The sequence below is a fragment of the Pedobacter antarcticus genome, from assembly GCF_900103515.1.
GTDB classification, from domain to species: domain Bacteria; phylum Bacteroidota; class Bacteroidia; order Sphingobacteriales; family Sphingobacteriaceae; genus Pedobacter; species Pedobacter antarcticus.
In genome coordinates, this window is the sequence record NZ_FNGZ01000001.1 from 712,545 (window position 1) to 770,215 (window position 57,671).

Annotated in this window: 51 protein-coding genes and 1 tRNA gene (2 of these 52 cut by a window edge); 19 read left to right on the top strand and 33 right to left on the bottom strand. The window is 39.4% G+C overall.

The window, feature by feature from the left end; translation table 11 throughout:
• The 4 genes from BLR53_RS02990 to BLR53_RS03005 form a co-directional block, all read right to left on the bottom strand.
• A protein-coding gene (locus BLR53_RS02990; RefSeq protein WP_074587010.1) for a gluconate:H+ symporter crosses the window boundary here: on the bottom strand, window positions 1-374 show its 5' portion. It extends 940 nt beyond the left edge of the window; 374 of the gene's 1,314 nt are visible here — the first part of the coding sequence; it begins with the start codon at window positions 372-374; the stop codon falls past the left edge of the window.
• 8 nt (window positions 375-382) lie between these two features.
• A complete protein-coding gene (locus BLR53_RS02995; RefSeq protein WP_074587012.1) occupies window positions 383-2,686 on the bottom strand; it encodes a beta-N-acetylhexosaminidase in 2,304 nt (767 codons plus the stop codon).
• 159 nt (window positions 2,687-2,845) lie between these two features.
• Complete coding sequence (locus BLR53_RS03000) at window positions 2,846-3,421, bottom strand: gluconate 2-dehydrogenase subunit 3 family protein (protein WP_074587329.1); 576 nt, start codon at window positions 3,419-3,421, stop codon at window positions 2,846-2,848.
• A 4-nt stretch (window positions 3,422-3,425) separates the two neighbouring features.
• On the bottom strand, window positions 3,426-5,105 hold the full coding sequence (locus BLR53_RS03005) for a GMC oxidoreductase (protein ID WP_074587014.1): 1,680 nt from the start codon (window positions 5,103-5,105) through the stop codon (window positions 3,426-3,428).
• Between the two features lie 198 nt (window positions 5,106-5,303).
• Here BLR53_RS03005 and BLR53_RS03010 point away from each other — a divergent pair, with 198 nt between their 5' ends.
• Window positions 5,304-6,152: an AraC family transcriptional regulator gene (locus BLR53_RS03010; RefSeq protein ID WP_074587016.1), complete on the top strand. Its 849-nt coding sequence runs from the start codon at window positions 5,304-5,306 to the stop codon at window positions 6,150-6,152.
• A 10-nt stretch (window positions 6,153-6,162) separates the two neighbouring features.
• Here BLR53_RS03010 and BLR53_RS03015 read toward each other — a convergent pair whose 3' ends face one another.
• Both BLR53_RS03015 and BLR53_RS03020 read right to left on the bottom strand, forming a co-directional pair.
• Complete coding sequence (locus BLR53_RS03015) at window positions 6,163-7,071, bottom strand: helix-turn-helix domain-containing protein (RefSeq protein WP_083331977.1); 909 nt, start codon at window positions 7,069-7,071, stop codon at window positions 6,163-6,165.
• A 59-nt stretch (window positions 7,072-7,130) separates the two neighbouring features.
• Window positions 7,131-8,012 (bottom strand): lysophospholipid acyltransferase family protein, encoded by an 882-nt coding sequence (locus BLR53_RS03020; RefSeq protein ID WP_074587019.1) that lies wholly within the window; start codon window positions 8,010-8,012, stop codon window positions 7,131-7,133.
• Between the two features lie 180 nt (window positions 8,013-8,192).
• On the opposite strand from BLR53_RS03020, the gene BLR53_RS03025 reads away from it, so the two are divergent.
• Complete coding sequence (locus tag BLR53_RS03025) at window positions 8,193-9,059, top strand: HEPN domain-containing protein (protein ID WP_037440092.1); 867 nt, start codon at window positions 8,193-8,195, stop codon at window positions 9,057-9,059.
• Here the strand turns inward: BLR53_RS03025 and BLR53_RS03030 are convergent, their stop codons facing one another.
• Both BLR53_RS03030 and BLR53_RS03035 read right to left on the bottom strand, forming a co-directional pair.
• A complete protein-coding gene (locus BLR53_RS03030) occupies window positions 9,060-9,734 on the bottom strand; it encodes a class I SAM-dependent methyltransferase (protein WP_081857496.1) in 675 nt (224 codons plus the stop codon). It abuts the gene before it with no gap.
• 85 nt (window positions 9,735-9,819) lie between these two features.
• A complete protein-coding gene (locus tag BLR53_RS03035; RefSeq protein ID WP_074587339.1) occupies window positions 9,820-10,989 on the bottom strand; it encodes an FAD-dependent oxidoreductase in 1,170 nt (389 codons plus the stop codon).
• Between the two features lie 89 nt (window positions 10,990-11,078).
• Between BLR53_RS03035 and BLR53_RS03040 the strand changes: the two genes are divergently transcribed.
• The 6 genes from BLR53_RS03040 to BLR53_RS03065 all read left to right on the top strand — a co-directional run bounded on the left by BLR53_RS03040 (window position 11,079) and on the right by BLR53_RS03065 (window position 17,404).
• On the top strand, window positions 11,079-12,050 hold the full coding sequence (locus BLR53_RS03040; protein ID WP_074587021.1) for a helix-turn-helix domain-containing protein: 972 nt from the start codon (window positions 11,079-11,081) through the stop codon (window positions 12,048-12,050).
• A gap of 47 nt (window positions 12,051-12,097) precedes the next feature.
• Entirely contained in the window at window positions 12,098-12,895 is a 798-nt protein-coding gene (locus BLR53_RS03045) for a leucine-rich repeat domain-containing protein (protein WP_074587023.1), read from the top strand.
• 16 nt (window positions 12,896-12,911) lie between these two features.
• Complete coding sequence (locus BLR53_RS03050; protein WP_074587025.1) at window positions 12,912-13,958, top strand: hypothetical protein; 1,047 nt, start codon at window positions 12,912-12,914, stop codon at window positions 13,956-13,958.
• A 6-nt stretch (window positions 13,959-13,964) separates the two neighbouring features.
• Window positions 13,965-14,528, top strand: a complete 564-nt coding sequence (locus BLR53_RS03055) for a LemA family protein (RefSeq protein WP_074587027.1) — start codon at window positions 13,965-13,967, stop codon at window positions 14,526-14,528.
• Complete coding sequence (locus BLR53_RS03060) at window positions 14,512-14,880, top strand: hypothetical protein (protein ID WP_074587029.1); 369 nt, start codon at window positions 14,512-14,514, stop codon at window positions 14,878-14,880. The genes BLR53_RS03055 and BLR53_RS03060 overlap by 17 nt, the downstream gene beginning before the upstream one ends.
• A gap of 136 nt (window positions 14,881-15,016) precedes the next feature.
• Window positions 15,017-17,404: an ABC transporter permease gene (locus tag BLR53_RS03065; protein ID WP_074587344.1), complete on the top strand. Its 2,388-nt coding sequence runs from the start codon at window positions 15,017-15,019 to the stop codon at window positions 17,402-17,404.
• Window positions 17,405-17,557: 153 nt separating this feature from the next.
• Here the strand turns inward: BLR53_RS03065 and BLR53_RS03070 are convergent, their stop codons facing one another.
• The 11 genes from BLR53_RS03070 to BLR53_RS03120 all read right to left on the bottom strand — a co-directional run bounded on the left by BLR53_RS03070 (window position 17,558) and on the right by BLR53_RS03120 (window position 28,953).
• A complete protein-coding gene (locus BLR53_RS03070; RefSeq protein ID WP_074587032.1) occupies window positions 17,558-18,514 on the bottom strand; it encodes an SDR family oxidoreductase in 957 nt (318 codons plus the stop codon).
• A 47-nt stretch (window positions 18,515-18,561) separates the two neighbouring features.
• Window positions 18,562-19,296: a hypothetical protein gene (locus BLR53_RS03075; protein WP_037440107.1), complete on the bottom strand. Its 735-nt coding sequence runs from the start codon at window positions 19,294-19,296 to the stop codon at window positions 18,562-18,564.
• 100 nt (window positions 19,297-19,396) lie between these two features.
• Entirely contained in the window at window positions 19,397-20,140 is a 744-nt protein-coding gene (locus BLR53_RS03080; RefSeq protein WP_074587035.1) for a phosphatase PAP2 family protein, read from the bottom strand.
• A 79-nt stretch (window positions 20,141-20,219) separates the two neighbouring features.
• Window positions 20,220-20,984, bottom strand: coding sequence for an SDR family oxidoreductase (locus tag BLR53_RS03085; RefSeq protein WP_074587037.1), 765 nt, complete (start codon window positions 20,982-20,984; stop codon window positions 20,220-20,222).
• A 112-nt stretch (window positions 20,985-21,096) separates the two neighbouring features.
• Window positions 21,097-22,002 carry a helix-turn-helix domain-containing protein gene (locus BLR53_RS03090; protein ID WP_176763506.1) on the bottom strand — a complete coding sequence of 302 codons (906 nt, stop codon included), beginning with the start codon at window positions 22,000-22,002 and terminating at the stop codon, window positions 21,097-21,099.
• A 144-nt stretch (window positions 22,003-22,146) separates the two neighbouring features.
• Window positions 22,147-23,784: a PepSY-associated TM helix domain-containing protein gene (locus BLR53_RS03095; protein ID WP_074587039.1), complete on the bottom strand. Its 1,638-nt coding sequence runs from the start codon at window positions 23,782-23,784 to the stop codon at window positions 22,147-22,149.
• A gap of 8 nt (window positions 23,785-23,792) precedes the next feature.
• Window positions 23,793-24,074, bottom strand: a complete 282-nt coding sequence (locus BLR53_RS03100; RefSeq protein WP_074587041.1) for a hypothetical protein — start codon at window positions 24,072-24,074, stop codon at window positions 23,793-23,795.
• Window position 24,075: 1 nt separating this feature from the next.
• Window positions 24,076-24,408 (bottom strand): hypothetical protein, encoded by a 333-nt coding sequence (locus BLR53_RS03105; protein ID WP_074587043.1) that lies wholly within the window; start codon window positions 24,406-24,408, stop codon window positions 24,076-24,078.
• A 70-nt stretch (window positions 24,409-24,478) separates the two neighbouring features.
• Complete coding sequence (locus tag BLR53_RS03110; protein WP_037440158.1) at window positions 24,479-25,699, bottom strand: DUF4374 domain-containing protein; 1,221 nt, start codon at window positions 25,697-25,699, stop codon at window positions 24,479-24,481.
• A 58-nt stretch (window positions 25,700-25,757) separates the two neighbouring features.
• Window positions 25,758-28,220 (bottom strand): TonB-dependent receptor, encoded by a 2,463-nt coding sequence (locus tag BLR53_RS03115; protein ID WP_234797475.1) that lies wholly within the window; start codon window positions 28,218-28,220, stop codon window positions 25,758-25,760.
• A 19-nt stretch (window positions 28,221-28,239) separates the two neighbouring features.
• Window positions 28,240-28,953: a DUF4198 domain-containing protein gene (locus BLR53_RS03120; RefSeq protein ID WP_074587048.1), complete on the bottom strand. Its 714-nt coding sequence runs from the start codon at window positions 28,951-28,953 to the stop codon at window positions 28,240-28,242.
• Between the two features lie 278 nt (window positions 28,954-29,231).
• Between BLR53_RS03120 and BLR53_RS03125 the strand changes: the two genes are divergently transcribed.
• Together BLR53_RS03125 and BLR53_RS03130 are read left to right on the top strand one after the other, a co-directional pair.
• Window positions 29,232-29,864 (top strand): helix-turn-helix transcriptional regulator, encoded by a 633-nt coding sequence (locus BLR53_RS03125; RefSeq protein WP_037440120.1) that lies wholly within the window; start codon window positions 29,232-29,234, stop codon window positions 29,862-29,864.
• The gene (locus BLR53_RS03130) at window positions 29,864-30,655 is read left to right on the top strand and encodes a DUF3307 domain-containing protein (protein ID WP_074587050.1); all 792 of its coding nucleotides are present in this window, start codon (window positions 29,864-29,866) and stop codon (window positions 30,653-30,655) included. The genes BLR53_RS03125 and BLR53_RS03130 overlap by 1 nt, the downstream gene beginning before the upstream one ends.
• Before the next feature lie 8 nt (window positions 30,656-30,663).
• Here the strand turns inward: BLR53_RS03130 and BLR53_RS03135 are convergent, their stop codons facing one another.
• Together BLR53_RS03135 and BLR53_RS03140 are read right to left on the bottom strand one after the other, a co-directional pair.
• Window positions 30,664-32,610, bottom strand: coding sequence for an LTA synthase family protein (locus BLR53_RS03135; RefSeq protein ID WP_074587055.1), 1,947 nt, complete (start codon window positions 32,608-32,610; stop codon window positions 30,664-30,666).
• Window positions 32,611-32,688: 78 nt separating this feature from the next.
• Window positions 32,689-33,546, bottom strand: coding sequence for an NAD(P)-dependent oxidoreductase (locus BLR53_RS03140; protein ID WP_083331978.1), 858 nt, complete (start codon window positions 33,544-33,546; stop codon window positions 32,689-32,691).
• 155 nt (window positions 33,547-33,701) lie between these two features.
• Here BLR53_RS03140 and BLR53_RS03145 point away from each other — a divergent pair, with 155 nt between their 5' ends.
• Window positions 33,702-34,130, top strand: coding sequence for a hypothetical protein (locus BLR53_RS03145; RefSeq protein WP_074587058.1), 429 nt, complete (start codon window positions 33,702-33,704; stop codon window positions 34,128-34,130).
• Window positions 34,131-34,156: 26 nt separating this feature from the next.
• On the opposite strand, the gene BLR53_RS03150 is transcribed toward BLR53_RS03145, so the two are convergent.
• The 3 genes from BLR53_RS03150 to BLR53_RS03160 all read right to left on the bottom strand — a co-directional run bounded on the left by BLR53_RS03150 (window position 34,157) and on the right by BLR53_RS03160 (window position 37,849).
• The gene (locus BLR53_RS03150; protein ID WP_074587061.1) at window positions 34,157-35,818 is read right to left on the bottom strand and encodes an ABC1 kinase family protein; all 1,662 of its coding nucleotides are present in this window, start codon (window positions 35,816-35,818) and stop codon (window positions 34,157-34,159) included.
• Window positions 35,819-35,912: 94 nt separating this feature from the next.
• Window positions 35,913-37,175 (bottom strand): sensor histidine kinase, encoded by a 1,263-nt coding sequence (locus tag BLR53_RS03155; protein WP_074587067.1) that lies wholly within the window; start codon window positions 37,173-37,175, stop codon window positions 35,913-35,915.
• Window positions 37,172-37,849, bottom strand: a complete 678-nt coding sequence (locus tag BLR53_RS03160; protein ID WP_074587072.1) for a response regulator transcription factor — start codon at window positions 37,847-37,849, stop codon at window positions 37,172-37,174. Before BLR53_RS03160 ends, BLR53_RS03155 begins: the two co-directional genes overlap by 4 nt.
• A 126-nt stretch (window positions 37,850-37,975) precedes the next feature.
• On the opposite strand from BLR53_RS03160, the gene BLR53_RS03165 reads away from it, so the two are divergent.
• Window positions 37,976-38,239, top strand: coding sequence for a hypothetical protein (locus BLR53_RS03165; protein WP_037440162.1), 264 nt, complete (start codon window positions 37,976-37,978; stop codon window positions 38,237-38,239).
• Here the strand turns inward: BLR53_RS03165 and BLR53_RS03170 are convergent.
• On the bottom strand, window positions 38,190-40,034 hold the full coding sequence (locus tag BLR53_RS03170) for a response regulator (RefSeq protein WP_074587075.1): 1,845 nt from the start codon (window positions 40,032-40,034) through the stop codon (window positions 38,190-38,192). The genes BLR53_RS03165 and BLR53_RS03170 overlap by 50 nt on opposite strands.
• Window positions 40,035-40,418: 384 nt before the next feature.
• Between BLR53_RS03170 and BLR53_RS03175 the strand changes: the two genes are divergently transcribed.
• The 6 genes from BLR53_RS03175 to BLR53_RS03205 all read left to right on the top strand — a co-directional run bounded on the left by BLR53_RS03175 (window position 40,419) and on the right by BLR53_RS03205 (window position 45,436).
• Complete coding sequence (locus BLR53_RS03175; protein WP_074587079.1) at window positions 40,419-41,402, top strand: potassium channel beta subunit family protein; 984 nt, start codon at window positions 40,419-40,421, stop codon at window positions 41,400-41,402.
• 39 nt (window positions 41,403-41,441) lie between these two features.
• A complete protein-coding gene (locus BLR53_RS03180; RefSeq protein WP_074587082.1) occupies window positions 41,442-43,187 on the top strand; it encodes an ABC transporter ATP-binding protein in 1,746 nt (581 codons plus the stop codon).
• A gap of 122 nt (window positions 43,188-43,309) precedes the next feature.
• Window positions 43,310-43,382: transfer RNA gene (locus BLR53_RS03185), tRNA-Lys, on the top strand.
• A 248-nt stretch (window positions 43,383-43,630) separates the two neighbouring features.
• On the top strand, window positions 43,631-43,894 hold the full coding sequence (locus BLR53_RS03190; protein WP_176763507.1) for an Arm DNA-binding domain-containing protein: 264 nt from the start codon (window positions 43,631-43,633) through the stop codon (window positions 43,892-43,894).
• A gap of 851 nt (window positions 43,895-44,745) precedes the next feature.
• Window positions 44,746-45,129, top strand: coding sequence for a hypothetical protein (locus tag BLR53_RS03200; protein ID WP_074587093.1), 384 nt, complete (start codon window positions 44,746-44,748; stop codon window positions 45,127-45,129).
• Between the two features lie 55 nt (window positions 45,130-45,184).
• The gene (locus BLR53_RS03205) at window positions 45,185-45,436 is read left to right on the top strand and encodes a hypothetical protein (protein WP_143007808.1); all 252 of its coding nucleotides are present in this window, start codon (window positions 45,185-45,187) and stop codon (window positions 45,434-45,436) included.
• A gap of 399 nt (window positions 45,437-45,835) precedes the next feature.
• On the opposite strand, the gene BLR53_RS03210 is transcribed toward BLR53_RS03205, so the two are convergent.
• Genes BLR53_RS03210 through BLR53_RS03220 form a run of 3 tightly spaced genes read right to left on the bottom strand, consistent with a single transcriptional unit; the run spans window position 45,836 to window position 50,463 of the window.
• Window positions 45,836-47,452 (bottom strand): carbamoyltransferase C-terminal domain-containing protein, encoded by a 1,617-nt coding sequence (locus BLR53_RS03210; protein WP_074587098.1) that lies wholly within the window; start codon window positions 47,450-47,452, stop codon window positions 45,836-45,838.
• A 5-nt stretch (window positions 47,453-47,457) separates the two neighbouring features.
• Complete coding sequence (locus BLR53_RS03215) at window positions 47,458-49,617, bottom strand: family 16 glycosylhydrolase (RefSeq protein WP_074587100.1); 2,160 nt, start codon at window positions 49,615-49,617, stop codon at window positions 47,458-47,460.
• A 12-nt stretch (window positions 49,618-49,629) separates the two neighbouring features.
• Window positions 49,630-50,463, bottom strand: a complete 834-nt coding sequence (locus BLR53_RS03220) for a glycosyltransferase family 32 protein (protein ID WP_074587102.1) — start codon at window positions 50,461-50,463, stop codon at window positions 49,630-49,632.
• Between the two features lie 18 nt (window positions 50,464-50,481).
• Between BLR53_RS03220 and BLR53_RS19750 the strand changes: the two genes are divergently transcribed.
• Window positions 50,482-50,682 (top strand): hypothetical protein, encoded by a 201-nt coding sequence (locus BLR53_RS19750; protein WP_143007809.1) that lies wholly within the window; start codon window positions 50,482-50,484, stop codon window positions 50,680-50,682.
• Here the strand turns inward: BLR53_RS19750 and BLR53_RS03225 are convergent.
• From BLR53_RS03225 to BLR53_RS20040, 5 genes are all read right to left on the bottom strand, one after another.
• Entirely contained in the window at window positions 50,666-52,642 is a 1,977-nt protein-coding gene (locus BLR53_RS03225; protein WP_176763508.1) for a UvrD-helicase domain-containing protein, read from the bottom strand. The two genes, BLR53_RS19750 and BLR53_RS03225, sit on opposite strands and share 17 nt — an antisense overlap.
• Window positions 52,639-54,642: an ATP-dependent nuclease gene (locus BLR53_RS03230; RefSeq protein ID WP_074587104.1), complete on the bottom strand. Its 2,004-nt coding sequence runs from the start codon at window positions 54,640-54,642 to the stop codon at window positions 52,639-52,641. The genes BLR53_RS03225 and BLR53_RS03230 overlap by 4 nt, the downstream gene beginning before the upstream one ends.
• 274 nt (window positions 54,643-54,916) lie before the next feature.
• Window positions 54,917-55,102 carry a hypothetical protein gene (locus tag BLR53_RS03235; RefSeq protein ID WP_074587106.1) on the bottom strand — a complete coding sequence of 62 codons (186 nt, stop codon included), beginning with the start codon at window positions 55,100-55,102 and terminating at the stop codon, window positions 54,917-54,919.
• A 1,642-nt stretch (window positions 55,103-56,744) separates the two neighbouring features.
• Window positions 56,745-57,449 (bottom strand): SDR family oxidoreductase, encoded by a 705-nt coding sequence (locus BLR53_RS03245; protein WP_037444114.1) that lies wholly within the window; start codon window positions 57,447-57,449, stop codon window positions 56,745-56,747.
• Between the two features lie 119 nt (window positions 57,450-57,568).
• A protein-coding gene (locus tag BLR53_RS20040) for an N-6 DNA methylase (protein WP_143007810.1) crosses the window boundary here: on the bottom strand, window positions 57,569-57,671 show its 3' end. It continues 209 nt past the right edge of the window; only the last 103 of its 312 coding nucleotides appear in the window; its start codon lies off the right edge, out of view; its stop codon occupies window positions 57,569-57,571.

Below are 57,671 nucleotides of genomic sequence, written 5' to 3' on the forward strand. Positions count from 1 at the left end.
ATAAGTGGAATCATCAGCACAAATCCAATTCCATAAAACAATGGTATTCCAATTAGAAAACCTGTAGTAACTACACCCCATTGGATGTACTTTTCACCACAGATATCCATCATAACCGATGCGATTTTCTGAGCTGCCCCACTTTCAGCAACCAGCTTGCCGAGCATTGCACCGATAATTATGATGATGGCCAAAGAACCCAAAACATCTCCCATTCCTTTCTCGACAGAAGCAGTTACTTTACCCAGAGGTATGCCAAGGAGAATGCCTGCCAGAATAGACACTACCAGGAAAGAGATGAATGCGTTGATTCGCAAGGCAGAAACCATTACGATCAGTAATAAAATACTTAAAAGAACAATTATAATAGTCATATTTTCAATTAGTTGATATAAATTTCATCTGCAAGCAACATTGCTTTTCCCCCTGCACCATAAGATCCTTCAGGAATAGTTCCTTTATTGCGTGCTTTTACCCTAACGTATTGTATTGATACAGGCTTTATCCTGGCTCTTACTGTATTGACACCTTCATTTTTAAATTCTTGCTGTCTGAATACTTCGGTGAAGGTTTTTCCATCCGATGAGACTTCAAAAGTCAGAAGATCAGGCTCCCACATTTTTTGCCAATGGTATTTTAATAAACTGATTCCGACTACAGACACGCTTACTCGCTTTCCAAGGTCTACGGTAGCAATTAGATCATCTCCGCTGAACCCAGTCCATTCCCCATCGTTATACAATGGGCTTCCAGTAATCCCGTTAACAAGAACACCCATATATTCAGGTGTGAAATTTCCAGCTGAGGGGTTTGAGAGTCGTACACTCCTGCCAGTAGCTTTATTGATATTGAAATTTTGCGTAAATACTCTCGTAGAATCAGCTCCCGACCCATATACCGCTGCCCGTATCGTTTGGCTCCTGTTGATAATAATCGGTTTTGTATAAAAAAAACTATTCCGCCCTGGTATATCTCCATTCGTTGTATATCTTACTTCTGCACCAGGCAAATCCGTCTGCAAACTCAAGAATGGCTTGTTTGCCTTAAAAACTGTTTGGCCTTTGATTTCATCAAAATGTCTGAAATAGTTTACATTAAGAGTCTGCAGGATATGTTCCTGTGATCTTAATCTTTTCAGAAAACCTGGATAATCCCGCTGAGATTTACCGGACCATGCTATTTCAGCCAACGCCTGCATACGCGGAAACATCATATATTCTGCCTTCTGATCGTTATTGATATATTCAGACCAGAGATTAGCCTGTACTCCTTTTATATATTTAGCTTCGTTTTCATCTAATTCGGCCGGTATTGGTTCGTATCCGTATAACTTTGAAAGGGGGGTATACCCTCCTGCTGCAACTTGTTCGTTTTCATAAAGCGACTGATAGTAGTCCAGATAAACAAATTTTTCAGGAGTCATCACTACGTCGTGCTTCATCTTCGCTGCAGCAATTCCTCCTTCGAGTCCTCTCCAACTCATCACAGTTGCCGAAGGTGCAAGCCCTCCTTCTAAAATCTCATCCCATCCAATTATCTTACGTCCCTTGCCGGCAAGATATTTTTCTATTCGCCTGATAAAATAACTCTGCAGTTCATGCTCATCCTTTAAATTTTCATCATTAATTCGTTTCTGACACGACGGGCATTTCTGCCATCTTGTTTTAGGACATTCATCCCCTCCGATGTGAATATATGTTGATGGAAAAAGTAAAAGTACCTCATCGAGTACCTTTTCAAGAAAATCGAATGTTTCCTCTTTACCGGCACAGTAAACGTCTTCGAATACACCCCAGTAAGTTGCTGTTGGATAAGGTCCGCCAGTACATCCTAACCCCGGATACGCAGCGAGTGTGGCCTGTGCATGGCCCGGCATCTCAATTTCAGGAATAACTGTGATGTTGCGGTCGGAAGCATATTTGACAATTTCTCTGATCTCATTCTGTGTATAGTATCCACCGTACGGTTTTCCATCAAAAATATGCGGATCTGATCTTTTATGCCCGAGAATCGTCTCTGAACGATTACTGGAAATATCCTGAAGTTTTGGGAATTGTTTTATTTCTATCCGCCAGCCCTGGTCATCCGTTAAATGCCAGTGGAAAGTGTTTATTTTGTATAATGCCAGTACGTCAATCCATTTCTTAATTGAAGATACGGGAAAGAAATGTCTGCTTACGTCCAGATGCATACCCCGGTAAGTAAATCTTGGATAATCATTAATGGTCACCAGGGGAACGGATATTTGTGCATTCTTGTCTTTTTGCAACAATTGCTGTAAAGTCTGCAAGCCATAAAATGTACCGGCGGGATCGTGTCCTGTAATTATTATACGCTTATCGGTCACTTGTAAATTATATCCCTCCGGCTGCACAACCATTTTAGAATCTACTCGCAATTCAATATTACCGTGAGTGTCGGCTGAAGTGGTGGTTCCAAGACGGAAGCCGGCAATAAGATTTAAATATTGATTAAAGAAAGTATGGCTCTGATGACTTACTGCAGAATCGTAAAAGATGTGTGTACTCTTTTGGATAATAAAAGAACCTGATTTTACAGACATCTCTGCCGGTACGGGTATAATAGCTATCCGGGGGTCCTTTTCCTGAGAAAACACTACATGAGAAAAGAATAGAACAAGAAAAATTACCAAAAAGGTAAATCTCGCGAATCTAAAAGGGTTCATAAGTTTATATTGGCGCATTTGCATGCAAAGCTTGGCTTAAGATCGGTTTTATATTTGAAAATCCTAATATTTTGAAGATCTAAATTGATTTACTCTCAATAAAAAAGCTCAGATCCCATCGGGATGCTGAGCTTTCAAAGGATATATTTTGAGTCTGGTTTACGCCCAGGCTTTATCACCTTTTTTATAAGGTACAGATCCGTCGTATCGCCCAGGAACAGGGGTATAACGTAACGCCTTTGTACACCCAGTTTCAGAGCTAAAGTATCCGACCAGGGTCAGCTGCTTCATCATCGTAAAATAATGTGCAGGCAGATCTTTTTGTTCTTTCATTTTCTGCTGATGTTCTCTGGCTTCCTGATCCAATTGAACCAATAAAGTATGCCGCTGTTCAGGAGTAGCTTTCATGAACACCACGCCGTTTACTTTTTCCGAAGCCGTGTCCAGCAGGTCAATTCCATCATAGAAAATCTTCCGGTTAATATCTTCGTAACAGTCGGTCACCATAAGTGCCATAAAAGATCCCACATTAGCAGATTTAGCACCAGGAGTTTGAGTTGCAGGTAAGATGGTGTCAGCAACCTCATCCAGGAATTCCTGATCTTCAGGCTTAAACAATCCGATGGGTTTAGTATAGGTTCCCGGTCTTTCGCAACCGGTTAATAGGGAGCTTCCCCCAATCAGTGCACCACCTGTCACAACTGCTATCATTTTCAAAAGTTCTCTTCTATCCATATACTTAGAGATTATTTTTTTTGAGTTCATTAACAGCGTAATCGACAGCTCTCGCCGTTAATGCCATATAGGTAAGAGATGGATTCTGACAGGCAGAAGAAGTCATACAGGAGCCATCTGTCACAAATACATTTTTACAATCCCAGACCTGATTCCATTTATTCAAAACTGATGTCTTAGGATCACGGCCCATTCTCGCTGTGCCCATTTCATGAATTCCATGTCCCATAGCATGTCCACCATCCCAGCTCGTTATATTCTTTATTCCTACGACATCGAACATGGCCTCCATCTCTTTGCGCATATCTTTGCGCATTTTCAATTCATTCTCTTTTAATTCGGCATCCATATTTAGTACTGGTAAACCCCATTTATCTTTTTTATTAGGGTCAAGAGTGATCTTATTCTCGTGATACGGAAGGATCTCACCGAATGCAGTAGCACCAATTGTCCATTTACCAGGTTCTGTCAGTGCATCTTTAAAATTTCCGCCAATATTTAATTCGGCAACTTCCCTGCTCCACCCTTCCCGGCTCGCACTTCCCTGGTAACCGAATCCTCTCAGGTAATCTCGTTTATCTCCGGAGAGATTTGCAAACCTCGGGATATAGAACCCATTTGCACGTTTTCCAAATACATATTGATCTTCAAACCCTTCAACCGTTCCTTGAGCGCCAATATTATAGTGATGATCCATAATATTGTGTCCCAATTCATTACTACTGCTACCTAAACCTCCTGGCCAGATATCAGTTGCAGAGTTAAATAAGACCCATGCTGAATTTAGAGCTGAAGCACAAAGAAAAACTATCTTGCTGTTAAATTCATAAGTCTGGTTATTTTCGGTATCGAGCAATTCCACGCCCCTTGCCTTTTTCGTATCTTTATCATATAGGATCTGCGTTACCAATGAATAGGGTCTTACTGTAAGATTCCCGGTATTCATTGCTGCGGGTAAAGTAGAAGACTGAGTACTGAAATAACCACCGAAAGGACATCCTTCCCAGCAACGGTTTCTAAACTGACATTTGGTTCTTCCAGGAATTTCAGCAGTAAGATTCGCCGTTCTTCCTATAATAAGGTGCCTGTTATCTTTATAATGTGCTTTAAGCCGTTTGGCTACATCTTTTTCTACGCAGTTTAATTCCATTGGTGGTAAAAAATGTCCATCCGGTAAATGCGCGATGTTTTCTACCGAACCACTTATTCCAGCAAATTTTTCTACATAGTCATACCACGGCGCAACTTCTTCATATCCAATTGGCCAGGGGACGGCTACACCTTCTCTTTCATTAGCCTGAAAATCCATGGGACTTAAGCGGTAAGATTGTCTTCCCCATAAAATTGAGCGTCCACCCATTCTATAGCTTCTCCACCATGTAAAAGGTTTAGTCTCTGTGTAAGGACAGTCTGTTTCGTTCGCCCAACCGTCCATTACTCCCTCGGATGCCGCCCAACCCCGGTGTATTACCGGATATTTTTTTCTTTGCTCAGCGGTAGTACCACCACGGTGTTCAAATTCCCAGGGGTTCTTTTGTGCAGATTTATAGTCTTTGACGTGTTCGTAAGGTCCGCCTCTTTCAAGCATCAGAACTTTAAGTCCTTTTTCACAAAGTTCCTTAGCTGCCCAGCCTCCGCTAATGCCGGAACCTATAACGATAGCATCAAATGTTTGATTTCCCATGATCAACGATTGTTAATTTTATACATACAAGCTTATTTGGTTTTTTAAATCTACTGATTAAAAAAGCCTCAACTCAACTGGTATATTTTAAAAAAAATATGTTATCTGATCATTATTCAGGCAAAATCATTAATATTATGAGCAGATAGTTGATAAATCACCCTTTATTAATTAAGCTTTTTAAACGCATTTGAATATATGAGGACACTGATACAGAAGATACACATTGAAGAATATAATTCTTTCGCCTGCCGCACCTACAAAACTCCTGACTTTGAGACTGCCTGGCACAAACATCTCGAATGTGAGCTTATATTGATAACCGCTGGAAATGGTACAGCTTTAATTGGTGATTATATTGGGGATTATAAAAAGGGCGATATCTTTTTCCTCAGTCCAGATCTACCACACTGGTTCCGCAAATCTAACCAGGAGACGGTTGGAAGCGCGATTGTTATTCATTTTAAGAAGGATTTCCTGGGACGTGTATTTTTGGACCTGCCAGAATTAAAAAACATATCCAAATATCTGGATAATAAAGACACCTGTATCCAACTGCAAAACGAACTTTTGATTTCAATTGAAGAACTAATCAGGAAACTAGAATATACTGAAGGAATTGACCGCCTGTTACTTTTAATTACTTGCCTTCAAATAATAAGTGTATCCCCCGAATACAAAATTATCACTAAGGCTTTTGACGCTATGACCGGGGGCGAAGAAAATTCAGTTATCGAAGAAATTATTGATTACTCGTTTAAACACTTCCTGAATCCTATCTCTTTACAGGAGATTGCCGGAATAACGAGCATGTCCATACCAACTTTCTGCCGGTTTTTTAAGAGAAATATTAAGAAGAGCTATTTTGAGTTCATCAAAGAAATTAGAATTGGTCATGCCTGTAAATTACTAAGGGAAACTAATAAACCAGTTTTAGATATTTGTTACGAAAGCGGATATAATAGCTGGGCTCATTTTAGCAAGCAGTTTAAAGACGTCAGCAGAATTACTCCTAGTCAGTACCGAAAACAGCATATTGAGGTTTAAAATGCTGTATTTAAACGAATGATTTCCTGGCTTCATTTGGTGAAACACCAGTTTTCTTTTTGAAGAAATTCGTGAAATATGGTGGGTACTCAAAACCCAGACTGTAAGCGATTTCTGAAATATTCCAGTTACTATGTTTTAATAGTGCCCACGCTTCCGTAATCAGCCTTGCAGCGATGTGGTCTGACGTTGTTTTTCCTGTAAACTCCTTTACCGCCCTATTCAGATGATTAACATGGACGGACAGATGAAGAGCATAGTCCTTGGGTGTTTTTATTTTAAGGTAGCTGCCGGGACTGTCGATCGGAAACTGACGCTCCATAAGTTCAATAAAGAGCGATGTGATCCGCTCTGCCGCATTGTGATGGCGTTGGTAATTACCAATGGGGTTTATCTTCATGGCCTCATGAATAAGCAACTGAAGCAGGTTACGTAAAACATCATACTTATGTGCATAGTCCGACTCCATCTCCTGCATCATCTTCCTGAAGATAACTGATATTTCATCTTGCTGTTCCTCATTAACAAAGAAAACAGGGTTACCACCAATTTTAAATAAAGCAGATTCATGCAAACTTCCCAGGCGTTCTGATGGCGTGAGAAATGCCTCACTAAATAAACAGAACCAACCAAGCTGCCCCTGTGCATCCCCCTCCCACGAATACGGGATGAGCGGATTAGAGAATAGTAAGGCAGGTTTATCTATTAAAACCCATCTGTCCGCAAAAAATAATCTTCCCTGGCCGATAAGAAGTGTTACTTTATAAAAATCACGCCTTCTGTAAGGTGTAACTATAGAGCAGTTTTCACGCGAGAAAACATTAAAATGTCCCGACCCGGTATTGTTCAGCGACAATCCATAAGGATTAGCCTGTGGTACTCTCTTATAAAAATCACCAATATTTTCTGAATTGACCATGTAACAAATTTATAAAATACAATCGGAAATAAGATTTTGGTAAAAACTACATATAATGATTAAACCATATCCTCCGGTTTAAATTTCCATCTTCTATGTGACCATAACCAATACTCGGGTTTTTCTTTGATGACCTCTTCCAGATACTTTACATGCGCGTGAGTAATCTCATACGTATTCGTTTCTTTCGGGTTTTTAAACATTGGTATAAACGTGCATTGGTAATATCCCCTACGAATTCTTCTGACATCACAAAACACGACAACACTATTCGTGAGTTTTGCCAGTTTCTCTACTCCGAGAAATACCGCTGTCTGCTGATTTAAAAAGTTAGTAAAATATTTTATTTCCGGCTTAGACGGGGTCTGATCTCCAACAAGGACAGTAATTGTACGTTCATTTTTATAGCTAATGAGTTTACGCATAGTACTCTTCATCTCTACTAAAGTTGCTCCGAACCTTGACCGCATCCGAATAACTATATTGTCGAAGAATTTATTACTTAAGGGCTTATACACAATAACACGCCGCTCAACGAATAGCTGACTGAATCGCAGGGCACCCATCTCCCAGTTGCCATAATGTCCCAATATGCCCAAAACACTTTGACCTCCAGCAAAATAATCTGTAATCAACTCCGCATTAGGAACATATACTCTTTTTTTTACTTCAGCTTCAGAAATAGTTAATAGTTTTAAACTCTCCACTATAAGGTCAGTCAGGTAACGATAGTATTTAATACGGATTGATGTCCGCTCCTTTTCTGTTTTTTCGGGAAAAGCGTAAAATAGATTTTCATCTACCACCTTACGTCTGTACCTGAAGATATAATAGAGTATTACAAATATAATATCAGCCATTATGTACAGCAACCAGAATGGTAGTAATGAAAGGAGATAGAAAAATCCAAACGTCACTACAGAAAAAAAATGTTTAATCATTTAAATAAAAATGTTGATTAAGCAAAAATAAAAACAGAAATAATATTTAATGATATTGAAACCAGATTTTACTTAACGTAAACAATCAATTTCAAATTTTTGAGACAATAGTTATAATGAAACATATAATCATATACTAAAACTGTTATTAAACAATAGCACCTTATTACATTAGCTATCATGAACGAAGCCATGATAATATCAAACAATACACTAGCAAAAGAGTTTAAGAATCTTATCCAATTAATTGCAGAAAAATATCAGCCTTATCAAATTATATTATTTGCCGAAAAAACCAAGTGGGAACAGGCAGAAAGTTGCTTTCAAAGAACCGACTTCGTGCAACGATTTGATTGCTGCCTGCTTATAATCACCCAAAATACCAGGCGTTCGCTTCATGATTGCCAGGAATTCTGTAATCTGCATTTCGAATTTGGAGATATAATAACTCTATGCCATGGGAAGCAGGCAGTTCAGGATGCGGTCTTTAGCTATAATAGTTTTTTTACTACTGTATTGAAAACAGGCAAAGTATTATATAGTATGGATGGAGCCCCTATTTCAGATATTAGTATACCTGATCAGCTTCCCCGGGATGTAGAAAACACAGAAATTCAATTTGAGAAAAGATATGCATTAGCTAACGCTTTCCTTTCAGGTGCTGAAACTTGCCTTAATAATGAGCAGTATGCAATTTGCACGTTCTTGCTACATCAGGTGGTTGAGCAATGCTGTATCGCGATGATTACCCTATTTATGCAATATCGCTCCGATATCCATCACCTTCATCGTCTGCTCAAACTATGCCGGTGCTTCTCAGACGATCCTTACGATCACTATCTGGCAAGTGGAGCGGAACGAAAAAAACTCTTCGATATATTGACCAGAAGTTATTCAAGGGCTCGTTATAGTGAAACATTCAGTGTAAAAAAAGAGGATGCAATAAACCTTTATAAATTAGGCCTTGACTTCACCGCGCTCACTAAAAAGCTATGCAAAAAGAAACTTGAAGCCCTTACCACCGAATTTACAATAGTTGAATGCTGATTATTCAGGTTTTTTTGCTTCCAGGATGTAGAATTCCCGTTCTACATCCATACCGGCATTACTTCTTATTTTTTCGGTAAAAGAGCTGAGATTTCCGAGTTCAAATCCAGCGCTTTTCAGGATATCAGAAACCTCTGACACGTGATAAAGCTTAAAATTATAAGCTGTAAAAGGTAGTTTTTCCATGAAATCGCGACTGGCAAATGTAAGATATAAATGTCCTCCAGATATCAGTACCCGGAGTATTTCCCTGGCATATGCGACAGGGTGTTGCCAGAAATATAGAGTATTAACGCTAAACACTTTGGTAAAGATTGCATCCTTAAAATTCAGAAAATCGCCATCTGATAATCCAAAGTCAGCTCTGCCTTGCTGAATAGGTAACTGATTAAGTTTAATCGCCTCATTAACCATCGTAGATGAAATATCGACCCCGTTATATCTCACAGTACCATTCAAACTTAATATTTCAGGCAGATGGCTTCCGTTACCGGGCCCAATCTCCAATATGATGTCATCCGGCCCTATTTTCAAAGATTGGATCGTTTGGCTAATCATATTACTGTTGCTTTGTGCCATCTGATCAGCAGTTTTTATACCATCATCTCCGCTTGGGCAATGCAACTGCCCGGCTAGTTTTTTAAACTTATTTCTTTCCTCAGATTCCGCCATCATACTCTAATTACTGTTCAAAAATAATGATTTCAATTTTCAAAGAAAAACAATCCTTACCTTTAAGAGTAAACGTTTAAACTAGTTATCAGGAGAGCACACCGGTCATAAATGGTATAGCTTCATCCGAATGTAGCATTGCTGTAGAGTCCATAGTTATCATCGCAACCTCAGCGGCTCTGGTTCGCATTTGTTTTTCATAAAATGCTATTGCAGTCTGCAAATCTTCAAAATCTTCGTTAACCAGACATTGGCTTAATTCCAACGCGTCAAGCATCGCCATGTTTACGCCTTCTCCTGCGTATGGTGGCATCAGGTGTGCTGCATCTCCAAGCATTGTGATATTGGCTCCAGCTTTCCAATTCTGGTCGAATGGCATACAATATTGTGGTCTTGGAATGAATAAATTTTCAGCACTGGTAATCATTCCGTCCCATATGCCACCCCAATCGCTATATTCTTCTTTAAACCATGAAAGCAGTTGTTCCCGATCTGTAAAATCCAAGCCACAAGTCTTTGTCCAGCATTCTGCGGCCTTAAAACCGAAATAAAATGCAGTGCTTCCATCACCTTTTGAACTCAAAATGATTGACTGATCGTTGCCAAATGCAAACACCTTACCTTCTTTTACCAGGGCATGAATATCCGGTGCTTTTTCTGCGGAATCATGGATCAAGCCTTCTATAACTGTAATCCCTGAATAAAACGGCTTAATTTCAGTCATATACGGGCGAATTTTTGAATTAGCTCCATCAGCACCGATGACAATATCTGCAAAAACTGTATTTCCATTTTTAAAGCTGATTTGCCAGCCGTCACCTGAAGGTTCCATATTTACAAATTGACAATTCCAGATAATAGTCTCCGGAGATAGTGAATTAATTAAAATATCCCTTAACGGGCCACGGTCTATTTCCGGGCGAAAATGCGCATGACCGAATGTAATTGTATCATCTTTCAACATGGTATGTTGATCTGTCAGGATATTCCCTTTCCTATCAACTATACGCAATAAATCTGCATTTGGACGATAGTTTTTTATAAATTCCTCCATTAGTCCTGCATCCTGCAATGCTTTTAAACCGGATTCATTATGCAGATCCAGGGTCGCTCCCTGCTGCCTCACATTCTTATCAAGGTCTCGTTCGTAAACTTTTACCATTACACCCTTCATCTGGAGAAGTCGGGCTAGTATCAAGCCCCCCGGACCACCGCCAATAATAGCAATACTTTTTCCTTTTGTCAATTTATTACTCATCGTTTCTATTTTACTAAACCAAAGGTCAGAAGACATAAACAATTAAAATAGCTATATTAAAGCGAAAAATAGTCCTAAACGACCAAAATATGATATTGGAATTTAAAGTCAATGGAGATGTCGGTTTATTGCAGGCGTTTGCTGACATGCTGGGTACGACGGTAAACGATGGAGTACTTACGATACCAGAAAATATGGGTTCCGGATATCTCAGAGGTATAGATCTAGGAAACCGGTTAAAAATAATGATCAGACTGTATCAGCTGAAAGACGACTTTACATTCAGAAGACTGGTAACCGGTAATGTCAACGAAATGGTTGTGCTGGCGTTTCACAATTTCTTTAGCCAAAAGCAGGGTGAACATCACTCTTCGCCATATATCCAAATCGCATCTGCCGGAATGGATTCAGAGATTTTTCTTCCTGCAAATTCAAAAGTTGACACGATAATTATTGCTGTCAAAAAAGATCTGCTGGAAGAATTGCTAAAGCCCGGTCCGGATGATGCCTTTCTGCAAAACATCATATCAGGACAGCAACCCTATATTTACGAGCAAATTATATCGCCCGAAATGCATTCAGTAGCAAACGGACTCATAAATGAACAGATACCGAAAGAACTACATCATTTTCACAGCAGACTTCAGGCGGAACAATTAATATATCTTTTATTTTCAGAACTGTTACGAAATCAGCGGGCTGCTGCATACCCGTTAAATGTAAATGATGTGAAGAATATATATAAAATCAGGAATCAAATAATTGCAGACCTAAATATCTCTCCGAATTTATCCACATTAGCTATTGCTGCAGGTATGAGTGAGAGTAAAATGAAAAGACTCTTCAAACAGATTTTTGGCAATAGCATTTACAGCTATTATCAATCTTTTCGGCTAAAAGAGGCCGCCTACCTAATCAGAGAGAAGAACATGTCCGTTTCCGAAGCAGGTTATAAAATGGGATTCTCCAATTTAAGTCACTTCACCAGGATATTCGAGAGATACATCGGACAAAAACCAAAAAAATATTCCACAACACAAGAATTTTTTAACTTAAAGTAGCCTAAAACAATGGCCCGGCTTAGTTTTTGTTAGTTTGAAAATTCTATATGACTACATCAGCTCTCCTCCTTCAAATTACCTCCGCGGGTTATTTATTTCTGATAATCTCATTGCTGTCTATTGGACTTGCAAAATTGTGGCTCGTAAAAAAGAAGAAATCGGGAAACGGCATTTTATTCCTCGTTTCCATACTTATTTGGTTTGCATTAATGTTGCCCGGTATGATTAGTCTCACATTCTTTGAAAATGGCAACACTCTTATACGAGCTGCAATTACTCTATTCTGGGTGTTAGCCGCAGGTCTTGGCTGGCTTTATAGCAGGTCTAAAAGAACTTTTTCTGCAATTTCCGTAATGATGTCGTTATTTGTCGGAATAGGTTTCCTAATGTTATTAGGCATGATGGGTGGAATGGGTTATTTTATCTACCTACGAATTTTTACTCATGAAAAAGACGATGCTCCTGTCTGGGCAGTCTTCCTTTGCATATTTTTTCTGGCTGTACTTTTATTAATTCTTTTGGGCAAGTTATTCGAAGGAAAATCCCGTAAAATTGATAAGACTGAATATAATAATCTACAGGAAGCACTACAATTTCCTGAACTCGTTTTTAATCTGGACTTGAGTGGACAGAATTTAAGGTCATTTCCCACACAAATTTTTAACTTCCCAAATCTCGCCGAATTAGACTTGAGCAATAATCAATTTACAACTCTTCCAACTGAGATTGGAAAAATGAAGAAACTGTCTAAAATAAGATTAACTAATAATCCACTTACTGACCAGGAAAGAGCCAATTTGCGCAGAAGTCTGCCGCAGGAACTTGAACTGATATTCCGAAATTAAAGCTGAAACAATATCTATGAACGAACTATTAAAATTCTTCAGCAGCCAGCAGATCGATACACCGGTCCTAATATTTCTTCTTATTTTCAGTGAGGGTATTGCATTATTTTACACATTGATTTTCAATGGATTATACAACATTGACATCCGTCCTAAATACCTATTTTTCATTACACATCCGCTTCTGGTTGTTATAGCGTATCTGGTCCGCCCTGGGTGGGCTTTACTAATTGTAAGTTTATTATTTGTATCAATCTTCTTAATCGGAGTAATTGGAATGGTCATTTCAATTTTCAGAAGTAGTAAGGAGAATAAAGAAACCGACAAGCGTTTTAATGATAAATATCAAACCCCGAAGAAGGGCAAATTTCAACGTTCGATCCAGTCGATAGGTGTGTTTGGATTTCTAATAATAGGGTTCTGGTTATATTCTGAAGGCAAATTATCATTATTGCTGCTCATCATACCGCTAATATTTATTCTCGATTCAATCTTTTTCCCAACTTCCAGAACACGCTTTTACAAATTACAGGCGATATTACCGACTTCAAAAATGAATGCTGTAGCAATGGGTTTGGTCGAAGTTGCCGGGGACCTTATTGAGTTAGAACCTTTAATCTCACCTCATTTTCAAACACCCTGTATAGGGTACTCCATTCGTATAGAACAGCGTAGGCGTGATAAAGATGGAAATACCACATGGAGTAATATATTTTCTGAACGAAAAACAAGTACTTTTAGAATCAAAGATGAAACCGGCTCTGTCTTAGTTAATGGCGATGGGCTCGATTACTATATACAGCGGGTAGACAAAGAAGTAGAAAGTGGTGATAAACGATATTATGAAACCTACCTTAAAAATGACGATTATCTTCTGCTGATTGGAAAGGCGACCAGTAATAACGGTGAAACGTTAATTCAGAAAGACGACCATCATGGGGTATTCGGGGTTGCATTTCCTCATGAGGTGGCCATTAAGAATAAGTTTACCCCTTTATACAAATCCTTTTTTACTACCTTATTTTTCATTACACTTATAATCATATATATCATTATATCTTAAGCAATTATGACTGCACAAAACATCGCATTAATAGTCGGATTATTACTCGTAATAATCGCCCTGAGTTTTTTCATCGGCATATTTAACAAGCTGGTCATGCTTAAAAACAATATCGAGAAAGCATTCATGAATATAGATGTGATTCTCAAGCAACGAGCCGATGAAATTCCCGAACTGGTAAAGGTCACTTCTGCTTATATGGAACACGAAAAATCTATGTTAACGAATCTAACCAGATTACGAACTGATTTCATGAATTCGACAACAATTGATGAAAAAATAGCAAATTCTAGTGAACTGGCTAAGGCAACCAAATCCTTATTCGCTGTTTCTGAAAATTACCCTGCGTTGTTGTCGAACAATAACTTTCTTGAACTTCAAAAGCGGATTTCACAAATGGAAGATAAAATAGCAGACAGACGAGAGTATTATAATGATAGTGTGAACCTTTATAATATCGGAATACAGGAGTTTCCAAATTTACTTTTGGCCGGATTACTAGGGTACCGTCAGAAGAATCTGTTTATCATTTCGCAGGAAGAAAAAGCTTACAATGGGATTCAACTTTAATCAGTTTTTCGGATATGAAAGTGGTATTAACCAACATCCTGAGCAGGTATTGATGTACGGTTTTGCAGCAATAATTTTTGGCGTTCTAGGCCTCACGTTTGTTGCGTTTATCCTCAGGAAAATAAAATTAATTGCAGTAATCGACCATCTGATAGCGCCACTGATTATATCCTTACTTGTATGTCTGGTAGTTGCGATATTACCGACATTGATCCTTTACCTGCTCGCCAGTAATATCAGTGGTGTAAAACTAATCTATTGCTGGATTACAATTTTCACTGGTATAACTTTTTTTTGCTTCTCAAATTACCAGACTATTAAAAATTGGGCAAATCATTGGACAAGAAAGTAACTGTACGAAATTGTTCATTTCTTGTCCGAAAATGTACAATAAAAAATGAACACTATACATAAACAGCTAATTATCAATTATTTAAAATAAGAATTGATAGTGGCATAGCTTTTAGATGATTAGAAAAAAACGTATTATGTTTCGATTGAATCTAAAAATTGCGTGGCGTCATCTCTGGAAAAACAAAACATATACCTTAATTAACATAACAGGTTTATCCATAGGCATAGCTGGCTGTATGCTTCTTTTTGTTTTCCTGAATTATCAGCTGAGTTTTGATAAAGGTCACAAAAATGGGGATAGGATCTACAGGTTTGTCACCCATTGGAACTATTCTGGCAATGAGGATTATTCAAAAGGAATCCCGTTACCGCTTGTTCAGGCAGTCAAAGACGAAATTTCCGGTTTGGATAAAGTCACCCCCGTGATCGGCAGAGGAGGAATTATATATATCAAAGATGAAAGTGGTAAGATAGTACTCAAAACACGGGAATCTGTGTATTATACCGATCCGGAATTCTTTGAAATATTCGATCTTCCTTTTAACGCCGGTAATCAAAAACTGGCGTTGTCCGAACCTAATACGGTCATTCTTTCAGAGAATATGGCAAAGAAATTTTATGGAAGCACTGACAACGCTATGGGTAAGAGCTTTCTTTTTGGTAAAATAAATCTGCTTGTTACCGGAGTATTTAAGGATATTCCTAAAAATAGCAGTTTGCCATTAGAGATCGTAATCAGCTATGAAACGTTTAACAGCAAAAAATTCATTAATTGGGATGGAGTCAATTCCGCGATGGAATGTTATGTTCTGTTGAAAAAAGGTTTAACCCCTGCTGATTTAGAAGCGCCAATCGCACGTTTTAATAAAAACCATTATCAAAACCAGCAAATTTTAGGAAATCAGGAAAATAAATTACAGTCGCTGGCTGATATTCATTTTAATGACAAGTATGGAAGTTTTGCAGAAAGCTCTATCACCAGAAAAGAAATTTACGGACTTAGTCTGATTGGTTTATTTTTAATACTCACCGCTTGTATCAACTTTATAAACCTTGCTACCGCACAAGCTGTTAACCGATCAAAAGAGGTCGGAGTTCGTAAAGTCATGGGCAGTGAAAGAAAACAGCTGGTTATCCAGTTCTTAACAGAAACATTTTCGATTACTTTGATCGCTTTATTAATCGCCTGTGTCATTACAGAACTAAGTCTACCTGCAATGGAGAATCTTTTCAAAGGCAAAGTCGAACTGAGCTTATTCAGTGATCCGATAATTTTCCTCTTCATGGCTGTATTGGTAATTACCATCAGCTTTTTAGCGGGCTTCTATCCTGCTGTTGTTATCTCAAATTTCAACCCTATTCTGGCAATAAAAAATAAGATTTCGATAAACTCTAATGGATTGAATCTGAGAAAAGTTGTTGTTATCTTCCAATTCTCTATAAGTATTATACTGATCATTGGTACGCTGGTTATCGTGAAGCAAATGAAATATTTACGAGAAAAACCATTAGGCTTCAACCCAGACGCAGTGGCTTTAGTCAATTTGCCTTCTGACAGTCTCAGTCAACTGAAATACAGTTCATTCAAAGAAAGACTACTAAAAATCGCAGGCATAGAAAATGTTAGTTTTTGTCAGGGTGCGCCTTTATCAAATGATATCACAACTTCCGATTTCAGTTATGACGGAAAGAAAAATCAGGATTTTGAACTTAGAAACTCCAAAGCAGATGAAAACTATATTGAATTATTCGGTTTAAAACTGATCGCAGGAAAAGTTTTTAAAAAAAGTGATACTATAAATGGCTGCGTGGTCAATGAAACATTCTTAAAAAAGATGAATATCTCAGATCCTGAACAGGCTATTGGAAAGGAATTGATTACCAATGGTTATAAAATGCCAATAACAGGCGTTGTGAAAGATTATAACGATCTCTCATTACAGCAGAATATTTCGCCTATCGCCATTTATCCTCAAAAAGGCGAATATTATACTGCGGCAATTAAAATGAATAGTCTGGAGTTAATGCAGAGCATGAAGGATATTGAATCTTTATGGAATGAAAACTATCCCAACTCAATCTACAATGTTAATCTTCTAAATGATGAAATGCAGAATTACTATGAAAATGAAAGAATTACAGGAATGATTTTCAATATATCTACAATGGTGATCCTTTCAATTTCTTTTATCGGCCTTTTCGGACTGATTTCTTTCGTTGCCGTGCAAAGAACTAAAGAAGTTGCGATCAGAAAAGTGCTGGGTGCATCTACAACCGAGTTGGTTAATATGCTGAATAGTTCATTTATGACGATGGTATTAATCGCCAATTTTCTTGCCTGGCCATTGGCGTATTTATTCGTTTCGCACTGGCTTTCAGGCTTTGCTTACCGGATACAGCTTAATATATGGCCATTTTGCTTTGCATCACTAATCTCCGCACTGATTACATTATTGACAATAAGTATCAAATCCTATCAAACAGCAAAAGGAAACCCGGTTAGGGCGTTGAAATACGAATAATGAGATTATGGAGCCTGCCACACAATCAAGCATTACGTTTTTGCTATCATGTGAAGCTGTCTCCTAAAAACAAGGCATCGAATTAGACGCGACTGATTCTATTCGTCTTCAAGGTTAAGAGTCAATGCCCTAATTACATTTCAGTTTAGCGTTTTATTTTTTGCGGAGCAACATTAGTCCAGCTGCAGAAAGCATCAATAATCCAGCTGCAATATATTTTCTATGTGCTTTTGGTTTTCCCGGGACACCCCACCCTCCATGTACCGCGTTTCCATATTTAACAGTATTAAAAACGTTCCCGTCAACCTTCTCTATGGGTTCTGAGCGGTTCAGATAAGTACTAATCACCTTAGCGGTAATTCTGCTGGTTAAAGCTGGAAATACAGCATAGGCATAGCGGAGTAAAATGGAAGCACTTCCTACCATAACTTCAGATTTTGGATGGGCTGCGAGTTCTGCTATCGCAATTGCAAGCCTTGCAGGATCATAAACAGGAGGTGCAGGCCGAATACTCTTGCCCGTATAATTTGCGGCATGCTGAATACCTGGTGTATCTAAAAATGCAGGATAGGCATCGCATATATGTATCCCGCTAAAGTTAACCAGCTCAGCGCGTAAGGACGCCGAAAACCCTCTCAGACCAAATTTACTTGCAGAATATCCAACACCATAAGGAACCGGCAGAAAGCCTCCGATAGAAATATTATTAATCAATACTCCCCGCTCCTGACTTTTAAAATATGGCAGTACTGCATGTGCTCCATGAATATATCCCATTAGATTAGTACGAATAACCTGGTCTAGCACTTCAACCGGAGTATCTTCAAAAGAACCTGCTGCCAGTACGCCGGCATTATTAATCCATATATCAATATTTCCACCGAAATCGGCAGCCGCTGAGGCCAGGTTTATCACATCTCCATAACTGGTTACATCTGTATACACACAAATAGCCGTTCCACCCATTGATTCACATTCTGCTTTAACTTCCTCAAGTTCATCGATGTTTCTGGACGCTAAAACCAGATTATCCTTTTGAAGAGCAAATTCATAAGCTATTGCTCTTCCTGCACCGCTAGAGGCACCCGTAATTACAACTGTTCTATACATAATTTGAATTTTATGTAAAACAGGTCCGGTATTAAATGGTTTTGGAATTAATGCACATAAAGCTTTTGTATCCCCTCTATGAAGTAACTAGTACGTCTGGTTGTTCCTGTATCTTTTCTTGTCACTTCCTGATCGGTCCCCTTAAGTTCTTGTTGCTGATATACTTCATAATGCCGGCTTAATTCGTTTCGTTTTCTCCACTTGAGGAAATCAAAACTATAATTCCGGCATTCTTCTGTGATTTTCTCCAGTTTTTTTAAAGGAATATATTGAACAATACTCTCCGGATGAACCTTCGCCCGAAATAGCACCTCATTTTTAATGATATTTCCAACCCCGCTGAATATCTTCTGATCCAGCAGTACATCACATATTTTCTTATTAGGATGTTTTTTCAGCTTTTCCAGTGCGCTTACTGCACTCCATTGCTCATTCATCACATCTGCTGTCCAGTCATACAATGTATCAAGGGGTACATCAATGCGTTGCACCGTACATACATAAAAATAAACACTGTCATCATTGAAATGAAGTGCCAATTTTGGATTCACTTTTTTGGGCTCATGAAACTGGTAGCTTCCAAATAATCCCAGGTGTATTCTGATGCTGAAATCACTAAAACAAATAAAAAAATTCTTTCCCCATGTTTTAAAATCCAGAATCTTCCGATGGGCAATTGCTTCCATATCCACATCAGCATAACCAGAAGCCTCAGCTACAACTTTATTTTTGAGATAAGACATCTTTTCTTTTAGAATAACAATAGACGGACCTTCAGGCATACTTAATTGAATTGATAAAGTAATACCTACAATCTTTTAAAGGGTGCATTTGTTTTCAAAATATTAGTTAATGGTTCTGTAAGTGTACCGATTATATAACTTACAACCTCGCATTAAAGGCCAAACCAAACGTGTGATTCTGATATGCAGGAATAAGATTATACTGCTGCGCCTTAGTTCCAACCACAAGTTTTTTAAGTTTAGGATAGATTATATAGGCGAGCTTAGTGGATATAATCCCTACACCTGCACCAGTGATCACATCACTTAACCAATGTTTATTATTATACATTCTTAGGACCCCGGTCGCGGTCGCTACTGTGTATCCTGCATATCCATACCAGGGAGAAACGTCTTTGTATTCCTGCATCAGAAACTCTGCGGCGGCAAATGCATTAGCAGTATGGCCAGATGGGAATGAATTAAAGCCACTGTGGTCCGGACGTTCCCGATTGGTCATACGCTTCACGGAAAAAACTGTTCCGCTCATAATCGCCTCTGAAAGCAAGTAAATACCGGTAGCATCTACCAACGAATGTTTACCCTTAATACCGGCCAGGTTAAGTCCATAGACGGCGACAGCGGGTGCAAATTGCAGATAATTATCTACATGAGCGGCAAATAAAGGATGGTCTTCCTGCAGCTCATTCCGCGTCGAAAAATCCAGATGACGGATGGGAGAATTACAGGAGAGTGATACCAGCCCATATCCGACTAGCACGGCAGGAATAATAAAAGAAGAAACTTTAGGCCGGTAAGCAAGTGAATCAATTACCTGTGCTTTGCCAATAACGGGGCAAAGAATGTAGAAAAGAAGAGATAAACACAGAAGTTTAATACGCATAAATACAAGATTTACCGCTAAACTATATGCCAATTATGGAGAAAATCTGTATTCTACTTCCGGCCCTTTGTCCCGTACTTTACAGATTCATACCACCAGAAACTTCAATACGCTGAGCATTAACCCATTTTGCATCTGCAGTACAAAGAAAAGCTACAACCCAACCAATATCATCTGCGCGCCCTACCCTGCCTAGTGCAGTAGCATTAGCCAGATATTGATTGACCTGTGTATTATCCCGTACAACTCCACCTCCGAAATCTGTCTCAATAGCTCCTGGAGCGACAACATTTACAGCGATACCTCTTTTACCCAACTCTTTAGCCATGTACTTTGAAAGCACCTCAATTGCTCCTTTCATGCTCGCGTATGCCGCTAGTCCGGATCCCACAAAGCGGGTTAATCCTGTTGAAATATTAATTATTCTACCACCATCATTAATCAGTGCGACCCCTTTTTGGGTGAGAAAGAATACACCCTTGAAATGAATAGCCGATAATAAGTCAAACTCATCTTCTGTGGTATCCAAAAAACCACCACCGAGCCCGACCCCCGCATTATTGATTAAAAAATCAAATTTTTCAGCCTGAAATTTATCTTGCAACTGAGATGATAACTCTACAAAAAAGGAGTCAAAGCTCTTTACATTGCCTGTATCCAGCTGGACTGCCAGTGCTTTCTGTCCATTCTTTTCAATCTCGGCTACGACGTCCTGCGCTTCGTCCTTTTTAGAATGGTATGTTAATATTATGTCTATTCCTTTTTTAGAAAGACTTATTGCCATGTCTTTGCCTAATCCACGGCTCCCACCAGTAATTAATGCGATTTTGTTTAAAACTGCCATTTGATATGAATTAATGATATTATAAACCCAAAAGTCGATATTTTACCACATTGCTGCTTGCAAACATCAATCCATTGTTTGCAAAATTCAAATTATCAAATTCAGGTTTAGATCAGGAACGAAATTCTACTGGAGACAGTTTGGTTTGTTTTCTAAAGAAATTGGAGAAATGTGCAATCTCTTCAAATCCAAGACAATAGCTTATTTCTGAAATGTTCCAGTCTGTTTGTCTAAGCAGTAATTTGGCCTCCCTGATTATCCGATCTGATATAATTTCGGTTGTCGTTTTTCCTGTCTGTTCCTTTAAAACTTTATTCAGGTGATTGACATGTACAGACAACCGGTCAGCATAAGCCTTAGCTGTGCGTAACTGGAGTTTCTGCCCGACTGATTCGATTGGGAACTGCCGCTCCAGGAGCTCTTCAAACAAAGAAGACACCCTTGCAGAGGCAGTATGCATTGGATATGAAGCAGATACTGGCTGTAATTTCTGACCATAATGAATCAGTTCCAAAATATAATTACGTAGCAAGTCAAATTTGAAAGTATAGGCTGATGATAACTCACCGATCATCTTTTTAAAGATCAGTGCAATTTCAACACTTCTTTCGGAAGAAACCTCGAAAACTGGGTACCCTCCCGCTTTAAATATGGGTAATTCGTCAATGGAAACACCATTGCGGCCTGGATTTAAGAAATCTTCCGTGAAAATACAGAAATAACCAGATTGGTCTGGCCCCATAGGAATCCAGTTATAGGGGATTTTAGGCGTAGCGAACAATAATGCGTATTGATCAATCTCGATTATTTTATCTGCATACTCAGCTGTATTTTTCCCGCAAATCAGGCTGATTTTATAATATGCACGGCGGTTATAAGGCATTTCGGGTTTACCTTTCATTTGAGCAATAAGCGCTTTAAGGTCGAACACATCGAAATGTCCGATTTCCTTGCTGTTCAAATCCGGTGCTCCGGCAGAAACATCCTTATAGAAATCATTTACCGATATTATTTTCATTTTGCCAGCTTAAATTCAAATGTAAAAAATAACGACTGAATACATACGATTAAAGCGAATCCTGAAATGTTGCAAAGAAAAAAGGTGTGAGCTCAATATACACCTATTGACCTCACACCTTACGAAATTATTAACAAGATATCTCTACGTAGTTTCAGCCTGTTTTTTCTGTCTCTGACGAATCTTATAAAAGCTGATAAAACCAATCACAGCCAGTGCAATACTAAAAACGTCGATAAAAAGAATATCTACGGCACCCGATGCATAGGTATTCCAGATCCAGTTACCCGTACAAATTCCATTCGCTATTGGAATACATAAACTGAATATACTTCCCAGTAAAATCGTTTCCCGGTTTGTGCGGTTCAGATCTTTACGAATAACATAATACATTCCAAGTATCAACCAACTATAGAAATAGAAATGGTAGATAAAGTCCTGATCCGCTGCGCCATTAACCTTTACTGCAACGAGGGTTAATGCAGTTACAGGAAACATAGCCAGGCAACCGGCCAAAAATATATTTGCAAGCCAGAAATTAAACTTACGCTTGTAGGCCGGAATATTATTTTTGTCTCTGGCAACTAGCCAGACAAGTATGCCGGAAATAATAACCACACATCCCATTATACCTAATACGAAGTAAATTATTTTCAATGCATACCCCCCATAATCTCCAAAATGCAATCTGTAAATCAGACTACGAACCTTGTCTACATACGTTACATCAGTCAAAGGTGACTTATGAAAGACTATCTGATCATTTTCTACCTTATAAATAATTTTACCGGTACCAGCAAAACTTTCCTTTTTATTTGCAGTACCTTCTATAATGATATGCATAGACGTATCACCATAGTTTTTAATGGAAACATTCTGAATGAAGGGGTCCTTCCATAACTTCTTAGTACGGTCTACATAAGAGTTCACATCTACTTTCTTATTCAGTGCATGATAAGAATAGTTGTATTCCCGTGAATCAGAATAACCTAGGTCCTGATACAGTTTATCTGCTTTTCCACCGTAAAAAATTGTGCTGAACGGCGTAATTATTACCACATTAAAAATCAGGATAATACCCGTTATAGCGTAAATAAACTGATATGGGAAGCCAATCACTCCCAATGCGGTATGTGCGTCGGTCCATACGGTCTTTACCTTTGACCAAGGCCGGAATATGAAAAAGTTAGATACAATTTTATCCCAGTGCAGCATTAAACCTGTAATCAAGGCAAACAAGAAGATAAATGAAACCACTCCCGCCAATAGATAACCAAAAGGGGTTCCTAGTCTAATAGGTACTGAATTTAGCTGTGCTAAAAAATGGAGTCTGTATAAAAACTCACCCATATCATAAGATTGCTGATAAGTTGAAGAATTGCCGTTGATGAAGTTGTATTTAAAATACGCACCATCCCCGCCTCTGCCACGACCTCTGCCTCTTCCTTTTCCAACTTCTTCAGCATGCTTTTTCTTCGGTACAAGTGTACTGTCTTTAGAGGCAGACATATCCACATAACTGTCAAAGGTATGTTGCTGAAAGTATAGTGAGATGTCCCTGCCGGTCAGATTATGTTTCTGATTTAAAGAGTCCAGAAGTTTATTGTAAACAACAGGCTGATTCTCGTGTGCGCTGTAGGAAGTATTACTTTGCCATGCTGAAATCTCTTTTTTAAAGAAGGAATAAGAGCCCGCAAAAAATATAACATAAAGCAGAGCACAGATTATAATACCGCTTATCGTATGGGTGTGAAAATAAATATTATACTTTCTGATATTCATGATTTAGATTATAATTTCAATAAAATTGGAAGAGCGAAAAGGACGGTTAGCAATATATAGTATAGCCATATTTTCCAAGCTTTTTCAGCTAAAAAAGCCAGTAATAAGAGAACCGCCCAAAGAATATATCCGGTAATTCCGGCAGTAATAACTACATCTTTAGGCTCAAAAATGTAACCGAACAAATGATGAAAGGATATCATAACTGCATATCCTCCGATTACACCAGCTGTGATTTTAAGAAACCTCTGGATAGGAGATTTAGTCAGGTATTTTTTATTAGCAGGCATATTAAAAGATAAAAAGTTCTAAACCGGCAAACAGCACGTATAAGATCACTACATGCTTAGTCGAGAGATAATGGAAAGGAAATAAAAGGACTATTAAACTACCCATGGCCATCAATATCACAATAAAGCCAAAAATTCCTGAAGCCAAACCATTTATACAGATCAGAATCAGGCAGGAGATTAACATCATTGAAAAACTTATAACTCTGGTCAGTAACGGTTGTGAGGCCATCTTAACCACCCAGTCAGTTTTCGTTTCCCATTTGCTTTTTTTGGAAAGATTATACAAGAGCAAAAAGGCAACAAAAAGCAGTAATACGATTGTAGTATACATAAGATTTAAATGATGATTAGCCCGCCAATTCACATCAGCGGGCTAATCAATTGAACAGAGAGATTAATTCTTATAATTTACTGATGGAAGTAATTGTACCGCCTTCAACTTTAAGTCCTTGCGTAGCAGTCGCTGTCACTGCATCAATTTTGTATACAAAGCTGCTTCCGTCTTTTAATGTTACCCCCATATAAGCCGTTCTGCCATCTTTAGGCGTAAAGTTATGATCAGTTACACTTCCGATCTTATCAAGGTCAGGCATACCGGTTACCGCTTTAAACGTTTTATTATTTACATTAACGATCCCTATATGAACGCCTGTATTATATGCGCCTTTTTCTGCGGCTGTAGTTGCATTCACTACAAAATTCCCACCACCAATGTAAATCCAGTTTGTTATGTTCATTCCACCAGATGCATCTTGAAAATTAAAGTAATAGTTTTGATCAAATTCTGTAGTACCAGCATTAATACGTGTAATTGCTGATGGCTTTTTAGAGCTAAATACACCTCCGGTAGTTGCCACAGAACTTGAAAATGCATAAGTATCTCCATTTTCTAATACGCCCAAGCCGTCCACGAAATATCTTCCGATGAAGCTGGTACGATTGTCTTTGATAATTTTTTCTAGTTTCATGCTCGGATAATCATAAACAGCTACCCAGGCACTGTCCGGATAATTTGTACCGAAGCCGTCTGCACAACAAGCCTTAATAGAAAAATATGGTGCAAACACCTTATTGTTAACTTGTTTTAACCAGGAGAAATGTGCTGTTTCGCCATTACCTGTTAAATTGGCGACATCTAACTGGCCTTCACTAGTAATTAGCAATTTATCTGTATCTACTTGGTACCAGTTTGCTTTGTTGCCATATGTTCTCGGAATTTTCACCAATAAAAGGTCATTATTTACCGGAGCAAATGCCTGAACCGTTTCAGTTTGGAAATTAGATAATTTAGATAATTTCCCGTTCTGAATATTATAGGTAGTTACAGCACCCGGGTTTCCCTGGCCATACAGCATGCTGAAAAATTTATTGTTTGTTGTCACATAATAACGAAACGTACCATCCTGCTCCAAACCATTTCCAGCAGTAGAAAGTGTACCGGATTCTAAGTTATCGGCTGTAAGCAAATAATCTGCGACTCCTGTTGAGGCGACCGGAGTAACTGTTAATATATAATTCCCTTTATTCTCTGATATTAGATCATTCGATTTATCTTTTGAACAAGAAGAAATTCCGGCTATAAGAGCCATTGCGTAACATGCATTTTTTAAAGTAGATTTCATTTTCATTTATTGTTATGGTGTTTGATGAGATTTGTATTGGTCTTGAGACCGTTGTTTATTAGGCAGTCTTGTTAATGAAGTATCTTAATTTGAGGTAGAATGCTCTGCTTGGTTTCTGTAAACTGAAATTATCATAAAGCAGGGCATCATTGAGGTTCTTACATTCAGCTGAAATGTTATAACGCCCATTTTTTAAGCTGTAAAGCAAATTGACATCATGTGATAATTGCTTAGGGATACCATATTTATCACCAGATGTACCTCTGCTGGGCCAGTATAAATAAAAGGCATGTACGTAAAGCAAATTGTACCCAAAACTTAGGTTATTGCCCTTTTTGCCTACATTTTTAAATGAAAAAGCAACGTCACCATTTCCATATAAGAAAGGAATATTAGGCATTCTGTCCTTATAAACAGGACTTAAAACCGGAGGATTTCCCTCATATTCCTGTTGATTTATAATATTCTGATAGGTTACATTTACACCGGCTGTAAGCCAGTCTTTAAAAGAATACCGGGCCTCTATATCGCCACCAAAATTGGTTACCCCGTCTCTGTTGCCAGCAACTAATTTGCTCTGGTTCTGGTTAAACTGGTAATAGATAAAGTTGCTTGCATTCCTATAAATCGCATTTGCTGATATGGAGAATCTGTTGACATCCTGCAATGAAAATGAGTACATTAAACCAACATTTACATTGTCACTAACTTCTGGCTTCAGATTCGAATTTCCTTCAAAATTTTCTACATCTCCGAATATCTCAGTAGCTTCAGGCATCCTGTTTGCTTTTTCATAAGATGCTTTCAGTTGAAGATTTCTATTGAAATTATAGCTGGTCGCCAATCCATAGCCAAATTGGCTTTGAGTAGTTGTCTGATTCAAATTTTGCTGCCCTACAATGGAATTCTGAATAATATATTTACTGAAAAGATTTAAACTCCAATGGTCTGCCGTATTAAACATATAGCCCAGCCCCAAAATGTTTTTATTTGTTTTCTGCTTCTGCTCATAGGCATTATTGGATGGGTTGATCTCATCAGAGCCCTTGCGGTCGAAAGTAGAAAACACGTTACTTAAAGCAAAAGAGTGATTGTCATTCAGCTTATAGTTTAGCATCGTTGTTGCTAAACCGGCGTTATTACCATATTTGTACATTGTTCTTGTTCTTTCAGAACCTTTACCCTCATACTGTTTGTAATTTCCAAACCAGTCATATCGCCGATAAGCCGTATCAATATTTTGTTCTTTACCGAAATTGTAATTCGCATTAAAATTCAGATCCAGACCTTTGATCAGATCCTTTTTCTGGTATTTTAACGTAGGCATTATCATATTACCACGACGGTGCCATTGTCCGAAAACAGAGACCATCCTGGCGCCGGTCTGAATCTCTTTATAGTTTTGCCCGAGCGTTACGCCAAATAATAATTTATCTGCAAAAGATTTGTCCACTACACCAACATTGGCAATTACAGTTTCGTTATGGTACTGATCGTGAAAGCGTTTTACCCTTGTTCCAGGAGAATATTGTCCAGTATTAATGTCAGACGCATCTACAGTAACTTTATAATTATTGTCAGAAAAATTCTGAAATGCATTTAATTGAACTGTAAATCCAGATTTGGAAGTTGCCGCAGCATTAATAACACTTCTATGCGTATTGAATGAACCAATAGAATAGGATACGTCTATATAATTACGAAAGCGGTCTCCGGTTACAATGTTAACAGCTCCACCCAGTGCATCTGCACCTAACCACATAGGTACGACTCCCTTATAAACCTCTATACGCTCGGCAATATTAATCGGGATATTATTAATCTGAAAAGAAGAACCGAAGTTATCCATGGGTACACCATCCAGAAAAAAACGAATATGGTTTCCAGAAAAACCATTTAGCGAAAGATTAAAGTTAGAACCCAAGCCTCCTGTTTCCCTGACACGGACACCTGCGACCCTGTCGAGTGCACCTGCAATATCCAGGGTAGAATTATGCATTTTAGTCGCATCTAATGCCGTCACATTGAAAGCCTGCCTGTTAACTTCAGTTACTTTTGTCCGGCCCACTACGTCAACATTCTTTAGTTCATGTGTGGTAGCATCCATTACAAATTCAATTCTGTTTTTTTGTTTTTCGCCAATAGTTATGGACTTACGAATAGGCTTAAAGCCGATATATACAATAGAAATCGTATAAGATTTGGGTATGATCTGATCAAAGGAAAACTCACCTTTATTATCTGTAACCCGAATATATTCTCCGATTTTAACAGTAGCACCAGGTATAGGTAAACCATCGTCCGAGCTTACCGTTCCTGAGAATTTTTGAGTTGCATTCTGCTGCGCAACTAACTGCTGATTATGAAATAAGATCAACAATATAACAAGTAATAATTGCTTAATTTGCATATAACTTTTAATGTCATTTAGGAGTTGACGCTTGTAAAAGCGTTGTACGACAGTTTCAGCTGTCTTACAGAATAGAGAGCCCCATGGTTTGAGATTGCCGTCTCTTTCCATGGGATCTTTGAATTAATATTTATAGCACATACATTACTGTTGTTGCACCCTGCCATGTACTTTCATAGGCGTTACCATGCAGCTCACCCTCTCCTTTTTTGAAATTAGTTGCTTCCAGAACATATTTCCCTTTCCAAATTGGTGAGAAAGTTATTTCACCCGCTTCATTTGCGGTGAATTCTTTAGCCCAGCCGTTTTCTGAAGTCACGATTACTTTACCCTTAGCTTGTGGAGCTCCGTCCATAAACACTTGTATTTTCGTTGGCGATGACACTTTAGCCTGCGTTTGAGAAGTAATAACTTTTAAAGAATTTTCGATATGATTGTGTCCGGATACAGCCGATTTACCAACGTTGACAGCAGCAACAGAAGAAAATTCATATTTAGTTTTACCCGCAATTTCCTTCGCATCGTGTACTACAGTCAGATAATATACGCCATCTGTTTCAGGTGTGAACTGCGCTACAAAGTGATCATCTTTTTGGCTAACAGTGACTTTTTCACGTTTCTGATCGGGACCTGTAAGCCATAATGTAAACTCTTTTACATCCGAATACCATTTATTAACTGGTTCGATCTCACCAGTAGCAAATTCACCATAAAAGATCTTAACTTCCTGGCTCTTTCCTTTCTGGCCATTTGAATTTGCTTCAATCCACAGGGCGTGCGCATAACTAGAGTTAGAAATAACCAGCATGACAGCCAGTACCAATAAGGTTTTAATTGTTTTCATAATATTATTTTATAATTTGTTCGCATTGTCAATTATGTCTCCTAAGGCTCTATCCTTATTTAGATTTAATATAAACAGCGCGAATATAGGATACATAATCCGATGTAGAAAGACTTTTCTTGTTTTTTTTTCCGCTACCGGGAGACAAAAGATGATGTTTATATAAATGATCATGTATAGATCAAAAACACTATAATATAGATTTATAGATAAATTACTCTATATATTCAAAATATAGACTAAAAACACTATATTGTTGTTGTATTTAACTTACCGTGATGGAAACACAAGCAGTAATTACCGGAGACATTATCAATTTCACTAAATTATCTCCGATAAAGAGAAAGCAATTGGTTGAAAGTACAGAAATTCTGATCAAGAACTGGACGAAGAAAAAGAGCAACGCTGAAATGTTCAGAGGAGACAGTTACCAGGTACTTTTTGACGACCCGACTAAAGCAATTATTAAAAGCATCCAACTAATCTGCTGGTTTAAAACAAACTCAGATCCTACGGCTCATATATCCATAAGCAGCAGAATTTCTATAGGCATCGGAGCAATCTCCTATCAGGGGAAAAATGTACTGAGTTCAGACGGGGAAGCATTTCATTTGTCAGGAAGAAATTTTGATAAGATGAAAGAACATGAATATCTGACCATACATACCAATGATCAGGAGAAGAACAAAGGCATAGAAATTATTCTTAACTTCATGAATAAATATATCGGCAGCTGGACTACCGGGCAGGCAGAGGTTATCCTTATGCTGCTTGACGGTCATACCCAGCAAGAGATTGCAGCTGCATTATCACTCTCCCAGCCTTCTGTAAACAGCAGATTAAAATCTGCCGGCTGGAAAGAATTTGAACCTGCCATTAACTATATTGGAAATTTAGCTACACAGAAATAATGGAAATATCGCTGTTACTGAGATTACTGATTGCACACCTGTTGACAGATTTTATTCTTCAGCCCAACAGCTGGGTGAAAGACAGAGAATTAAAAAAGGGAAAATCGGGCAAGCTTTATCTTCATGTCGTAGTGACGACAGTAGTCGCTTATATCTTATCCGGAAGATACGATAACTGGATAATCCCCACAGTCATTTTCAGTACACATTTATGCATAGATTATATCAAAGCAAAAGCGGGAAAAGATAATTTCACCAGCTTCATCGCAGATCAGATCGCCCATGTTTTTGTAAGTATTATCCTTTGGTTATCTGTTGAAGGACGCTGGGGTGAAATTCCACTGTTTACACATCAGTTATTTAAAAGGGATTTATTCTGGATCGTGGCAACCGGATATACTTTTGTCAGCTGGCCACTGGGCATTATCATTGGGAAGGCAACACAAAAATGGAGAGATCAGATCAGCCGGGAGAAAACCAGAAATACAACTCCGGAACAGCTAATCATCGAAGACAGTATTCCAGCTGAAATACCAAAAACAGAAGAACAGGAACTTGGACTTGCTAATGCCGGAAAATGGATTGGTATCTGCGAACGGATTCTAATTCTCACATTCGTACTCATGGCACAATATACGGCGATTGGTTTTCTAATGACAGCAAAGTCTATTCTCCGTTTCAGTGAAAAAGAAGTAAACACCCAACTTAAAACTGAGTATATACTCGTTGGTACATTGGTTAGTTTTGCGTCTGCTGCATTAACCGGTGTATTAATTAATCTCCTTTTATAAGGTGCAGTTTACTGACGAAGCCCACCTGTTTTAAATAAATCATAAGCGGTCTGATAATAAGCTATAGCCTTGTCTGTTATAGCCTGGGGCAATGAATGAGGTATCTGTTCGTTTCCGCTCTTCCGGTAAAGAAATGTTTCGACTTTCTGCTGCGGCCCCAGAATAACCAGGCTGTCATTTTTAAGATAGGCTAACTTTTGATAAGTACCAAATACCGCACGCGGTGAGTATGACGGATCCAGCACATCCTGACCAAAAAGATTACTTTGATAACTCCAGCCAAACAGCTTGAATAATGTAGGGTAAAGATCTATCTGCGAACAAAGTTTATCAATAACCTGCTTTTTTTTTCCTGGCAGGTTGAGTACCAAACAAGGAATGTGATATTTACTGATATCTATCTCATTTTTACCTGCACTGCTGGCACAATGGTCTGCTACGATTATCACAACTGTATTTCCATACCATGGCTTTTCAGCTAACTGCTTCAGAAACCTGCCAATTGAATAATCTGTATAACGTACAGCAGCCTCCCTGCTCCCCCCGGCTATATCAATTCTTCCCGCTGGAAAAGTAAAAGGACGATGATTAGAAGTTGTCATCACGAAATTATAAAACGGCTTCCTGGTTTTATAAGCTTGGTCTGCCCCCCTGATTACTGCATCAAACAGATCTTCATCACTTATTCCCCAGGCATTTTCAAAATGCACTTGTTTGCCCTGAATAAGGGTACGTTTAGTCAGATACGAATCACCCATTTTAATATTTCGTCCCCGGTCAGTAATGTCAAAACCGTTACTTCCGAAATATTCATTCATATTGTCAAAGTACCCGTCCCCACCATAGTAAAAAGTACGGCTGTAACCCGCATTTTTAAAAATCTCACCGACGGTGTTTAAATTTTCATTATGTGCTCTTCTTACAATACTATTCCCTGGAGTTGGCGGAATAGAAAGTGTAAGAGCTTCCATGCCCCTTACCGTCCGTGTCCCTGTAGCCAGCATATTTGTAAAGAGCAAATTGCTGTCTGCAAGTGCATCAACAACCGGCATGAGATTTTGATTATTTCCGAAATGTTTCATGAAATCAGCGCTTAGACTCTCCACTGTTATCATAATCACATTTGGCTTGTAAAGGATTCCATTTCCAGCTATATTCCTCTTAATAGTATGGCCAACAGCTACAAATTTCCCGTCCTGCAAATCATTTTTCATCAATTTATAGGCCTTATCCTCCGGTATCACCGCATAAAAATCATTATAGTTCAGCTCATTATTCTTAAATGCTGCAAAGAAAGAATAGATCCCGGCTTTGGAAAGCTCATTACTATACCGGTTGGCACCAGATTCGGCCGTTGAATTATTCAGAAACAATACATACAGCATGAGTATACCTAATAACGAACATGAAATACCCAGCCTGCTTTTAAATGGCATAACTGATTGAAAAGAATTTCTAAAAACCTGCTTTCCCGAAAAGACAAATAAGACCACTGCCACCAACAGCAATACGCCAGAGAAAAGTAAAGGCAGCGGGTAAGATTCATTGATATTATGGATAACTTCATAAGTATAAATGAGATAATCTACAGCAATAAAATTAAATCGGCTTTCAAACTCCTGCCAAAAGGTGAGTTCAGCAAAAAAAGAAAAGAAAGAGATGAGTAATAACAGGAAGATAAAAATGTAAGTTATCGTTTTATTTCCTCTGCTATTATTCCACCTCACAGGTAAAAATAGAAGATAAAGATTATAAAACAGCGTTAAAAATAGCGAAACGCCAAAATCATACACAAAACCCAGAAGGTACAAATGCAATATATCCGTTAAGCTGAAACTTGCTTTGGAGACAGAAACTACCAGTAATCCGGTACGCACTAGAAATGACACCAGTAAAAAGGTAACTATAAACGCAAATAATACGCTATATCTACCTTTCATTAGTCTATTAAACATAAAGATGGTCTTTTATGCAATAGTAGAACTCAATTCTGGATTAATTCTGAATTAACGGGCGAAAGCGAAATGTAAAATTTATTTTTTGTTATCCAGATATTTTACAACAGCCATCAGATCTTCATTACCCAAACCCGACTGCATCGCAGCGGAAAAAGTATCCAGTACCGGATTTGCAAGCGGTGAATCAAGACCTGCTTGTTTGGCAAGTTTGAGATCCTTTACAATATACTTCAGCGCAAAGGCAGCAGGGAACTCACCCTTAATTATAGAGGGTGTTTTTAATTGCGACATCTTGTTGCCACACGCCCCCTCGTTAACGATCTGAAGCATACGCTCCTTATCAATACCATTACGCTGGGCGAATAGCACTGTCTCTGCCAGGGCTTGCGTCTGGACAGCCAACAAGTAGTTAATTGCCACTTTAGCAGAACTGCCAGCCCCATGCCCACCAAGATGTAAAGAAAGTTTCCCTAACACCTCAAATAAAGGTAAGGCCTGCTGATAATCTTCAGACTCTCCACCTACCATAATAATTAAAGTACCCTCAGTGGCTGGTTGCACGCTACCTGATACCGGAGCATCCAGAAAACTTACTGCATGGCTTTGGCACAATCCAGCCAGATAAACAGAAGTGGCCGGAGCTACTGTACTCATATCAATCAGTAGTTTTCCTTGCCCGATACCTGAAAGCAGCCCATCTTCATATACAGATTTAACTGCGTTATCATCCGCTAACATCGTAAACACAATATCGCAATCCCGGGCCAATTCTTCTAATCCGGCCGCCGAAACCGCGCCAGCAGAAACAAGTTCATTTTCTTTTCCCCTGCTGCGGTTAAAAACATGTAATTCGTACCCCGCTTTAAGAATATTTGCCGCCATGACATTTCCCATATTTCCCAGGCCTACCCAGCCTATTTTCAGGTTTTTCATATTTTATAACTTTTCTAAATTCTTCGCTTATTATTTAAACTGATAAATCAAATTTACGCAACACTTTATTTAAAACAGCATTTCAGACAAACTGACAAATCAGCCAATTTTATAAAAAGGCATGATTTTGGTTGAGAAGCATCCTGAACCTATTCATGCTAAAAAAACTACTGTTACTCAATCTGGCTGCCGTCTCCACTACATTTATTGAAGTACTGTGGGCCGCCCCGGATAACCCTTCAGGGGTTGATATGAACCAGTCTCCTCTTTCCTATATAGAGTATTTGTGTCTTTATGCAGTGGTTATCATCAGTTCAGTTTTTTACTTTGCTGAGAATAATAAAATTACAAAACGCAGGCAGTCCTTCATCTATGCGGGTGCCCTGGTTATATATTGGTATGCCGTTAATTATGTAGAATTCGAAACCCGCGTGGCCAGCTGGAGTACATATTCCACCGTGGAGACCTGGATGCATGTAACGTTAATCTCGACAGTCCCGTTAAGCTGCTGCATTTTACTCTTCTTAATTTCAGTCTATTTTATTCAACATACAAAGCAGACCAGGCAGCTGGAATACGATTAAGGCCCCAATGCCAAATCAATGCACATTTAACTGTCTTTTTTCCAGAATGAAATTAAGAATATTAAGCCCATAATACCAGAAATCAAGATACCTGCAAAGCCCAGAATTGGAATCTCCCAAATTTTCGGACCTTTATCTGCCTGTATAATTAATGATGAGGCAATTGCAAAACCAGTAATGATCAATGCATACGAAAGCTTACTGAAACCATTAACTACAGCATTCTTAAATGCTGGAAAATCTCTGATCTCCTGCACTATCTTCAACTCACCACTATCCAGTTTGTTTACAATATTTTTCAGATTCTCAGGGATTTCTGTCAGGCCTTCACCAAAAGTGCGCAATGTCTCCATCCCCTTGTCAATCAAATATTCCGGACTTAATCTTTTTTTGATAATCTTAGCCACATAGGGACGCATACTTTCCACTATATTCATTTCAGGATCAAGCTTACGTCCTATTCCTTCAATCAAGACAATTCCGCGTACCAGAAGGTAAATATGCTCGGGCATCAGGATCTCATTATCATTCAGAACTGCGGAGAAGCTTTTGAGAATTACTTTCACGTCTATATTGGCCAGGGAATTTCCACTGAGCAACTCAAAAACTCCATGGATGTCACGCTCTAACTTTTTCTCATCGGTGATATTAAAGCGAACAGCCATCCTTTTAATCGTAGGGATTAATCTTTTCGCATCCCTTGCCATGAAATGAGCGATAAAATTTTCAAGCAATTCTTTATCCGAAGGCATCATACTTCCCATCGAACCGAAATCTATAAATGCAATTTGGGCCGAAGGCAATACGAATAGATTTCCAGCGTGTGGATCGGCATGAAAAAATCCATGCTCCATTATCTGAGTCAGGTACAAATCCAATCCGGTCGCCGCAATTTCTTTTGGATCAAATCCTTCTTTCACCAGTGCATCCCGGTCTGTGATTTTTAATCCGTGTATATACTCCATACACAAGATATTATCATTCGATAACTCCGGATAAGGCAGCACGGGATGAAGCTTTTGGTGGCCTTTAAAATTTCTGGCAAATTGTACCATATTCGATTCTTCGCGCAAAAATGATAGTTCGTTAATGATAGCTTTTTCAAAAGCTTCCAATACCTGCACCAGATTTATTTTTCTGAAACTCTCATTATAATTTACAAGTAATCGCGCGAAATCTTTCATAATCAACAGATCAGCTTCTACGATTTCCCGGATACCCGGCCTTTTGACCTTAATAATAACCTTCTCTCCTGTAATCAGTACTGCGGTATAAACCTGTGAAATTGACGCAGAGGCAATAGGAACAGGGTCAATATCACTAAAATAATCTTCCGGTATAATATTCAGTTCATCTGCGACCCATTGCTTCACGTCCAACTCTTCTGGTTTGACCTTGTCTTGCAGTTTCTTCAGTTCTGTAATTAGCTCTGCCGGCAAAAGGTCTTCCCGGTCACTAAAAGCCTGTCCAAATTTAATATATGTGGGGCCTAGCTCTTCCAGGACGATTCGTATCCGTTCATAAACATTTAAAGAAGGCACTTGAGAATCCAAGCCAGAACCAGCAGGAGGCTCCACAGTGAAATGATGCCTAAAATTAGTTCTAACCATTAATTCTTCAAAACCGTATTTTGATAAGATACTTAGAAGAACCGCCGTTCTTTTAATCTTCTTCTTTTGATTCTGCATAGCTGGGTCTTAAAAAGTAATAACAAAAAACCAGCTGTTTCTGTTTACAATGACACAAGAACCCAAAAGCAGAACCGGCAACAAAGTATAAGATTTATAGAGATGCTGGATTGAATAACTTAAAAGTATGATTTCCCTCAATCATCTCGTAAGTAAACTTATAGCCGTACTGTACACTGATCTCAAGACAGATAGCCAGCCCCAAACCAGTTCCCTCAGAATCTGCAGCTTTATAAAATCTTTGGAAGTGCTTCTCATCAAGCTCTTCAGACCTACCCGTATTACCGACAAGAATGAAATCACCTGAAGACTTTACCCATACACGTCCACCCTGATAATTGTGCCTGACTGCATTACTCAATAAATTATTAAAAAATATATCGGCAAGATAACGGCTCATGACAAGAGATGTGGGATTAATGTCCAGATCGAGCCTGAGATTTTTCTTCTCGAAAAGTTCCTCAAACTGCCGCGCTTTTTCCTGCAAGAGGTCATGCATAGGATAAATTTTACTTTCAGGAAGTTGTTTATTTTCAATCTTTGTCAGTAAAAGCAAGGATTGATTTAGTCTAGACGTCCGGTTTATTGCACGATATACATCGTCCAGTAACCCATACTGCTTATCATTAAATTCGCCTGTTTGTAAAAGTGTATCCAGTTTAGATCTGATAATAGCCAGCGGTGTCATCATTTCATGAGCTGCACTATCTGTAAAGTTCTTCAATTCTTTATAATCCTGCTGAACACGTAACGCCATCAGATTAGCAGAATCAAAAAGTTCGTCAAATTCATCTACTTCGCCTTTTTTAAACTGAAGCTGATGAGATTTAACAAGATTGAAACTCTTCATCTGATCAAGAACTGCATAAAAAGGTTTCCATAACTGACTCAATATAAATCTGTTGATAACAAAAAGAGTAAATAACAACAATCCAGTCACTGCCAATGTAATCAGCAGGATCATTCTTACCAACCCCTCGGACTCCAGCCTGGATTTAATAATAGTCACTTCGTAGGTCTTGCCGTTAAGATCCAAACTGGTAACCAGCCCCCTGCCGGGCTCAACAACATGTTCAGGCTCATTTTTGTAAATCGTGTTTTTAAATTCTCTGATGCCAGTGTCAGCAGGATGTAGCTCCTTGAAAGACACCTGTTGATCAAGATAGTTTCCGGGCAGAGGCAATTTCTTGTAAATTGCTGCATACCGTATAATTTCCTCTTCTTCTACTTCCAAATCTTTATCAAGCTTGGCATTTAAAATCAGATGGATCAAAAAATAGTAGATTATTCCAGTAAGCAGTAAAACCAACAATGAAATAACGAGATTGACGCGATTATACCGACTGGAAAGTTTCATAAGATTCCAAATTTATAACCTATCCCATATATCGAGTGTATGTATTCTATAGCGCCTGCAGCAGTTAATTTTCTCCTAAGGTTCTTAATATGACTGTAGATAAAATCGTAATCATCTGCCAGGTCCATATCATCTCCCCATAAATGTTCTGCAATTGCATTTTTGGTCACAACTTTTCCTTGATTAGAAATGAAATAGATTAGCAAATCATATTCTTTTTTGGTTAAGATGACAGGCATTCCATGCACCAGAACACGCATAGAACTCAGTTCAATCTGAATTTCCTGAAAAACGATCTGCTGCTGACCATCAAATTTCTTACGGCGAACTATAGCCGCCACTCTTGCACGGAGCTCAGAAAGATGAAAGGGTTTTACCAAATAATCATCTGCCCCCATATCCAGTCCTTCCAGCTTATCATCTAAAGAATGTCTCGCAGAAATGATCAACACTCCTTCTTTTCTCTTTAGAGATTTAATTTCCTGCAATAACTTTAGCCCGTCGCCGTCAGGCAGACCAAGATCAAGAAGTATACAGTCGTATTGATATAATCCTATTTTTTCAGATGCCTCCCGAAATGTCGAAGCAACTTCGCACCGAGAACCGTCTTCCTGAAAGTAACTGCTAATACTCTCCTGCAAAGGCTTTTCATCTTCTATAACTAGAATTTTCATGATCCGGTATTTTTGTTGACTTATAATAAAGCTACCCGAATATACCGGATTAGACAAAAGATTGTTGAAGAACCACTGTTAGCAGGAAAATATTTAGCTTTACCCCCTCTTAAACCATTCAGTGTTATGTCCCAGGAAAGAAATCCATATCAGCAATTTAACCATCAAATCTTAAAAGACTGGATTAGTAATGGCGTGAAATACATTAAACTGGTTGAACTGCAGAGTAGTCTGCCGGTGCAGTTTTTCGAGCTGATCCCTGATTCTGAAATCCCTGACTCTGAGGAAACTATATACCCTATAGATTCAGAAGAAATCACCGAGTTACTCGAGCCACTGGCTAAAGTGAAGTTTCTAGTCCATGAGATTTATCTGGAAGAGGAATTTTAACTGTTCCCTTCGGCCTAATTAACCGAGTTAGTTTCTGATATAAATGATCTGGATTAAAAGGCTTTGACAGATAATCATTCATACCTGCCTGAATGACTTTATCTGTAATATCTATATTTGAACTCGCAGTTAAGGCTATAATTGGCACAGCAGATTTGATAGGATCCTTTAAACTACGGATGCAGGTGGTCGCCTCATAACCATCCATCTCTGGCATATATAAATCCATTAAAACAATATCAAAATCCATTGTTTCCAATAATTTCAAGGCAATCAACCCATTTTCTGCAATGACTGGCTGGATACGCCACTGTTCTAGTGTTTTTCTGATCACCAATACATTAACCGGATTATCCTCTACAACAAGTACCTTAAGACCAGCAAGTTCCTCCCCTGACACCGTATGCTCGGGCAAAACAAATTTGCTCGCAGGTTGAGAAATAAAGTCAATATCAAAATAAAACTGCGTGCCCTTATCTGGCGTACTATTAATCTGAATACTGGTATTAAACATGGTCAGAACTTTTTTTACGATCGGCAGTCCAAGTCCGGTACCGCCGAAATAACGATTTGTAGTGGAACTGGCCTGTATAAACGGTTCGAAAATTTCCTGTTGTTTCTCGGCAGCTATACCAATACCTGTATCGGTAACTTTAAAACGTACAGAGACCTCCCCATCAACCTGATTTATGATAACAAGAGCTAACTCAACGGTCCCTTTCTCTGTGAATTTAACTGCATTATTTAATAAGTTTAATAAGACCTGGGTTAATCTCGTAGGGTCACTGATTACACGGATCTGTCCGAGTTCTTCAGGGTAGATCAGATTTAGATCTAACATTTTCTCCTGTGCTCTGGGTTTGATACTCAGGATATTGTTTTTAATAAGAACAACCAGGTCAAATGGAATATTTTCCAGCTCTACCTTACCGGATTCAAATTTGTTAAAGTCAAGAATATCATTAATAAGTGAGAGCAGGTTCTCTGCAGAAAATTTAAGCACCGCTATATTCTCCTTTTGGTCTTCCCGGGGGCTTTGCAGCAGTAGGGCATTAGAAATACCTATTACTCCATTTAATGGCGTTCTAAGTTCATGAGACATCGTCGATAGGAAGTCCATTCTTGCATTTGATAATTTACCAACCTCATACAACGTGTTTTTCAATTTTTCATTAAGCTCCTTCAGCTCATTTTTTGTTTCCGTAAGCGTAATAAAATTCTGATTAAAAGCCTGAAAAAAATAATGATGAAGAAAAAGGATCAGAAAGAAATTATAAGTAATAACAAAAAGATAAGTTAACTGGCTTACCTCATGGGGCCCTGAAGTTAAATAAAAATAAGTTTTATAATCGGTAGCGGTATATAATAAAACTGGAAGTATATTAATAACTGCATAAAACCATCCCCACTTTAAACCATGCATATAAAAGCCCAATACGCAGGCCAGCCAGATAAACTGGAGCGTTTCTATATTAACCCCCTGTACATAAATAGTCAGATTGCTCCATATTGCGAGTGTAATGAGGCCAAGAACGATATGGGATACTATTTTCCAAGCGTAGGTATAATAGGCAATCGCAATAAGTAAAGGACTTGCGGCGAAAATTATACTAACCCGAATCAGATGTAGTGTTTCTCCTCCCAGGATATAGGCTACAATTAAGGTAGCTGTGAATATTGTATACAAAACCAGTATATAGGCAAGCATTTTTATACGGGCCTGATTAATTGGATTCTTCTCCCTGACTAATAGCCGGTTAAATATATTCCCGATACTGATGAACGCGTTAATCATAATTGGGCTACAAATTAGGAATTTAAAATATACAGCATGTGTTTCGTTTCACAAAAATTACATCGCGATAACACTGGCATCCCAAAAATAAACTAAAAAGACATTTAATCCGGCATTTATTAACCACTGTTTAATTCATGCCAACCATAAGTCCGGATTTCACCCCAATTTCCTTCCGACTTTTTTCGCGGCCAACCGAAGGAAGTCCGAAGGAAATCCGAAGAAAGGGCGGACAAATTCCGGAATTAACCTTAACGAAACCATAACAATACTAAAAGCTTCATCGCAGTTAAAACATCTGTCAAAAAAACTTATTCTGCAATCCGACTGTTTTATACGGGTATGATTTATTTATACAAATAATTTACAAAGAATAATTAGAAAATGGAATACAGAAGACTAGGAAAATCGGGATTACAAGTTAGTGCATTATCTCTTGGTAGCTGGCTGACTTTCGGACAGCAGATTAGTGATGAGACAGCAGATGAATTGATGGGTGTAGCTTATGATGCCGGAGTCAATTTTTTTGACAATGCTGAAGGCTATGCAGAAGGAAAATCAGAAATCGTAATGGGCAAATCTATAAAAAACCATGGCTGGGAAAGAGACACTTTTATAGTATCCAGCAAGGTGTTTTTCGGAGCCGAGAATAAAGGACCGAATGGTACAGGACTGAGCAGAAAACACGTTATTGAAGCCTGTAATGCCGCTTTAAGACGGCTACAGGTAGATTACCTCGATCTATATTTTTGTCACCGCCCGGATAAAAACACCCCTATAGAGGAAACGGTATTTGCGATGAACACTTTATTACAACAGGGTAAAATCCTTTACTGGGGAACGTCAGAATGGAGTGCCGCAGAAATTATGGAGGCTATCAGCGTCGCCAAACAGTATAACCTGATTGGCCCAACAATGGAACAACCTCAATATAACTTACTGGAACGCAAAAAAGTGGAGAACGAATATCTGCATCTATTTAACAACCATGGTCTGGGTACAACTATCTGGTCTCCATTGGCGTCCGGTCTGCTCTCCGGTAAATACACGAAAGGCAGTACTGGTGACACCCGCCTGGACATGAAAGGTATGGAATGGTTGAAAGAGTCTGTACTTGCTGAAGAAAAGCTCGATAAAGCTAAAAAACTACAGGAATATGCAGACGAGCTGAATATTCCCTTAGCCAAACTTTCCCTGGCCTGGTGTCTGAATAACCCTAATGTAAGCACTGTCATTCTTGGCGCTTCTAAAACTGAACAACTGAAAGAAAATCTGACGACAATAGATATATTACCGAGAATAAATGACGAGGTTATAGAGAAGATCGAATCTATCATGCAGACCAAGCCTGTATTATCTCAGTTTTAGGTATCTCTTACAAGTTCATTTCAACAATCGGAAAGATTCATGAAGACATTATGGAAATACCTGAGGCCGCACAGATCCCTCATTTTTCTGGCGCTACTGCTTGCGGGTATTGCGCAGCTGCTCAGCCTGATTGATCCTTTGATCTTTGGTAAAATTGTAGATGATTATGCAAGTAATCCAAAAGGGCTGGCTGAAGAAGAACTGATACACGAGGTTTTATACTGGCTGGGTATTGCCGCGCTGATTGCAATCGTTTCGCGACTATTTAAAGCGGTCCAGGAATATATTACCAGAAAGATTGTCGCACGATTCGGAATGCACATCTTTAACGACGGACTCAAACAAACGCTCCGCCTGTCCTTTCATGAATTTGAAGAGAACAGAAGCGGCACTACCCTTTCTGTATTACAAAAGGTTAAAACCGATGCGGAGCGTTTTGTCAACTCTTTCATCAATGTCCTGTTTTCCTCCATGGTTGGAGTGGGTTTCTTACTTTGGTACAGCCTGAATAAAAATGGGCTATTAATTCCAGTGTTTATCGTAGGTGTGGTGGTTCTGGGCTCATTGACTGGCTTACTGTCCCGACGGATTAAAACTGTACAGCGTTCTATCAACAGGCAAACGGATGCCCAGGCAGGAATAATCACTGAGAGTCTGCGAAATATAGAACTGGTAAAAAGCCTGGGGCTTACTTTTCCGGAAATCAGGAGGCTGAATGAGCAAACAAGGAAGATATTTAACCTGGAAATGTATAAGGCAAGAAAGGTAAGTTCCTTATCTTTCCTTCAGGGGGCAACTCTGAGCGTCCTAAAGCAATCGATTTTATTCATTTTGCTCTGGCTCATTTTCCGTAAAGTATTAAGCACCGGCGAGCTCATTGCTATGCAGTTTATATCTACAGCGATTTTCGTCCCTCTACAGGACCTGGGAAATATGATTCTCCAATATCGTGAGGTAGATGCCTCTATCAAAAACTTCGACCGGCTGATGAACAAACAAGTGGAGCGCAGACCTGAAAACTCAGTGGAGCTGGGACCTTTGGAAAGCCTTGAATTTAACGAGGTGGTATTCCGTCATAAAACGGCTGGTTACAACGCTATCGATAATATTTCATTCCGTGTACAATCTGGTCAAACCATTGCTTTTGTTGGCCCTTCTGGTTCCGGAAAATCTACATTGGTGAAATTGCTGATCGGACTGTATCCTCCCGTGAGTGGTAAAATTTATTTTAACGATGTTAGCTCTACAGAGATCAGATATAACCCACTTCGCAGACAAATCGGATTCGTTACGCAGGATACCCAGCTTTACGCCGGCACCATCAAGGACAATATGCGTTTTGTAAAACCCGGTGCTACAGACGAAGAAATTCATGAAGCTTTAAGGAAGGCTTCAGCAACAGCACTAATTGCTAAAGCTTCACACGGCGTAAATACAACGCTCGGTGAGAATGGCATGAAGTTGTCCGGTGGGGAGAAACAAAGAATCTCTATAGCACGTGCCTTACTTAGGCAACCCCGGTTACTCATCTTCGATGAAGCTACTTCCGCACTTGACTCCCTGACTGAAGAAGATATTACACAAACTATAAGAGAAATCTCTGCGACCAGGGAACAGCTTACGATTCTAATTGCGCACAGACTCTCAACGGTTATGCATGCAGACGTAATTTTTGTATTAGAAAAAGGTAAAATATCAGAAACAGGCTCCCACACCGACCTTCTTCAGGTAAATGGACTCTATGCAGCCATGTGGAGGCAGCAAATCGGTGAGCGAAGACAATAGCCTAACAACCTGTCATTTAAATAATTGTAAATTATTTTGATAAATAAACAATAAAAATTTCACTAAACATTTTACTTTAACATATCTTTTTCTATCTTTGCACCTCCTTCACAAAAAGGATTGATTCCGTAGCTCAGCTGGTAGAGCATTACACTTTTAATGTAGTGGTCCTGGGTTCGAATCCCAGCGGGATCACAAGAAACAATATCAAAGAAAACAAAAACCCTGCAAATCAAATGATTGCAGGTTTTTTGTTTTTACAGGTTATATCAAAATATGCACGAAATCGCATATAAAATGTGCACCATTCGGTGCGTCGTTCTTTTTAATATCAAACTCCCATAATTCGTATTAAAACATTGATATTCAACTAGTTTAATAGATTAACATCTTGTATGAATGAAACTGCAAAGCTATTTTTGTTTCACCTTAATGTTATCGTTATGAAAACTAATTTTAGCATGCTTTTCTTTTTGAAAAAGCCAAAAAACTACACAAAAGTGGCTGTTTACTCTATCTTTTTAAGAATTACGGTGGACGGGATTCGTGCGGAAATATCCACAAGCAGAAACTGCGAACCAGAGCGGTGGAATGCAAAAGCTGGAAAAGTCATCGGCACAAAGGAAGATGTTAAAACTTCGAATGCCTATTTGGAAAATATGAAAGCGGAGGTTTATGCAGCCCATAGCCAGCTAAACGTAGACTGAGCTGTAATGACCGCTGATAGTGTTAAATGCAAATTCTTAGGCAAAGCCGAAAAAACACACACCATTATGGAGGCCGTTAAAATCCATAATACAAACATGGCCGCACTTGTAGAAAAGGAAGATTATGCGGAAGGCACTCTTAGGCGATTTAAGGTACTGGAAAAGCACGTTAAGGCTGAGAACAGAATATTCAAACTATTGACTCCAAGGTGGGGATCCAAAAAGTAGCCACCTTTTTTTTCTACAAAGTGGCCACATATTACGCGCTAAAGCATCCACTCAATTTCGCTTAGAAGTGACCATTTGACTGATTTTAAAGGGTTTTAAGCGTTGAAATTGTTCTGGATTGATGTTTAACCACTGTGTTTTAAATGCTTTACAACTTCTTAAACTTGCGTAAAATTGAAAGATTGTTGGCTGCTCTGATGTAGTGCGATTCTCGTTAAGAATTTTGCTTATAAGCGGATGAGGTATAGCCTTTTGCGTAGCAAAAGAGGTTTAGAAGAGCAGCTACTTGAAATTCCCTGGATCCCAGATCACGAAAATCGTATTATCAATGAGATAGGTTCGCTAAAGCTGAACAATGGGTTTGGTGGCCAGTTTGGAAGAAAAAATGGTGGTTACTTTTGACGAAATCTACAGGTAATTACCTGATACTGGACAATCACCTCGCCCAGCACAAAATCTTCCGCGGTCCATTTTTTGAGCTATTCACCAGACAGAACTCAAGCCGAAGACAAAAAACTGGTTGATAACGCCTTTGTTTCTTATAGCAACAGGTAGCTGATGTTCTTGAAAAACGCTGTCTCAAGCCGATACTATCGCTACTTGGCAGACCAGGCCCAGCGGTGATGCACTTCGATGATAGCAGCAAGAATGTTCCCGATGGCTACATACGGGTAGACAGTACCGTTTTCCTTTTTGAGTACAAAGCGTATTTCTTCCCAGAAAAATTGGCAACTGAGCCCGATTTTGGAAAATTGAAAACCTATTTTGACCAGCGCTTCATCGTTAACGAAAAGGGCAAGGAAAAAGGCATCCATCAATTGAGAAAGCAGATTTCTATTATACATGATGGCGGGTTCGATTTCGATCCGGAAGTGAAACAGCTTTTAGAAACCGGTGATCTGACCATTTTTCCCATAATTGTATTCAATGACTTCTATTTTAGCATAAACGGGCTGAATGTACATCTCGCGCAGACGTTGACCCACAGTTCTTCCACTGGAATATGAGCAAAAACTGATTATAGCGCCCATGGTGATGATGAACCTTGAAACCATCCTTGACATGGTACTGTCAAAACAGGACATTACCTATATGGAGGAATGTATTGTCTCCTATTTGGACTATAAAATAGAGGCGGACGAGGCAGCACATGGTGAAAGGGCCTTGGAAATGTTCTATGAATCTAACTCTGGATTCGATGATGCCTACGCGAGACAAGAACGGCAGGAAGTCAATATCGATCATTCAGATCTAATCCTTGCTGAATTACTTAATCTTGCAGGGCTAGAGTTTATTGATTATTCTGATGATTAGGTATTTATTTTTTGCCTAAGAAATTATTAATCTTTTAAAACGACTGTGCCTGCTCTTCTTTCTCACCCTTGCTCAGCCCCGACTTAGTCCTTTTCTTACTCTCGGTAATCTCCGCCTTCACCTCTTGTTTGGCACACTCAGTTGGATAAACCAATTTATTTGAACCCACGTCACCGAACCTATAACTCTAAGATAATTAATGATTTAAAACAAATCTAAGTTCCGGCGATATCGAGTCAATCGGCTGTAACATGTCCATCTAACAGATTAATCCTTATAAATAGGCATAGCTTTAAATCTATCTTGAGCTTTTCGATTCACTAACTCTTTCTAATAGCAATACAGAGCACACTTAATAACTTGTGAAGTTTAATTGTAAAAACTTAGACAGTACTACCATTAACTTTTAATTTTACCTAGTGCTTTATAAGTTTGATACACTTGTGATGCCTTCAACAGATAACATTTTTCCTCTGTCACAAATCCATCCAAATGGTGCTCTATACAGTACCTAGACAAATCATCAATTTTATTTATAAACCCCCGACCATTAAAATTCAATGAAGTGTTACAAAGAATACCATAACCAGTTAGTTTCTTAAATTCAGTTAACAGCTTAAATAGGCTTAAATTTGTATTTTGAGAAACCGTCTGGATACGCGCTGTCTTATTCACATGGGTTACCGCCTTAAGTGCATCCGTTCTTGCTATAAAAGTGTAAAGCATATGAGGACTAGGATATTCGCAGCCAAACCATTCAGCAGCATCTTCTTCTAAACAAACAGGAGCTATTGGACGAAATTGTTCTCTTTGCTTTATCTCATTCAGTCGTATCCTAGTGCCTTCGCTGAAAGGTGCCGCTATAATGGAGCGATTACCCAACGCCCTTGGGCCAATCTCATATTTACCATTTACCCAGGCCAGTATGAGGTCGTTGGCCAGAATATCCGCGACAAAATTATCATTAACATCGTAGGTATCGTATTTTGTTTCATCGAAAAATTTCTTACTATCGAAGTTTAGCCCAGAATAGACACTCCAATCAATTTTTGGATTTCCAGTGTAGTAGAACTGAGCATCGATCGCCGTTCCAATAGCAGAACCAGAGTCGTTGGCTACCGGAGGCACGAATACATCGGAAAAAAGACCCGATTGTTTCCACTTAGTATTCCAATCGCAATTCAAGCCGCATCCTCCTGCAATAAGTAATGGAAATCCTCTTTTCATATTTTTATCAGCAAATTGATAAAAGATGTCAAAAATTTTATCACTATAAATGCCTGCAAAGTTCCTAAAATCTAAATTATCAAGACCTATATTATAATAGCTAAAATCCTTTAGATTTTCATATGTACTCAAATCTTTATAGGGACCACCCAGCAGAAGTTCTAAAATATTCTTGTCTTCTTCAGAGGGTTCCTTTCGATCTGAAAATGAAGCCAGGGCCATGAGTTTTCCAGCATCCTCGAATCTAAAATATGGTGCCTCTTTAGGAAAAGTAGGATCTGCTAAGCCATATAATAAACTATAACGGTTACCCACTTTTTCCAAGACATTGGAAATTAATGTTATATTCAAGTCAGAGTCAATCTCATAAAATGTACCTATTGCACCTTCCCAAACTAAAATGTAACAAGGTGTTCCTTTAGGCAAGTTTGATAGGCCATAAGCGCAAAGGATATGAGACCGTTCGTGTGTCGACGAAAAATAGTGCACATCATGTCCTAAAAATTTTTTTTTATCTATAATCGTACCGTGACCCGATTCTCCCCTGTATCCTGAGTGGATATTTGAGCCATTTAGATATTCGTAATGATCTCGTGGCCACCACCCTCCAACGCATATCACATCGGGAATTTCATCAAGCTCACCTAAAACACGAAATACGTCGTGATTCGATATCGAAGAATATCTGTAATTTGAGTTTTTCTCTGACTCGATAGAGAATAACAACTGACCATCTTTTACGTAGGCAATTGCTCCGTCATGTCCGGGATTGTAAGAAAGTATTTTCATGATAATTAAGAGTTAGTTTGCATATTTGCTTTGATTGAAATTGATCTGACAAAAGTCTGCGCAGGTAATCTACTTTGTTTCAGGCTTCCAGCCAATTCCTTAGATCGACATGGCCAAACGTTCAAATGCGCAGCCATAGGTAGCTGCGGGATGGGTGTCGGGTTCCAATCTACTCTACGATGTACCAGGTAGTCATCCACATACCAACATATTTCGTGTGGTGCCCATTCAATTGCGTAGCGATGATAATCTTTAGATGCGTCAAACCCCAACTCTATGTAGGTTGGAGAACCTCTATAGCCATAATCAAACTTAGTCCCCTCTGCTCCCGGATTATAAAACACATTCACCATAAGTCTTGTAGGCTTATTTCCTGCAATTTCGATATCGATTTCTTGCCTCGGTGAGTCACGGTAAAGGAAGAAACCATTGATGACCCCAGGCACATTCGATGCTTTAAAAGTTGCTTCAAATCGACCGTAAACGTATCTGCATCTACTGGTTATCGCCGCAGCGCTATACTCCCTAACACCTAGCATTTCTTTTTTCAGATTCAAAACAAAGCCAGCGTCTGGAAGTGACACAAAGTTATTAGGTCGAAATAAAGCCAAATTATCTGTAAATGTGTCATCTCTGAGAAACCAGTGATCTTGATCGAGTGAGTCACTAATTTCATGCCCTACTAAAATCGCCGAGGTTAGCTCAACACCATTGCTCTCAATGCCTTGCCATATATTAGTAGGTTCAATAATCCATGGAGATTGATCTCGCTTTGGAACTGTAACCTTCAGCGTTTTACGATTACCATTTGACGTCGACAAAATCTGTCGTTGCCCTATGTCGTAAAATTCTGGAAAGGCATAAGCGGGTGGTGAGCATCTGAGATACTCGCAGATTAGCTGCCACTTATTCGGTCTATCCTTATCTACTATTATAATATCTCTTTCTAAACCAACAGTTCCAATCAACACCTCCAAATCAATTGAGGTTTCTACACCTATCGTTGTAAATATAAATTTGGCATTAGGATAAAGTATTTTAATTCTAGGAATTTCAATACCAAGGCTATTGATGTTTACGTATGCATTGAAAATCCTATTTACTTTTCCTTCGAGTAACATTTCCAATTCATGCTGTGGAAGTGTATCCAAATCGCTACAACACCTATATCCCAACATCGAAAGTGCTACTGCTATAGAGGTTAAACCTGAATTTTTAGGACCAAAAACAAAGACAGGATATTCTGTTGGTTTTATATGGTACAGCGAAGCAGCTTCGCTAGTGATGACTCCTATCTTTGTTAACGATGGGAGTATCGAGTAAGAGTTTGTTGAATTAAAATCAGGTCTTTGATCAATGATGGACTTCCTAATAGCGCAAACGTTTAATTTTTTAAACTGATGATTCATCCATAAATCTACCGGTCCCTTACAAGGTAGCAGCTCAAGTAATCTCTCTGCTCCCTTTTTTGAAATAACGTACCCAGAAAGATTCCAAAGCCCTCTCTCCGGTTGAAATAGCATTTTTGAAAGGAAAGTTTTAGGCGCACCATGTTTTACCTCCTCATATGACAAATAGAGAAGATCAAAATTATTACCTTCATGTGCCTTGTCTGTAATTTCAGCCCAAGCTTCATTCAAATCTTTTGCAAATCTAGTTCGCAACCATATATCATCCTCCAAAATTAGCACGTGACTATAGCAACCATCAGCAACCTTCTTCCATATATCTATATGTGATTTAGCCACTGCAATTTCTGGACGGCTCATTTTAATCACATTATCAAGTTCGAGACGCGTCGGTAGTGCTAAAGGTTGCGGTTCTACGAATAATTGGTCATTTAAAGTATATTCAGGATCAATATCAAAGTCTTTTACAGGATCTTTTGAAAAGTATTTTGCATCTGTTGCAGGATGTCTATTAGCATAAGTGGAGAGTAGCTTGCCTGAGCAATCTACAACCTTTGATAGTTCGTTATTTACCTCAACTAATCTTAAAGGTTGACGTTTTAGATTAATAATATAAATTTGTTCGATGGTAGGCAGATTGCCATTATTTGAGTTTCCAAATGCAGTACATTTCCTAGTAGGAAGAAGCCTGCGGCATTTCAATGTAAACATGAACAATGACCTAAAAGGAGCAGTTAGTAGAGCGGTTTTTCTCATTAATACTAGGCGTTAATATTTGTTATAATACTTACTGTTTGAAAGCCTCCAGTTTCTTGTGTCATTTCTATAGCTAAGATCCCACCTACTTTCCGCTGTGTCTTCCCAATCTCCTAATACCAGAATTTCTTCCCTAACATCGAAATCTTGCGTCGTTAAATCAAATATGGATTTGGTGAGATTACCTGGCCCAGTTGTCGATTGTATTTCTGGCAGACTATCTAAGGAATCTATTTCTAACGAAGCAGTGGCCTGCTCTAGCGCATATTCTATTATCGGATGTCCAACACTGGAAATTACTGGGTTATTGTTAAAATAGAAAATCCAACTTGTTGCATTTGCTCCTTCTTTTGTGAATTTTTTTGGCGGCACCATCGAGTCGGTAGTCATATCATAACATAATGGTTGAATTTTTAGTAGACCATTATCAAAAAGATGATCGATGGGAGCTCCACTATAGACATCATCGGCATCTATATAGCAGCCGCCCTCCAACATAATATAGCAAAGCCTAAAATAATCTGATTGCATAGCAGGATGATAACATCTTTCGAATGCCCGCTCGTATCTGGCCCCAAGCTTTTGACTTATAAAATTTTTAGCTGCGATCTTACCGAAAAGAATTCGTTCAAAGCCGAATTGATCGACTTTTTTCCAGCTTTCCATGCAATCTTTAACGTCTTCTGGAAGACGGTTTAAATCATCCCAAAATTGCACAATCCGCTTAGGTATGACTTTGTCTAATGACAAACTTGATTTAACACCATTAAATGGCTTCTGCACTAACCCTCGAATGAAATCAGAACGTAATTGATGGTCTTCCGGTAACATACTAATTGTATCCATAATTATTCAGATATTGAAATGACATCTAGAAAAACAAAATATTCTCGAAGAGAAGTTCAACTGGAAAACAGCTCCTATATCATATCCAATGTACGTCCACTCATTGCCATCATCACGGGTGATATTCTTTGTCCAGATCAGGTCTGGGAAATTGTATTCTTGCATAACGGGTTTAGTTGTATTGAAAATCGTCAGATTTCTGCTATTGTAACTGTATGAACTCACAGTTGCTGAAATAATCCCTCATCATATCCTCTTCTGCTTGATCTACCACCAATCTCACGACAGCAAGGTTAGAGATAGCCCTTGAACAGGCGACATAAAAAAGCTTCTGGTTTCTGAGCCTGGTTGCCGGGTCATGCTGTCCATCATAGATGCTTTTGAAGTTGTACCTATTCCAAAGATATTCATCAAGGACCACGATCACATTTTTGATACCGGAGCCCTTTGTCTTGTGCATTGTGATGTAACCGGTTTCCTCGTTCAAGTAGCTGTAATAGTTCAGTATCTCTTCGAACGGAATGTCATCGGAAAGAAAACCGATGGCAAAATTTTTCCTTTTCAACTGTTGATGAAAGTTGTTGAACTCTTCATCTGTAATTACGATGCCATGGTTGCTTTCCAGCCTAACACGAGTATTCGATCCACTGTTATAGTGGCCCTCCAATAACTTGAAATTTCCATCCGCCTCAAGCTCGGACAGAAGCTGTTCGCGCGCCGCAAGATAGTTCATGTGGCGCTCTGATTTTCTGATGAACTTTTTTTCAATAGCATAAGTCAAAGCTTTCTGCATACTAAGACCACTTTCCAATAGATATCGGAAGTGTTCTCTAAGCACCTGTTTGTCCTTTACCAACCTTATGACAAATCCCCTTTTCTTCAATGCCACTATGAGCGGATTATATGCCTTGGTCTGATACGCCCGGCATAGTTCGACAAGTTCGGAAACCTGGATCCGAGCCAGCTCCTTCTCGATCTCTTCCTTTACCTCTGTGTAACGATCGTCGAAGAGTTTATATAGTTTCTTAAATCCAACTTCGGATGATATGGACTTGTTGGTTAGCATCAGCACCTTGGTATCGGGATGGTCGAATTGTGCCCGGCTTTGGGCGATAAGTTCATTCAGAGCATCAGCATACGTCGCCTTTTGCTCCGCCAGTGAGAATGGTCCAGGCTTGGCACCGAAACTATAAAAAAAGAACTTTACCTCCCCTATCCGCTGATCGGCTGTTTCACCGTTCTTTAGCGCAACTTCCTGTTCGATTCCATCGTTGCGCAGGATGTTGATATAGTTAATCACGCCCTGCGAACACCTGAAGTTGTCTTCCTTTTCGACTTTTCTGAGCAGTCCCTGATCGACATATTGCTGTACGTCGCCTATGACGTCCTCATAGATGCCCTGCATAGAGTCACCGAAAAGTCCAACGGTGGTCTTGCGGTTTTTTGGCAGCAGTTCCAGGAAGATGCGGATGACCTCGGGCGCCGAATCCTGATACTCATCTATGAATATGAAATCGTATTTATCGCTGATGATCTTGCCAAGCAGAGCGAATCTTTCACAGAGTGCGCATGAAATGGTGAGCAACGAGTCGTGCGAAAAGCTGAGTTCCTTGAGCGAATCGAACCTTGACTCGTTATAGTGTATCAACTTGTCGTCCTGCACGTCGATAATGTCAGCAATGATCTGATTAAGGGCCTGTATATCGCCCTGCAGTTTTTCATCAAAACTGCCAGGACTTTTATCGTATTCCCTTTTCCCGGTCACCTTCGGCACGGTCTCTCCCGTGACGGAAAATAGTTTTGTTACATATTTAGTGTAAACTTTCTTGTATTCATCGTGTCCCGGGCCTGTTGGCTGCTGGAGGTAGAAGATCTGCCCAATCACTTCTTTGATGTTTTTGCGGTAGTTCCTAATCAGCTTGTTCAGGAAAGAGTGGATGGTAGATATCTCAAATTGGTCGCCCACCCTTGAAATGATCTCATCAACGGCGATATTGGTATGAGTGATACAGGCGATCTTTTTGTCGGGATATGTCGAGGAGACATAGCGGATGATTTCCTTGAGAGATTGGGTCTTGCCACTGCCAGCTCCGCCCTGCAGGACGAAGTTTGTAAAATCATCTGCCTTCAACTGGTTGGCATCGATGATCTGTTTGATGGTTACTATCGCCTGGCTCATTGTGCGATCCATTTTAGTCCCCCTAAAATGTACTTGGGTGTATTCCACTTGATGTCTTTGGTCAACGCAAGGTAGAGGATGGAGGAAGCAAAATCAGATTTACCGCTGCTTTTGAGTACTTTGCCGGTCAGCTCATAGTAGTCCTTCCGATCGGCCTTGAGTTCGGTCCTGTTCTCCATCCCACCGATATCGGCCTGGTTCGCAACGAGCTGTTCCAGATTGGTGCTCATGAACGCATCCTCGAAGCTCCTAGCATGGTGGCCATTTTCTGGAGACTGGTAGGCGACCGCTATATCCGGGCTAATCGTTTGTGCGGTGCAATCCTTGATGGTCTTGAACCAGTCGTCGAACTTATTCAGCTTATCGGCTTCGGTCTCACGCTTGTCCATTGCAGGAAGCTCCGGTGCGGCAAAGAAATATTTGATGGTCACGTTACTGGTATTCAGTGCCCTGTCGGTATGACATGCGCACCAGGCGCGCTTCTTATCCCTCTGCAAGATCTCGGTGCCGTCAAGGTCGGTGAGGATCAGGGTTTGTATGCCCAGAAATTCGATAAAGTGTCGGAACACCCTTGCGTTTGCACCCGCCTCGAGGATGGAGATGTTCTGCGAGATCAGGGGAACGTAGCCAGGTTCGGATTCACGTGAAAGATCATATTGTTTGATAAAGTACGGCAACAGGATCTTTTCCGAAGTTCCCTCGATGAAGATGATCTTCTCGGCAAAGAAAAGTTCGGATGCGTATAAGGTGAGGTACTGCTTGAGGAACTTGAAATGTTCCTCTTCCCCTTCGTATTTCTTTCTAAGCGCCTGGTGGAAATTTTTCACTTCGATGTTTCCGTCCTTCAGCCTGAAGTAACGCAGGTCGTCGAAATCGCACTGGGAGACAATGTGGGAGGAGTGCGAGGTGATGAAGGTCTGCGCATTCGGGATCAGCTTGAGTATTTCCTTGATCTTGCGCGCGAAAACGTATTGCATTTGCGGATGGGTGTGAGCCTCTGGTTCCTCGATAAAAAGGATATTGATGCTGCGCGCCTCCTGTTCGAAGTATTTTCGTTTGACCTCTATCTGCAGCAGCAGGAACAGTATGTTCAGGTGGCCCAAGCCGTTCATCGTTTCGGGCAGATAGCTGTTGGTCTCACCGTAGATGACCTTGGAATAATTGGCAAGTATAGCCTTGGATTCCAGATTGGAGATGACATTCAGCTTTCCGTCTACGAACTGCTTTACGTTGTCGAAGTACGAGGAAAAGTGCTTTTCATATGTCTCGTTCAGGCTGGCATCCATTTCCAGCATCTGGTCGTTGATCTTTCCGAAGGCTTCCCTTGCGAATTTGTTCTCGCTGTTGAAATAGTTCGTTGCCAATTCGGAAAGCGCGGTGCGCCTGCCTCCGGAATTGTCGGAACTGGAGACGTTGCGCTTGGCGTGGATGACCTGGTAGTTGAACACCCTGCGGATGTCGGAAATCTTCTTTTCCACCAGCTCGCTACGGTCGTAGACCTTTACGTCTTCGTCCTGGCTATAGACATAGTAGCGCGTTTGCAGATAGTCGGCGAGGTTCTTTTCGATATAGTCCTTTCGGTTCTTTTCGCTGATCTCCCCAAGATCCTTGATGAGTTCGGTGCTGTTGATGCTGCATTCGAATAGTAGCTTGACGATGTTGTTGGCAGGGTCGAGGTCCAGGATGAAATCCGACAGGTGTTCAAGGTCGTCGTGTTCGGCGTAGGCGATGTCTAGGTACATGCGAATGTGACAGTCGCTGAGGTCGGCTCCCGTGAGTACGTCACGAATCTTTGTCCTAAGGGTGAGTGAAAAGTCATTGAAGTCGAACATAATGTTCTCGGGGCGGAAGAATTTATCGAACAGCATGATGAAAGAGGTTTTCCCGGAGTTGTTCTTGCCGATCAGCAGGGAGAGGCCCTGTTTCTTTTCGATGCTGAGTTCGACCTCGGTTTCCTTCAGCAGCCTGAAATTTTCTATTTTGATCTTTTGGATGTACATTGACGTTAATTATTTGGTTCCAATTTATCTTAATTTGAGGGATTGCCTGGTTTAAATTATATTGACTAGGTCAGATCTTTTCATCCTATTGAATTGTTTAACCAATACCTTGGTAGCGTTCCGATTTTAGGACTCACTTTAATAAAGTTCAGAAATACTCTCGACATATTTTCCGACCAACAAAATTATTTTGTCATTTGGTAATTAAGCTAATGCATGAAATTTCCCAGTTGAAAATTTTATGATGCTTAGTGATCTATAATGTAAGAATTTCTTATTGTAATGCCAGATGCGATTGTGCCCAGTAGACAATACATTTGCGCTTATCTTGTAAAGAATGATTAGCTGATTTGAATTTTGCCATTGTTTGAGTCGTTAAGGCTTCCAAGTTAGCTGTTTCTTTTTTATTAAAAAATTTTTGCACATATAAATCTTTTTTGTTGTAGATTTCGGTAAACATACCCGACGTATTTCGTTCTAAACTGTCCACATCAGCTAACATTTTCACTAGTAGTCCCGATTATCCTCAGCATCTATATTTCTGATTTTTATTCCCACTTCCGGAAATGGGCCTTCCCAAGGCACCTCTTTTGCGTAGCGAAAGCACACTCTCGAAGCTAAACCGTTACTAAATATGTCCATGAGAACTTAGGCTTACAGCGTTTACAAAACCTACCGCTAAAACCAAATTTAAAGCTTCAGGAAAGGGTGAGCACGGACGAACAGGCCGACCGACCGTGAGCGGGACCAGGCAGAAAGGCTTACCGCCTACTGCCAAAGGCTGCAGATCGAGTAAGCACGAAGCATTGATCAGCGAGGAATTGTTCACTGAAGTACAGGAGGTCATGAAAGGCAGAAAGAAAAAACCTGCACTTAGATAGACCTTCGACGAGAAACTCCCCCTACACGGCTTTTTAATGTGTCCAAAATACGATTGGATGATGACAGGGTAGCGCATCCAAAGGACGCAGCGCGTATTACCGCTACTACCATTGTGAACATGAATGTAAGGTACGATATACTATTTCACTAGTGCACGAAACTTTTGAAAATGAGCTCAGGGCGCTTATCCCAAGGCCAGGCATCATGGAAATCTATTAAGAGATCATCCTTGACATCGTAGCCGTTGAGGAAAACGCTTGGGAAACCCATATCAAACGTTGTCTAGCACTGATTACAGAGCAAGAGAACAAAGTGAAAAAAGCAAAGAGCCTCCTACTTTCCGAAATCATTGACATCTGTGAATATCAAGAGATCAAAGAAGACTGTGAAGCCAAAATTAGCAACTTTAAAACGCGCCAATTACAGCAAGGTCGAACCACCGAGGAACGAAAAAAGATTGAAAAAACCACAAAAAGGCCTTGGAGAACCTTAGGGACATCATTCTCCTGTATGAGGATTCTGACGTCGATCACAAGCGAACGATCATTGCAACGCTTTTTTCCAATAATTGGCTGTTTGATGGCAAAAAACATCGAATCGGCAGAATGAGCGAGGGAGCCGAGTTAATCTATATGATAAGCAAGGAGTTACAAAAGAAAAAAACCGGGAATAAAATTTTAAAAAATTCTATTCCCGGTATGGTACTCCTCCGCCGGAGATCGAACCAAAATCTTCGTTTCTACGCGAGAGAGGCATAATACAAAATAGACAAAACCAAAAACCCCTCTCTAAGTGCTTTAGAGAAGGGTTGTACTCAGCGCCGGAGTCGGACCGAAAATTGATTACTAATTTAAAATCCTTCTGATTTTTAAAAAGAATGATTATATTTACATATAGCAATTGAAGCTTAAACGTATTAAGAAAAACGTGAGTGATTCAATGAGTAGAATTTCAAAACCACTCTAAAATATTGCAAACCCAGATTTTTGCACTAGGTGCAAATCCCAGCGGGATCACTCAAGGAGACAATCAAAATTGATTGTCTCCTTTTTTGTTTCATCCAACCGACTGTTTATCGGACATTTATTACGAATCATAAAGAGTTCGCATCGGTTCGGCATTTAAATCCCCATCAAATACTATTTCTGCAAGAATATAATCAGGTAAGCCGCTAATTAATTAATGATTTGATGTTCGATATCCCTTTCAGCGATACTTAACTATTTAGTCTGTGTCGGGCGAACCTCTATTTTACTGGGCAATACATTTGCATTCAATTTCAGTAAACTAACAATCATTTCACCAATATCTGATGGCTGAATTTTCCAGGAATCTGCTTCAGTCGGTTGGTGATCATTGAAATGAGATGTTACCGAACCCGGCATAATGGTAGTTGACTTTATTCCATATTCCCTTAAATCCAGCATTGCAGCCTGGGTAAAACCCACAACACCAAATTTTGAAGCATTATAACCCGATCCGCCTGCGAAGAAATTCGTCCCGGCCAGACTAGCAATAGTGATATAATAACCCTTATTCAATTTGAGTTGCTCCACTCCTGCTTTAAGTGTATGAAACACACCGGTAAGATTAGTAGCTATCATTGCGTTCCAATCCTCCAGACTCAACTGATCAACAGGCCCAAATTTTCCTACTCCCGCATTGGCAATGAGTACGTCAAGCCGGCCAAACTTTTCCACTATTTGTTCTACCGCGCGGACCTCATCATCGAAATTTGAAACATCAGATGCGATAGCAATTACATTATCCGAACCAAGCTCTTCCCTTGCCTTTTGCACATCTTCCAGCTTTCGCCCCGAAATGGCTACCTTCAACCCGGCGTCGATCAAAGCTTTAGCAATTCCAAATCCTATACCTTTTGTTCCGCCGGTGACGTAAGCTACTTTATTGTTTAAATCTTGCATATAAAATTTGTTTTATTGACTGTGAAAGTAATCACTCTCAAAACACGCTCCAAACCCGTTGGGTTTCTTTAATTTTTCTTTTTGATTCTGACTAAAAAAATAGAAGTCTTCCTTGCTAATTATGATATAAAACGGGCGTAACGAAGATCGACATCTTTATTTGTAGAATCCCATAGCTGTGAATACGGCGGATTAGAAACTACGGCATCATTTTCATCAAAA

Excerpts from the sequence above, each read along its gene's own strand:
- BLR53_RS03065 (WP_074587344.1), top strand. The coding sequence starts at position 15,017 with ATGTTTCGATTGAATCTAAAAATTGCGTGGCGTCATCTCTGGAAAAAC.
- BLR53_RS03135 (WP_074587055.1), bottom strand. The coding sequence starts at position 32,610 with ATGTTTAATAGACTAATGAAAGGTAGATATAGCGTATTATTTGCGTTT.
- BLR53_RS03200 (WP_074587093.1), top strand. The coding sequence starts at position 44,746 with ATGCACTTCGATGATAGCAGCAAGAATGTTCCCGATGGCTACATACGG.
- BLR53_RS03085 (WP_074587037.1), bottom strand. The coding sequence starts at position 20,984 with ATGGCAGTTTTAAACAAAATCGCATTAATTACTGGTGGGAGCCGTGGA.
- BLR53_RS03110 (WP_037440158.1), bottom strand. The coding sequence starts at position 25,699 with ATGAAATCTACTTTAAAAAATGCATGTTACGCAATGGCTCTTATAGCC.
- BLR53_RS03070 (WP_074587032.1), bottom strand. The coding sequence starts at position 18,514 with ATGTATAGAACAGTTGTAATTACGGGTGCCTCTAGCGGTGCAGGAAGA.
- BLR53_RS03145 (WP_074587058.1), top strand. The coding sequence starts at position 33,702 with ATGCTAAAAAAACTACTGTTACTCAATCTGGCTGCCGTCTCCACTACA.
- BLR53_RS03130 (WP_074587050.1), top strand. The coding sequence starts at position 29,864 with ATGGAAATATCGCTGTTACTGAGATTACTGATTGCACACCTGTTGACA.
- BLR53_RS03215 (WP_074587100.1), bottom strand. The coding sequence starts at position 49,617 with ATGAGAAAAACCGCTCTACTAACTGCTCCTTTTAGGTCATTGTTCATG.
- BLR53_RS03030 (WP_081857496.1), bottom strand. The coding sequence starts at position 9,734 with ATGATGGCGGAATCTGAGGAAAGAAATAAGTTTAAAAAACTAGCCGGG.
- BLR53_RS03000 (WP_074587329.1), bottom strand. The coding sequence starts at position 3,421 with ATGGATAGAAGAGAACTTTTGAAAATGATAGCAGTTGTGACAGGTGGT.
- BLR53_RS03225 (WP_176763508.1), bottom strand. The coding sequence starts at position 52,642 with ATGAGCCAGGCGATAGTAACCATCAAACAGATCATCGATGCCAACCAG.
- BLR53_RS03220 (WP_074587102.1), bottom strand. The coding sequence starts at position 50,463 with ATGGATACAATTAGTATGTTACCGGAAGACCATCAATTACGTTCTGAT.
- BLR53_RS03105 (WP_074587043.1), bottom strand. The coding sequence starts at position 24,408 with ATGTATACTACAATCGTATTACTGCTTTTTGTTGCCTTTTTGCTCTTG.
- BLR53_RS03175 (WP_074587079.1), top strand. The coding sequence starts at position 40,419 with ATGGAATACAGAAGACTAGGAAAATCGGGATTACAAGTTAGTGCATTA.
- BLR53_RS03245 (WP_037444114.1), bottom strand. The coding sequence starts at position 57,449 with ATGCAAGATTTAAACAATAAAGTAGCTTACGTCACCGGCGGAACAAAA.
- BLR53_RS03205 (WP_143007808.1), top strand. The coding sequence starts at position 45,185 with ATGGTACTGTCAAAACAGGACATTACCTATATGGAGGAATGTATTGTC.
- BLR53_RS03190 (WP_176763507.1), top strand. The coding sequence starts at position 43,631 with ATGAAAACTAATTTTAGCATGCTTTTCTTTTTGAAAAAGCCAAAAAAC.
- BLR53_RS03055 (WP_074587027.1), top strand. The coding sequence starts at position 13,965 with ATGACTGCACAAAACATCGCATTAATAGTCGGATTATTACTCGTAATA.
- BLR53_RS03010 (WP_074587016.1), top strand. The coding sequence starts at position 5,304 with ATGAGGACACTGATACAGAAGATACACATTGAAGAATATAATTCTTTC.
- BLR53_RS03015 (WP_083331977.1), bottom strand. The coding sequence starts at position 7,071 with ATGGTCAATTCAGAAAATATTGGTGATTTTTATAAGAGAGTACCACAG.
- BLR53_RS03045 (WP_074587023.1), top strand. The coding sequence starts at position 12,098 with ATGACTACATCAGCTCTCCTCCTTCAAATTACCTCCGCGGGTTATTTA.
- BLR53_RS03235 (WP_074587106.1), bottom strand. The coding sequence starts at position 55,102 with ATGTTTACCGAAATCTACAACAAAAAAGATTTATATGTGCAAAAATTT.
- BLR53_RS03075 (WP_037440107.1), bottom strand. The coding sequence starts at position 19,296 with ATGCCTGAAGGTCCGTCTATTGTTATTCTAAAAGAAAAGATGTCTTAT.
- BLR53_RS03150 (WP_074587061.1), bottom strand. The coding sequence starts at position 35,818 with ATGCAGAATCAAAAGAAGAAGATTAAAAGAACGGCGGTTCTTCTAAGT.
- BLR53_RS03160 (WP_074587072.1), bottom strand. The coding sequence starts at position 37,849 with ATGAAAATTCTAGTTATAGAAGATGAAAAGCCTTTGCAGGAGAGTATT.
- BLR53_RS03080 (WP_074587035.1), bottom strand. The coding sequence starts at position 20,140 with ATGCGTATTAAACTTCTGTGTTTATCTCTTCTTTTCTACATTCTTTGC.
- BLR53_RS03120 (WP_074587048.1), bottom strand. The coding sequence starts at position 28,953 with ATGAAAACAATTAAAACCTTATTGGTACTGGCTGTCATGCTGGTTATT.
- BLR53_RS03155 (WP_074587067.1), bottom strand. The coding sequence starts at position 37,175 with ATGAAACTTTCCAGTCGGTATAATCGCGTCAATCTCGTTATTTCATTG.
- BLR53_RS03170 (WP_074587075.1), bottom strand. The coding sequence starts at position 40,034 with ATGATTAACGCGTTCATCAGTATCGGGAATATATTTAACCGGCTATTA.
- BLR53_RS03005 (WP_074587014.1), bottom strand. The coding sequence starts at position 5,105 with ATGGGAAATCAAACATTTGATGCTATCGTTATAGGTTCCGGCATTAGC.
- BLR53_RS03090 (WP_176763506.1), bottom strand. The coding sequence starts at position 22,002 with ATGAAAATAATATCGGTAAATGATTTCTATAAGGATGTTTCTGCCGGA.
- BLR53_RS03165 (WP_037440162.1), top strand. The coding sequence starts at position 37,976 with ATGTCCCAGGAAAGAAATCCATATCAGCAATTTAACCATCAAATCTTA.
- BLR53_RS03210 (WP_074587098.1), bottom strand. The coding sequence starts at position 47,452 with ATGAAAATACTTTCTTACAATCCCGGACATGACGGAGCAATTGCCTAC.
- BLR53_RS03140 (WP_083331978.1), bottom strand. The coding sequence starts at position 33,546 with ATGAAAAACCTGAAAATAGGCTGGGTAGGCCTGGGAAATATGGGAAAT.
- BLR53_RS03230 (WP_074587104.1), bottom strand. The coding sequence starts at position 54,642 with ATGTACATCCAAAAGATCAAAATAGAAAATTTCAGGCTGCTGAAGGAA.
- BLR53_RS03095 (WP_074587039.1), bottom strand. The coding sequence starts at position 23,784 with ATGAATATCAGAAAGTATAATATTTATTTTCACACCCATACGATAAGC.
- BLR53_RS03125 (WP_037440120.1), top strand. The coding sequence starts at position 29,232 with ATGGAAACACAAGCAGTAATTACCGGAGACATTATCAATTTCACTAAA.
- BLR53_RS03115 (WP_234797475.1), bottom strand. The coding sequence starts at position 28,220 with ATGGAAAGAGACGGCAATCTCAAACCATGGGGCTCTCTATTCTGTAAG.
- BLR53_RS03020 (WP_074587019.1), bottom strand. The coding sequence starts at position 8,012 with ATGATTAAACATTTTTTTTCTGTAGTGACGTTTGGATTTTTCTATCTC.
- BLR53_RS03050 (WP_074587025.1), top strand. The coding sequence starts at position 12,912 with ATGAACGAACTATTAAAATTCTTCAGCAGCCAGCAGATCGATACACCG.
- BLR53_RS19750 (WP_143007809.1), top strand. The coding sequence starts at position 50,482 with ATGACATCTAGAAAAACAAAATATTCTCGAAGAGAAGTTCAACTGGAA.
- BLR53_RS03035 (WP_074587339.1), bottom strand. The coding sequence starts at position 10,989 with ATGAGTAATAAATTGACAAAAGGAAAAAGTATTGCTATTATTGGCGGT.
- BLR53_RS03040 (WP_074587021.1), top strand. The coding sequence starts at position 11,079 with ATGATATTGGAATTTAAAGTCAATGGAGATGTCGGTTTATTGCAGGCG.
- BLR53_RS03025 (WP_037440092.1), top strand. The coding sequence starts at position 8,193 with ATGAACGAAGCCATGATAATATCAAACAATACACTAGCAAAAGAGTTT.
- BLR53_RS02995 (WP_074587012.1), bottom strand. The coding sequence starts at position 2,686 with ATGAACCCTTTTAGATTCGCGAGATTTACCTTTTTGGTAATTTTTCTT.
- BLR53_RS03180 (WP_074587082.1), top strand. The coding sequence starts at position 41,442 with ATGAAGACATTATGGAAATACCTGAGGCCGCACAGATCCCTCATTTTT.
- BLR53_RS03100 (WP_074587041.1), bottom strand. The coding sequence starts at position 24,074 with ATGCCTGCTAATAAAAAATACCTGACTAAATCTCCTATCCAGAGGTTT.
- BLR53_RS03060 (WP_074587029.1), top strand. The coding sequence starts at position 14,512 with ATGGGATTCAACTTTAATCAGTTTTTCGGATATGAAAGTGGTATTAAC.